This window comes from Caballeronia sp. A2-2 (assembly GCF_057612605.2).
Genome location: NZ_CM172588.1, coordinates 796,460 through 853,533, shown reverse-complemented (window position 1 = coordinate 853,533; position 57,074 = coordinate 796,460). Strand labels below are relative to the sequence as shown.

The window sequence follows — 57,074 nt, the reverse complement described above, 5'->3', positions numbered from 1 at the left end:
CGCCGGGCGCGGCGAGTTGCATCCGTGCGTCCGGAAATCGCCGCGTCATTTTTATAAAAAGCCGTTCAGGTTGGGTCAGTCGTTGGAGATACTTTTCATGCAAAAACAAAAACGCTCAGTAGCACTTTCAATCTTGTTGTTCAGCGGTGCAGTGGCGGCCAGTCTGGGCGTTCACGCGCAGCAAGCGCCTGTCGCATCGGTCGCGCAGCAGCAGCCGGATGCGGAGCCCATCTCGCGCCACACGGAAACGCCGCCCGATTCCCCGCCGAATACCGAAGCGGATGCGCCGGTGAGCAATCAGGCGAAATCGAAGGGTTTCATCGAAGATTCGCATTTGAATATGTTGTTGCGCTCTTACACCGAGCATGACGATTTCAAGGGCGCGGGCAAAAAGGACGCGTGGGTGCTCGGCGCGCAGGCCGTATTCGAATCCGGCTACACGAAAGGGCTGATCGGCCTCGGCGGCGATGTATCGCTGTTCGGTGCGTTGAAGCTCAACGGCGGAAACGGCGCGGGTAATCGCGTGCGCATCGGGCCGGATAATCACGTCTACGATCAATCCGCGTGGGTCTATCCCGGCGTGTGGGACGTGAAGGCGCGCATGTCGAATACGGTCGTCAAATACGGTCAGCAACTCTTCGACAATCCGTTCCTGTCGCCGCATGACAATCGCGCGCTGCCGCCGACATATCGCGGCTTTTCGCTCGCCAGCGATGAAATCAAGAACCTGACGCTCAAGGCCGGCACGGTGGATGCGGTGCTCGCGCGCGGCATGACATCGACGACGCAGCTTTACACGGAATACGGCGGCACGCATATTTCGCGCTTCACGTACTTCGGCGGCGACTGGACGCGCGGCGACGACACGGCGGTGTCGCTGTACGGCGGTATCGCGAACAACGTGTGGCAGCAGTATTACTTCACGGCGACGCAGAGTATTGGCGATCCGAAATCCGTGCGCTGGACCGGCTCGGTGAACTACTACTACACGGGCGCGATCGGCAGCGAACGTCAAGGGTCGATCAACAACAACGCCTATAGCCTGGCGCTCGCGGGCACGCATGGCGCGCATACGCTCCAGTTTGCTTTCCAGCAGATTGTCAGCGATCAGATGTTCGACTACATGGGCCAGTCGGCGGGCGATTATCTGTCGAACTCGCTCGATGTGGACTACAACCAGCCGCACGAAAAATCCGTCAGCCTGACGTATTCGCTCAACATGAAGGACTACGGCGTGCCCGGACTCAAGTTCACGTTGTGGGGCGCGTATGGCTGGGGCGCGGATGGCAGCGCGATGGCGAACAGCGGCACCACGCAGGCGGCGAACTACATCGTGAATGGCGAGCCGGTGCATGGCTCGCATCACGAATTCGGCATCATCCCGAGTTACACGGTGCCGGACGGCAAGTTCAAGAACACGTCGGTCAAGTTCTACTACATGTACCACAAGGGCAGCGAGCACTATTCGGATATCACCAGTTCGGTGTATCGCCTGATGGTGAATGTGCCGGTGAACGTGTTCTGACTTTAACGATGCGGGCGTTGGGAACGCTTCAGAAGCGCGTCCCGACGCTGCATCCGCCGAAACCGCCGCCGTTGGTCGCGAAGCCGTTGCAGCCGAACAGGCCGCAACCGCTAAGCGTGAGGGTTGCCAGGATGATCGAAACGGCGGCGAGAGAACGGAGAGGTTTCATGATGACCGGAGAAAAGTCGCTGAGATGGCGAGCGATTCTCCGTTAAATCGTTCTCCGATACGTCAAAAAGTTTGCATCTTCAATGTTGCGGCATAGGCTGTTTCAGTTGATCGCCTTCGCTGGCAATCGCGAAGACCAGCAGCTTCGCGGGCTTCGTGCGGCTCGCATTCTTCGACACGATGTGATGTGCGCCCGGCGCCTCGTACCACGATTCTCCCGGCCCGTAAGTCTTCGCGGGCGAGCCTTCGAGTTGCGATGTCACGCGTCCTTCGAGCACATACGCGAAGATCGAGCCGGGGTGCGTGTGCGCATCCGATGCCTGACCGGGTTTGTACGCCACGGTGGCGATCAGCACGTTTTTGCCTGCTGCTTCGGGTATGGCTTGCTTCATCACAGGCGTGATTTTTTCTTCGCTCGATGAGTCGTGTGCCCATGCGGCGGCGGAACTCAGCAACAGCGCGGCGGCTATCAATTTTTTCATTGAAGGCTCCTCAAGCGGGCAATTTGCGGAAGGCAATCGCGAAGCGGTTCCAGCCGTTGATCGCGGTGATGAGCAAGGTCAGATCGACGATTTCCTCATCGCTGAAATGCGGGCGGACGGCTTCCCATACCGAATCGGGAACGTGTTCTTGCGACACGAGCGTGAGCGCTTCGGTCCATTCCAGCGCGGCGCGTTCGCGGTCCGTGAAGAAGGGCGTTTCGCGCCACACGACGACGGTTGCCAGCCGACGATCCGTTTCGCCTCCTTTGCGGGCATCGGTCGTGTGCATGTCGACGCAGAACGCGCAGCCGTTGATCTGCGAGGCGCGCAGGCGGACCAATTCGGTCAGGGATTTTTCGATATTGGATTTGGCGATGCGTTCTTCGAGGCCCAGCATGGCTTTGATTGCAGATGGGCTGGATTTGTAGAAGTCGAGGCGGGGTTGCATGGTGCGTGTCCTTTTGGCTGGAGCGCTTTGGGTGGCGCGACAGGTTTAGATTAGGCGTGGAGGTGGTTTTTTGGAATGACCGGTTTTGGGGAATTTTAGGTGACCAGTGGTTGGGGTTTTTGCGGCGGGCTTTGAACGGGTCGAGCACGTGGAGATGGCAGCATCTGGAACTGACGGACAATGTTTGGTTTTACTGTCGTTGCGGGCTTGGATTTTGTTGTTCTTTTTGTGCAAGGGGCTGCTGTTGTTTGGGCTTTTATTGCAGTAGCCGCCTCCCCGGCGGGGGGGTAACTTTCTTTGCTGCTGCAAAGAAAGTCACCAAAGAAAGCAGCTTTTACCCCCAGGCACGCTGGCTGGAGAGGGTGGTCTGGTTTAACGATGCAGTGGCCGCAATAGGACTTCACACGCATAACGAGCCGCTTAGGCAACCTAGCGATTACGCGCTCCAACTCTCTAGTCTAAGTGGACCGCATTCATTCTTTCGGCCATGCGCTGCGCGCGCCGAGAGCTTTAGAACGGAATCCCGCAGCGTATAAGCGCCCAGCCACATCACACCGCATCGCACCTCTCCCATTGGGCCCTACCTTGGTAAGCGCTTCTGGGCAAAGCGTGCACACCAACGCGCGTCACCTTTTAGTCGGAGCACTAACCACGGTAGGGCCGAATAGCAATCTTGCGAATAAGCGTGATGTGGCTGGGCGCTAATAGGCTGCGGGATTCCGTTCTTACGTTCTCGGCGCGCGAAGCGCATGGCCGAAAGCATGAGCGCGGACCACTAAGCCATAAATATTCGCGCGCGTGATCGCGAGGTTGCCAAAGCGGCAGGTTATGCGCGGGAAGTCCTATTGCGGCCACTGCATCGGTTAATCCAGACCAACCCTCTCCAGCCATCGAGCATGGTTTTAAAAGCTGCTTTCTTTGGTGACTTTCTTTGCAGCAGCAAAGAAAGTTACCCCCCCGCCGGGGAGGCGGCTACTGAATCAAAAGCCCAACCAACAGCAGCCCCTTGCCCAACATAAAGACAGCATCACCGACGATCCAATATCCCAACAGACCAAACCCGAATACTCAATCCAACCCCGCCGCCGGCCCAAAAAACTCATACCGACTTTGCGCTTCCGGCACCCCAAGCGCCCGCAGATGCCTCTTCACCGCCTTCATAAACGCCTTCGGCCCCAAAAAATAAGCATCCACATTCCGATCCTCGGGCAGCCATCGACCCAGCAGCGTTTCATCGACGAAACCGATGGCATGCGCCGCATGATCGCCCTCACGCGCTTGTTCGTAGCAATAGAAGCGCTTCAATTGCGGATGTCGCGCCGCCAGCGCTTCGACGGCATCGCGGAAAGCATGCACGCCGCCATGCCGCGCCGCATGAATAAAGCTCACCGGCCGCGCCGGGTTCGAAGCCAGCGCCGCACGCAACATGGCAAGCGTCGGCGTGATGCCCACACCGCCGCTGATCAGCACGAGCGGCCGTTCGCCATGCTGCAATCGGAAGTCACCGGCAGGCGGATACAACTCAATCACATCGCCCGCGCGCACGCTGTCGTGCAAGAATCCGGACACCTTGCCATTCGGCTCGCGCTTCACGCTGATGCGATACGCGCGCCCATCCGGCGCGTCCGACAGCGAATAATTGCGGCGCGTTTCCTCGCCATCGACGAACACGCGCAACCCAATGTACCGTCCCGCCTCAAAATCTAGCAGCGCGCCGCCGTCTTCCGGCACGAGATGAAAAGACGTTATCTCATCGCTTTCCACGACTTTTTGCGAGACCACGAAACGCCGCGTGCCGCGCCATCCGCCGGGCGCATCTGCGCGTTCGGCGTAGATGTTCTCCTCCAGCCCGATCAGCAAATCCGCGAGTTGCCCGTAAGCGGCTGCCCACGCTTCGATCACCGCATCGGTGGCGATCTCCGCGCCGAGCACTTCGCGAATGGACGCCAGCAGGCAGCGTCCGACGATCGGATAATGCTCCGGCTGAATGTTCAACGCGACATGCTTGTTGATGATCTGCCCGACCAGCCCGCCAAGCTTCTCCAGCTCATCGATATGACGGGCGTACATCAACACGCCCTTGGCGAGCGCGCGCTGTTGTGCGCCGCTGGCCTGATGCGCCTGATTGAACATTGGACGCACTTCGGGATGGTTGTCGAGCATGGACTGGTAGAAGTGCGTGGTGAGCGCTTCGCCGCCGCTTTCGAGCAGCGGGACGGTAGCCTTGACGATGGCGCGATGTTCGGCTGAGAGCATGGTGTAGTCCTTTTGAAGTGGATAAAGTTTCTTGCTCTCCAAATACATACACGATGCATGCCAGTTTAAAATGATAGCTAAATCAACGTTCTGAAGTGAGAAATGGTCGAATCGACTCTGGTCACAAAGACTGCTGAAGTAGTCGCAATGACTTCACGCGTGTTGCTGGACGCGCTCGTGCCGCTCATCGAAGACCTGTCGCGCGAGATGCCCGACACAGAGCGCTATCGGCGTTTGCTGCGCACCCTGCGCGCGCTTTTTCCCGGCGATGCCGCCGCGCTCCTGCGACTGGACGGCGACACGCTCGTGCCGCTCGCCATCGACGGTTTGTCGGGCGATACGCTCGGGCGCCGCTTTCGCGTGAGCGAACATCCGCGCTTCGCGGCCATCCTGTCGCGCGTGGAGCCCACGCGTTTCCCCGCGCAGTCCGACTTGCCCGATCCCTACGATGGCCTCGTCAAAGACATCGGCGGGCATCTGGAAGTGCACGATTGCCTCGGCTGCCCGCTCGTCATCGACGGAAAACCGTGGGGCGTGCTCACGCTCGATGCGCTCGATCCCGCGCGTTTCGACGACATCGACACGGCCTCGCTGCAAGCGTTTCTAAGTCTCGCGGCGGCGACCGTCAGCGTGGCCGAACGTATCGATGCACTGGCGCGCTCGGGCGAAGAACATCGCCGCCGCGCCGATGTCTACGCGCAAGCCAGCGAACGTCAGCGCGAGATGATCGGCAACAGCGAGTCCTTCCGGCGTCTGCGCGATGAAATCGCGATCGTCGCATCGAGCGATCTGACCGTGCTGATTACGGGCGAGACGGGCGTCGGCAAGGAACTCGTCGCCAGCGAGATTCACGCGCGTTCGCCGCGCGCGGGCAAGCCGCTCATCAGCCTCAATTGCGCGGCGCTGCCGGACAATCTGGTGGAGAGCGAACTGTTCGGACACGTGCGCGGCGCGTTCTCGGGCGCGTCGTCGGACCGGCGCGGGAAGTTCGAACTGGCCGACGGCGGCACGCTCTTTCTGGACGAAGTAGGCGAATTGCCGCTCACGATGCAGGCCAAGCTGCTGCGCGTGTTGCAAGACGGCCAGTTGCAGCGGATCGGTTCGGATCGCGAGCATCGCGTGGATGTGCGGCTCATCGCGGCGACGAATCGCGATCTGGCCGCCGAAGTGCGCAACGGGCGGTTTCGCGCGGATCTGTATCACCGGCTGTCGGTGTATCCGCTCGTGGTGCCGCCGTTGCGCGAGCGTGGCCGCGACGCGCTGTTGCTCGCGGGCTTCTTTCTGGAGGAGAACCGCGCGCGGCTGGGTCTCGCGAGCCTGCGCCTTTCCGCCGATGCACAGAACGCGCTGCTCGCGTATCCGTGGCCCGGCAACGTGCGAGAACTGGAACACGCGATCAGCCGCAGCGCGCTGAAGGCACTCGCGGCACAACGAACGCGCCCGCGTATCCTCACGCTCAATGCGGCCGATCTTTCGCTCGCGGCTTCATCGGCTATCGAAACGACTCACGCTGAAGCTGCGCCCGTCGCCGATCTTCGCACGACCGTCACCGCCTACGAACGCACGCTCGTGCTCGATGCCTTGACGCGCAACGATCAGAACTGGGCCTCCGCCGCGCGTGATCTTGGCATTGATCGCGCCAATCTGAACCGGCTGGCCAAACGTCTCGGTCTGAAGTAATCGAGCGCGCGCAATGCGCATCGTCACGCATCTCAAAATGATGCGGAACATTGTTCGAAGTCAATAAACGATCGATTGCATCGCTCGCAGCGAACGCGTGCATTGAGACAATCTGCATGCTGTGAAAGACGTGACGGCTCTCCTAAGATCAGAAGGACCGGCTAGTACACCGAAGCGTCTTGAAGAACAGCGGCAAACCGTGTATCGGTCTTATCCAAAGATACGCGTGTTCGTCCATCCAATACGGCCAACCGAGCGGGGGATACGTGGGAAACGTGCGCAGGCGCAGCGCCTGGATCTTGTCCGCGTGCTTGTCCTTGACATGCCTCAAGGCGTTTGCGGCCGATGCGCCCACCGAACGCGCGCCGGACACCATGCAGGCGCGCGTGCTCGGATGCGCCGCGTGTCACGGCGACAAAGGTCAGGGCACCGACAACGACTACTTTCCGCGCCTGTCCGGCAAACCCTCGGGCTATCTCTACAACCAGTTGCTCGCTTTCCGTGACGGCCGGCGCAAGTATCCGCCGATGAATTACCTGCTCGCGTATCTGCCCGATGCCTATCTCAAGCAGATCGCGGATTACTTCGCGAGCCAGCGTCCGCCATTCGCGCCGAATGCGCCCGTCAAGGTGGAGGCCGCGACGCTCGAAACGGGCAAGACGCTCGTGATGAAGGGCGACGCCTCGCGTGGCGTGCCAGCTTGCGTGAGTTGCCACGGCGCATCGATGACCGGCATGGAGCCCGCGATTCCCGGCCTGCTCGGCCTGCACGCGGATTACCTGAGCGCGCAACTCGGCGCGTGGCGCTACGGCACGCGCACGACCCTCGCGCCAGACTGCATGCGTCAGGTGGCGCAACGGCTGTCGGATCGCGATATCACCGCCGTCGCCACCTATCTCGCGTCGCTGCCCGCGCCGGCCGATCCGGTGCCCGTCGCCGCCGGTTCGCTGAAAATGCCGCTCGTCTGCGGCAGCGTTTCCCACTAACCGAGGACACGACGTGCTCCGCTTGCGACACCTTCGACGATTCATACGGGCGCTGGCCGTCGCGGTGCTGCTGGCCTCATGCGTCACGCGTGCGACCTTGGCCGTGGCGCAAACGGCCAGCGCCGACACGATCAAACACGGCGAATACCTCGCGCGCGCGGGCGATTGCATCGCGTGTCACACGCTGCCTGCGGGCAAGACCTTCGGCGGCGGCCGCCCGATGGACACGCCGTTCGGCACGCTCTACACGCCGAACATTTCATCCGACAAGCAAACGGGCATCGGCACATGGAGCGCCGACGAGTTCTATCGCATGATGCACACCGGCCGCTCGCGCGACGGTTCGCTGCTCTATCCGGCGATGCCGTACACGTCCTACACCAAGGTCACGCGCGCCGATTCCGACGCGATCTACGCGTTCCTCATGTCCACGCCCGCGGTGCATCAACCGAATCGGCCGCATGAATTGCGCTTTCCGTTCAATCGTCGTGAATTGCTGATCGGCTGGCGTTCGCTGTTCTTTCGTGAATCGACGTATCAGAACGATCCAAAGCAATCGGTCGAATGGAATCGCGGCGCGTATCTCGTCGAAGGACTCGGCCATTGCTCGATGTGCCACACGGCCATCAACGCGCTCGGCGGCAACGTGAAATCCAAGGCTTTCGAAGGCGGCCTCATTCCGATTCAGAACTGGTATGCGCCCGCGCTGACATCGAACAAGGAAGCGGGGCTGGGCGACTGGAGTCTCGATGACATCGTGGGGCTGCTGCACGCGGGCGTATCGAATCGCGGCGCGGTGTATGGACCGATGGCCGAAGTCGTCTACGACAGCCTGCAATACTTGAGCGATGACGACGTGCGTGCAATGGCCGTCTACCTCAAAGCGCTGCCCGCGCATGCCGGTGACAAGTCCGCGCCGCCGACTCAGGCAGCGGTCGAAGCGCGCTCCGATCTCGCGCCGCTCGGCAAGAAGGTCTACGACCAGCATTGCGCCGAATGCCACGCCGCGCAAGGTCAGGGCATGCCGCCGGACTTTCCGCCGCTCGCCAACAACCAGTCGATCGTGATGACGTCCGCCGTCAATCCGATTCGCATGGTGCTGAACGGCGGCTATCCGCCCGGCACCTTCAAGAACCCGAAGCCCTACGGCATGCCGCCGTTCGCGCAGGCGCTTTCGGATGTGGAAGTGGCGGCGGTGGTCACGTATATCCGCACGACGTGGGGCAATCACGGCGCGCCCGTCACGACGAAGGAAGTCAACGAACTGCGCTCCGCACCACTTTATTAAGGATGCTTAATCACACCATGAATGAAGACCCGAACGAAGACGCAAGGATCGATGACATCGTAAAAAGCGGGCCGGGCGGCGCGATCATGCTTGCGAGCATTGCGACGGCCATTGTCATCGGCCTGTGGTTCGTTTTCTATTTCGCCGTGTTCCTGCCGCGCGGCGTGATCCACTGATTCAACTGATTCCACTGATTTCTCGATTCATCGAAAGGCGTCTATGTCCACGAATTCAGGCTCGCACGATGTCGCCGAAAGAGTAGAGCGGCGCTGGGCGTTCGTCGTCCTCGCCATCGTCACGGTGCTCGTCGCGATGGTGGTCTACACCGGCCTGCACTGGGCGATGATGCCGCCCTCGCGCGTCGAGATCGTGCAACCCGCGAGCCTGAGCGTGTCGGGCGAATTCATCGAAAGCAATCTGGGGAGCGCGCCGGAAGCGGACGGCTCGGTGACGGTGCGTATCGTCGCGCAGCAGTATTCGTTCACGCCGCAATGTCTCGTGGTGCCCGCAGGCGTGCCGGTCACGTTTCGCGCGACGGCGGCGGACGTGGTGCACGGCTTTCTCATCACCGATACGAACATCAATTCGATGCTTGAACCGGGCTACGTCTCCACCTTCAAGACGACCTTCGACACGCCCGGCGATCACACCATGCCTTGCCACGAGTACTGCGGCACGGGTCATCAGAACATGTGGGCGCACGTGAAGGTGATCGATCGTACCAAGTTCATGAACATGGCCGACAAGCTGCCGGCCGCCTCGCGGAGACTGTCCTGTGTTCAATAGCAAGCGCCTCGTGCTCGCGCATTTCTGGCTGGCGTTCGTCGTCTTCGGTATCGCGCTCTTGCTGGGTGCGTGGCAGATGCTGGTGCGCAGCCCGCTGCATCCGTGGTTGCAGAATCCCGAGTTGTACTATCGATCCGTGACCGCGCATGGCACGGTGATGGGTTATGCGTTTCCCACATTGATCGCGATGGGCTTCGGTTATGCGGTGAGCGAACTGTCGCTCAAGCGCCCGCTCGTGGGCATGCGCTGGGCGTGGCTCGGTTTCGTGCTGGTCGCGGTGGGCGCGGTCATGGCGGAAGTCACTGTAGCGCTCGGGCTTGCCTCGGTGCTCTACACCTTCTATCCGCCGATGATCGCCAACGCGTTCTTCTATATCGGCGTGGTGCTGGTAGTGGTTGGATCGTGGGTCTGGGTCGCGCTGATGTCCGTGAACCTCATGTCGTGGAAGCGCGAGAATCGCGGCAAGACCGTGCCGCTTCCCATGTTCGCCACGGTTGCCGGTGCCTATCTATGGGGATGGACGGCGGTGGGCGCGGCCATCGAAGTGCTGTTCATGATCCTGCCCGTCGCGCTTGGCTGGAAGTCCACCATCGATGCAGGACTCGCCCGCGTGTTCTTCTCGTGGACGCTGCACGCCATCGTCTATTTCTGGCTGATGCCCGCCTACATCGCGTATTACACGATCATTCCGCGCGCCATCGGCGGCCGCCTCTACAGTGATTCGATGGCGCGCATCTCGTTCATCCTGTTCCTCGTGGTGTCGATGCCGATCGGCATTCACCACTTGTTCGCCGATCCGCAAGTAGGCTCGGGCTTCAAGTTCATGCATTCGGTGTTCACGGCGCTGGTCGCGGTGCCGACGCTGTTGACCGTGTTCACGATCTGCGCATCGGTGGAAATAGCCGCTCGCTTGCGAGGCGGACGCGGCATGCTCGGCTGGATTCGCGCCTTGCCATGGGACAACCCGATGATGCTCGCCGTCGCGTTTTCGTTCGTCATGCTTGGCTTTGGCGGCGCGGGCGGTCTCATCAACATGAGTTATCAGCTCGATTCGACCGTGCACAACACGCAATGGGTGACGGGGCATTTTCATCTGATCTTCGGCGGAGCCATCGTCATCATGTACATGGCGATTGCGTACGATCTGTGGCCGCATCTCACGGGGCGCGCGTTGCTCGATTTGAAGCTCATGCGCTGGCAATTATGGCTGTGGTTCATCGGCATGATCGTGCTGACCTTTCCGTGGCATTACGTCGGCATTCTGGGCATGCCGCGACGCATGGCGTTCTATGACTATGGCGATCCGGCCATCGCCGCGCAGGCGGTGTATGTGACGATTTCGGTCATCGGCGGCCTGATACTCGTGGTGTCGGGCGCGATGTTCATCGCGGTGCTGGTGCGAGGGCATCGCGCGCCGCGCGCGGTGATCGAAGAATTCCGCTTCAGTCGCGCCGTGCATGAACCGCGCAGCATTCCGGTGGCGCTCAACGGCTTCGCGTTGTGGCTCACGTTGATGATCGGCTTGACGCTCGTGAACTATGGCTATCCCATCGCGCAATTGCTGTCGCAGCCGGATACGTCGGTGCCCGCGGTGCCCATCGGAGCACAGCGATGAGCGATGAACGCCTCTTCACATTACGCAATCGCTGGTTCACGGTCAGCGTGCTCGGGACCATTGGGATTGCAGTCGTGTCGGCGCTGATCGGCTTTGTATGGCTGCCTTCCGTGCATCGCGATGAACCGTTCAGCGGTATATGGAATGCAATCTGTAGCGCGGCGGGTTTGCCGCGTACGTGGTTTGCGGAAACGAACACCGTCGAGCCGAAAACAAAACTCTCCAGCGTCGAGATGACACCGCAATTGCTCGCCAGCGTGACATCGAACTCAGTCGGACGCGGCGCAACGTTAGCGTTGCGCTGCACGATGTGCCACGGCGAGCGCGGCATGAGCGAGGCGAATTCGCCGAATCTCGCGGGGCAATATGCATCGGTCATCTACAAGCAGTTGATCGATTTTCAGCAGGGCGCGCGCACCAACGCCGTGATGTCGCCCATGTCGATGAACCTCAGCGACCAGGACATGCGCGATCTGGCCGCGTATTACGCGAGCCTGCCGAGGCCGCCCGCGCAGCGAAGGATCAGCGCATCGCTTGCGCCGTCGATCGTCGTGCACGGAGCGCCGATGCGCAATATCGCGCCGTGCGCTGCGTGTCATGGCGGCATCGACAATAAGGCGGGCAGTCCGTGGCTCGATGGTTTGCCGTCCGCCTATACGAAGTCGCAACTGCTCGCGTTCAAAAGCGGCGCGCGCACCAACGATATCGATCAGGTCATGCGCAACGTCGCGCGCAACATGACAGACGAGGAGATCGAGGCGGCGTCCGCCTACTACGCGCGAGAAACGAACGCGCATTGACGAAAGGGGCTTCGTTGCTCCGTTCGGGCGGTTTCGGTTATCGTGGTCCAATGAATGCAAAATGCAATGTACAAAACGGACCCGACAACATGGATTCAAATTCTGACGCTGCGCCAATCGTCACCGATGTGCTGATCGTGGGCGCAGGCCCCGTCGGCATTTTCGCGGCCTTCGAAGCGGGCGTGATCGGGCTGACCTGCCAGATCGTCGATGGATTGGATCGCGTGGGCGGGCAGTGCATCGAGCTTTATCCCGACAAGCCCATTTACGATATTCCGGCGGTTCCTTCATGCACCGCGCGCGAACTCGTCGATCGTCTGATGGAACAGATTCGTCCTTTCGATGTGCCGATTCATCTCGGTGAGCGCGTGCTGTCGGTGTCCCAGCGCGAGGATCATCGCTGGACCGTGCGCACGGAACGCGGCACGACGTTCGATACGGCGGCCATCCTCATCGCGGCGGGCAACGGTGCATTCGTGCCGCAACGTCTGCAAGTGCCCGGCGCGGATGCGCTCGAAAATCGTGGCGTGTTCTATAGCGTCGCGCGTCTCGCCGATTTCGAGGGGCGCGAAGTGATCGTCGCGGGCGGTGGCGATTCCGCACTCGACTGGGCGCTTGCGTTGAAGGACGTGGCGAAGAAACTGACGCTGGTGCATCGGCGTAACGGGTTTTCTGCGGCGGCGGCTTCCGTGGCCGCGATGAAACGCGCGGTGGAAGCGGGCGAGATGGAATTCGTCGTCGGCATGATCGATTCGCTCGATGCGCCCGATGGCGAGTTGCGCACGGTACGTATCAAGCAAATAGAAGGCACGACCGATATTCCGGCGGAACGGATCGTCGCACTATATGGACTTGTGGCGGACCTCGGGCCGATTGCGCAATGGAATCTCGATGTGCGAGGCGGACGAATCGAAGTCGATACATCGAACTACGAATCATCGCGGCCAGGCATTTTCGCGGTGGGCGATATCGCGCAATATCCGAACAAACAGAAACTCATTTTGTCGGGCTTTCACGAAGCCTCGCTCGCGTTGCGCAAGGCTTATTCGTATGCGTATCCCGACAAGAAACGCACGCATATTCATTCGAGCTACGACGCGAAACTCGCGGAACGCGTGCAGTCTCATGCACCGCACGGTTCCGAGGATCACGATTAATCAGCCATGCTGATGAAGCGGATTACGGCACGTTGAATGATCGTGCTTCGTGTCATCCCACGCCGAACCTAAAATAATGCTGCAAAAGTTGAGACGCCGATAGCTTGGGTCTTTAAGCGCGAGCACATCCGCCTTCACATTGCCGAACGTGGTTTCCGGCTTATGGATGGTGCCTTGCGCGAAGGCATCGATGATGCCTTCCTTGAAATTCGCTTCACGCGGATGCGCCGTCACCACGCGCTGACGGTCATCCGCGCTGAAGTCGTTATAAGCAAGGCCAAGCACGTCCATTTCCACGCCCGCTGTCACCAAAGCCACCACAGGCTTCTTGTGCTGCGGAATGCCCGGCGTCGTATGCAGCGCGATTGAATCCCACACTTGCTCGATCTCGCTTTCACCGATGCCATGCCCGCGCAGAAAGTCACGCGCCGCATTCGCGCCATCCACTTCGAAGCGTTCATCCTCGCTGCTGTAAGGCGCGATCAGGCCCATGTCATGAAACATCGCGCCGATATAAAGCAGTTCGGGATCGTACTTGAGCTGCTTGCGTTCGCCTGTCAGCGCGCCGAACAGGAACACGCGGCGCGAGTGGTGATAGAGCAGGTCGGGTTCGGTATCGCGCACGAGCTGCGTGGCTTCGCGCGCCATTTGACTGTCGGGAATCGTGATGCCTGCAATGATTTCGCTCATGTTCTTTTGCTCCTTGAATGTTGAGTAGGTTTGTGCGCGCGCTGCGGCAGGAAAGTGTCCGCGTTGATAGAATCGCGCTGGTTTTAGTCGATATGGCTCGGCGAGATCGGATCGCTTGCGGGGAAGGTTTCCGCGAGCGCTTCATCGAGCAACCAGTCCTGACGTGTTTGCAAGTCCATTGCTTTGCTCTCCGTGAGGTTTCAAGAACAGCGTTGCCATGAATCACAGTGTCGGCAAAAGCCCGCGCTGCGACAATCCAAACAAGGCGTCGGACTCTGCCAGCCGCACGCTGTCTTCTGCCACGCATCGAGCCATCGATGCACGACGTTCTCATAACGATGCGTACAGTCGCGATTGCGATCTTTCCCGGCGTGCAGGCGCTCGACGTCGCCGGTCCCGTCGATGTGTTCGCGGAAGCCAATGGCTTCATCGCGCAGGGCGAGGGCTATGAGTGCGTGCTGGTTGGACCTGAGGCGCGCATCGTGCGGGCATCGAATGGCACGCGCATGGTCGCGGATCTGACCTTTGGCGAGGCCACGGCGCGCTATGACATCGCGCTGGTGGCGGGTGGCCCGGAGTTGCCCGAGCGCGCGCCGGAAGATGAACTCATTCAATGGCTTAAGACCGTGGCGACGAGCGGCGAGCGCTATGGCTCTATCTGCACGGGCGCTTTTGCGCTGGGCCACGCAGGCTTGCTCGATGGACGAACGGTGACCACGCACTGGCAAAACGCGCCGCGTCTGGCCGAGCGCTTTCCGCTTGCGCGCGTGGAACTGGATCGCATCTATATGCGCGATGGCAACCTCGTGACATCGGCGGGTGTGACTGCGGGCATCGACGTGGCCTTGGCGCTCGTCGCGGAAGATCATGGCGCGCAAGTCGCGCTGGCGGTCGCCAAGCGCCTCGTCGTGTTCGCACAGCGGCGCGGCGGCCAATCGCAGTTCAGTCCATATCTCACCGCGCCCGCAGACGAGCGCTCGCCCGTCGCGAAAGTGCAGGCTCACGTGATGGAGCATATCGGCGCACGGCTGTCGGTCGAGGAACTGGCGCGGGTGGCCGGCATGAGCGAGCGCAGTTTCGCGCGCACCTTCGTGCAACTCGCGGGCATGACGCCACATGAATTCGTCGAACGCGCCCGTGTAGATGCGGCGCGCAATGCGCTGGAAAGCAGCGACGCACCGCTCAAGACCGTGGCGTATGAATGCGGCTTCGGCACGGCGGATCGCATGCGGCTCGTGTTCACGCGGCGCATCGGCGTATCGCCGGGGGATTATCGGCTGAGCTTTCGCGTGCCGGTCGCGAAGTGATTGCTTTGGATTGACGTAACGATTTCGCGTGTCACGACGGGTTCGTTAAAATTGAGATAGCGCGGCTGATCGTCGTAATGCATTTTGTATGCATAACGCAAAATGCCAGGCCGCGTGATGATTTCAACCTTCGACAGATGGACAAGCGAATGACGAACCAACAAGCCGCCGTGCAGGACCCCTTCGAACGGCGCGCATTGCTGTTGCATTTGGGCGATGTGCTGGAGACGGTGTTTTGCCTGAGCCAATGTGCTGACGATTACCCGAACATCGGTGCAGCCTTGCGCGGCAACGATGCACTCGCAGGCTTCACCCTGCTTGCCCATGTCGATGAAGAGATGCCGCCGCGCGATTTCATTCGCCTCGCGACGGGCGCGTTCTTCGTCTGGCCCAAGTCGCTGCTCGATGAAACCCTGAATCGTCCGCTGCTCGCAAGCACGGTCCAACACGATCTCTTCGATGCCAACGCAAAGGGCTGGGATGCATACGTCGCCGAGCGTCGCCGCGATGTGCCGTGGTTCGGCGAGGACTTATCGGCAGAGACGCGTGACCATGCGCCCGTGCACACAACCGAAGAAGCCACCGCTCAACCTGATTCGGGCAAGACCTCCCGCTTTTCAAGTTGGCCGTGGCCCGATCATAAAGGCGACGCCTGAAGCGAAGCGCTGCTTACTGCTTCTTGCCCATGCTGGCCGCGCCTGCATCCATGCCAAGTCCGTTAGCGCGATCGGGCGCAGGCTGTTTTCCCGCCGACACCTTGCCCGGTTTTGGGTTCAGCGCGCCGCTCGCGCCCGCAGCGGCGGCGGCGGGTGAAGTCGTGTTGTGCTCCTGATAAGCGGGCGTGCTGTCGTATTGCAGCTTGTCCGGCTTTTGCTGAGTTTGTGCGTTCGCCGTGATGGCGGTCGCCGCCAATGTCCCGCCGATCAGCACGGTCGCCATGCGCGCGATTGCGCTCGATGCATATCCCATCTCGTCCTCCTGATTGTTCTGCGCTTTACGCTTTTTTAGCAAGGCGCGGTCCCGGATCGCCATTGATTTGTCGATGCGCAAGCATCTGCGTGGCTTGATCGCACGTCGCGCGCTTCGTTGATGCGCATCAACGGCGTTCGCGTGGCCGCTCGGGACAATTCCAGCTTTAACGTTGGAATGAATACAAAATGAAAAATCACATCGGAGTGGCGATTCTGGCAGTGGCTGCACTGTTCACGTCCGCAGCGCATGCGGACGATCTCGCGGGTTCCGCCTATGCAAGCGACGGCATCCACGCAAACGATGTGCTGGTGCGGCTGCGCGCGATCAGCATTCAGCCGCAGGTTTCGGCGGGCGGTGCGCTGGGCACGCTCGGCGTCGGCGTGAACAATTCGATCGTGCCGGAGCTGGACTTCACCTACATGATTCGCGACGATCTCGGCGTCGAACTGATTCTGGCGACCTCGCGCCATCAGGTGACATCGGACATAGGCGGGCTGGGCGGCGTGGGCGTGCTGCCGCCGACCTTGCTGCTTCAGTACCACTTCAATCACGCGGGACGCGTGCGGCCCTACGTCGGCGCGGGCCTGAACTACACGTATTTCTATAACGACAAGCTCAAGGCGGGCGACACGCCGGTGTCCATCAAACGCAGCAGTTTCGGCCCGGCGCTGCAGGCGGGCGTGGATGTGCAGGTGGCGCGCAATCTGTTCGTCAATGCGGATGTCAAGAAGATCTGGATGCGCACGAGCGCCTCGACCGCAGGCACGGAGTTAGGCTCGCTGAAGATCGATCCGTGGGTGATCGGTCTGGGCGTCGGCATGAAGTTCTGAGGCGCGGCGGCGTCCACGTCTGAGAAATTGGCGGAAGATGGCGGTGCTTCTGGCGTGGACGACGCCGCCTTCGCGGTATCCTTGACAGCAGGCCCGGCGCAGACCCGCGCCGCCCGCGGCATGGGCGCGCAGGCTGCAACGACTAAAAACACCGCATCGGGGAACAGCACGCCAATGAGACCTTCCATTTATGCGGGGCTCGCCCTGCTCGCCATGTCCGGCGCAGCGCTCGCTCAGCAGCCGCTCACCTTGCCCGGCCGCGCGCAAAGTTCCGGGCAGCAAGCCGTGGACAATGCCGCCTGCTATGCCTTCGCCAATTCGACGACGAAGGTGAACATGGCGCGCGAGTCGCAGACGCCGCCGAAAAACAACTCCGCTCCGCCGCGCACGATGAATGCGCCGAGCCCGGTCGCGCCGCCGTTGCCGCCTACGGCATCGGGTGCGCTGGCGGCATCCGGCGCATCGGCGGCGGTTGCGGCGTCGGGCGCGAAGGGCGCATCGGCGACGGCGGTCGCTTCGGCATCCGCGCCGGTCGCGGCATCGGGTGCGGCGGGTGCATCAGCCGCGATGCCGGGATCAGGCGCGATGGCCGCATCGGGCGCGATGGGCGCATCCGACGCGATCATGGGCGGCGACATGAAGATGCCGCCGCTTCCGCCGCCGGAGCCGCCAATGGTGCGCTACTGGCGCGCCTACAGCGATTGCATGCAGGGCAAGGGGTACTACGTGAAGTGAGCGGCGGGGCGCCCTCGTGTCAGGCGGGGGCGTTTCTTTTGGCATTTTGCGTTATGCATTTTGCATGCATTGTGCCGAGGAATCGTTCACTTCAAAAGTCCGAACACTGCCACGCCGTTCGTCGACCCAACGAAGACCTTGCCTCGCGCGATCATCGGCGTGATGAACTTGTTTCCCGCGCCCCATTGATCCCGCGTGCCGGCCTGATTGCTGTTGTATAGCTCGCGGGCGAGGTTCGCCGCATCGTAGGCGTGGAGCGCGCCGGTCATGCCGTTTTCCGCGACCCAGACAATGCCGTTTTTCGCGCCATCGGCGGAAATGGCGGGCGTGGCGCCGGGATACGGAAAGGTCATCGCGCTCTGCGATGCGGGCGTCGCCGCGAGCATCCCGTTCGCGACGGGCAGCGCTTTCAGGTGATCGTTCAGGCCACCGTAGTACACCACGCCGTTGAAGTACGCCGCCGATCCCCAGATGCCGCCGGACAGCGTGCTGGCGAGCGTCTGCCAGTTGCGGTTCGCGTGGGGGCTGAACTTGCCCATCGCGTCGCGATCGACCACGTAAATCTTGTTGTCCTTGCCTGCGCCCAGCGCGAGATGCTTGACGGTGCCATCGGGCATGGTCTGATCGGGCAGCAGGAGCGGACCGCCGGAGCCGAAGTCTTCGTCGTCGGTGGATTGCGCGACGTTGTTCATCGTCGCGAAGTAGTCGATCACCTTCATGTGCGGCGCAAACGACAGCTTCATGAACGTATTGCCAAAATTTCCGTCGATGGGAAAGCCCCGCGCATCGAGCGTCGGCGTGAACGTGCCGTAACTGCCGTCGATGACATACAGCGCCTTGCCATCCGATGCCATGCCCGAACCCGACATCCAGATCGAACCGCGCTGACCGTTGGGCGTGATGTTGAGCACGCCGGTTTGCGCGAGCGTGTCCGCGCTGTAGGCCATCATCCAGCCGGTGTAATTGCCGGTCATGCAGTGCGCGGTCCAGCCCATGTAGACGTTGCCGCCGACGAGCGTCAGCGCCGCGCGTTCGGTGTGCAGCGACGGATCGAACGTGAGGAAACCGTTCACGCTGTTGCCGCCGCTGCCTGGATAGCGCGCGGTGATTTCCTTCGGCCCGCCGAGAAGCTCCGCGCCCGTCGCGAGGTTTATTGCATGCAATCGGTGATGCACCCGGCCATTCGCATCCGTGCTCATGGCGACGGCGTACAGCGTGCCGTTCAGGCCGCGCGTGCGATCGATCACCGGCGTCGCGGTGATGCCGATCTCCGGCGTCAGATCGCGACAGTCGGTAGCGGACGGCGTTTCGCCTTTTCCGAGCAGCGAAGTTTTCCAGAGTTGCGCGCCGGTATCGGCATCGAACGCGTAGAGGCTGCCGTGCTCGGTCGCGACGTACACCACGTCGTGCGCCGCGCCATCAATCGAGAGGTTTGTCACGTAGAGCGGCTGGGCATCGACGCGGCCATCCGTCGCGAGCATGCGCAGCTTGCCGAAGCTGTTCGCGTTGACGTTCGCGGGCGTGAGCGCGGTTTCCGCGAGCATTTGGCCCGAGCGCGCGAGGTCGTTGTGATGCATGAGCACATCGGTCGGCGCGGCGTTTGCGGTGATCGATACGCAAGCCGCGATGACCATGCAAAGCCATCTCATACTCAACTCTCTAATTACGAATGATCGTGCATCGTAGCGGCGGCATGCATAATTCAAAAGACAAAATGCAGTCCCGAAAAGGCATCGCGCGTTATTCCGGACTGGTTTTCCGTTACCGCGCGTTAGATGCTGTCGAAATGCCCGCAACGAGGGAGCCCAAGATGGTTTCGAACAGCATCCACGAAGGACAGTGCGCGTGCGGCGCGGTGCGTGTGCGCGTGCTCGACCGGCCGCGCGACGTCAACCTGTGCCATTGCATGACATGCAGACGCATCCACGGCGCGCCGTTCGGCGTGTATGCAATATTCAAACGGGACGCGGTGGACGTGTCGGGCGATACGCTTTCGTGGGCAAGCTCGGACACAGGGCATCGGCATCATTGCGTGGTGTGCGGATCGCCGGTGTACCTCGCATTCGATGGCATCGACGAGATCGAAGTGCCGACCGGTCTTTTCGATGAAACCGGCCTCTTTCCGCCCGCCTACGAAATATGGTGCAAAAGCGCCGAGCCGTGGCACGACCCGCAAGGCCGTCCGCGCTACGTGCGCGAACGGCGCGACTGACTTCGCCTCAGCACTCGACGATTGCCTTCACGACGCCTGCTTTCGGGTCGAGCAGCGAGGAGAAGCGCTCGGGTACATCGGCGAGCGTCAGGCGGTGGGTGTTGAGCGCATCGGTGGGGACGTCGCCTGCGCGCATCGCGGCGAGCACGGTCTCGAAGTCCTCGGGCGTGGCGTTGCGGCTGGCGAGCAGCGTCGCTTCGCGCTTGTGAAACTCGGGGTCGGCGAAGGAGATACGGTCGGGCACGATCGACACGAGCACATACTTGCCGCCATGCGCGATGAATTCGAAGCCGCGTTCCATCGCCTTCGAGTTGCCGGTGGCATCGAAGACGACATCGAAGAATTCGCCGTTCGTGAGACGCGAGAGTTCTTCCTTGTCGTGCTCGCCGATCTGCACGGTCGCATCCACTTTGAGTTCGCGCTTGCAGAACGCCAGTCGATCTTCACGCGTGTCGAGCGCGGTGACATGCGCGCCGCGCAAACGCGAAAACGTGAGCGCCGCCATGCCGATGGGACCGCTGCCGACCACCAGCACGCGTTGCTTGGGCTGCACATCCGCGCGACGCACGGCATGCGCGCCGATCGCGAGAAATTCGACCATCGCGGCCTGATCGAGCGTGACGCCTTCCGCCTTGTGGACGAACTGCGCCGGCAAATTCAGATACTCCGTGAACGCGCCATCGCGATGCACGCCGAGCACCTGAATGTTCACGCAGCAATTGGTCTTGCCTTGCCTGCACGCGATGCACTTGCCGCACGACAGATACGGCATGACGTACACCGTATCGCCCTTGACGAGCCCGCTGGACGCATCCGCTTCCTCGATGACACCCGACAGTTCATGTCCCATCACGCGCGGATACGACAAATAAGGTTGATTGCCCGTGAAGATGTGCAGATCAGTCCCGCACACGCCGACGCGCTTCACGCGCAGCAGCACTTCGTTTTCGGCGCGCGCGGGCTTGTCGCGCTGTTCGGCTTTGAGGGTTCCGGGCGTTTCGCAAATGACGGTCAGCATGATGTGTCTCTTCTCGGTCTCGTTGGAATGGGGAGCCAGCCCAAGGGTATCGATGCCGCGCGTTTTGGTCAAGCCAGTTTGATAAATTCGAAACTGGTAAGGCCAGCGCCCGGCGCGCAACCGCCTTATAGTTTGTTTAATGTTCATTGAATGCAAAAAACCACGCGCACGCGCGACAAGGACATCGAGTGCTTTCCCTACATGAATTCGTCGAGCGGCATCCGCGTCTGTTTGTGCTGTCGGGCGCGGGCATCAGCACGGAGTCGGGCATCCCGTGTTATCGCGACCGTGAAGGTCAGCGCAAAGGCCGTCAGCCTATCTTGCTGAAGGATTTTCTGGGCTCGGACCACGCGCGCAAGCGCTACTGGGCGCGCAGTCTGATCGGCTGGCCGGTGGTGGCGCAGGCCGCGCCCAACGCCGCGCATCATGCGGTGCGGGCGCTGGCGGCGCGCTCGCGGGTGCATCGGCTGGTCACGCAGAATGTGGATGGACTGCATACGCGTGCGGGCAATCCCGATGTGATCGAACTGCACGGCAATATCGGGCGCGTGCGCTGTATCGATTGCGGCGCGCGGCATGCACGCGCTGCCGTGCAGGGCATGCTGGAAGCGGCGAATCCGGATTTCACCGGTCATATCGCGCCCGATTTGCCCGATGGCGATGCGCATATCGAAGATCTCGATTTCGCCGCCTTCGAAGTGCCGGGCTGCGTGCGCTGCGGCGGCGTGCTCAAGCCGGACGTCGTGTTCTTCGGCGAGAACGTGCCGCGCGAACTGGTGCAGGATGCCGCCCGTTCGCTCGATGCCGCCGATGCCGTGCTCGTGCTCGGTTCGTCGCTGATGGTGTATTCGGGCTACCGTTTCTGCGAGTGGGCCGCGAAGAGCGGCAAGCCGATCGCGGCGGTGAACATCGGCAAGACGCGAGCGGATGCGTTGCTGGCGCTCAAAGTCGAAGCGCCGTGTTCGGAGGCATTGGCCGATTTGATCGAGCGGCTGGATGCGCGCGCGGTGGCTCAGTAGCGCTCTCGCGCCAGCGTTTGGATGCCTTCTAAGAGCCGCTGTGCATCGGACAGGCGCGAAAACACGGCGGGCGTCGCGCGCACGACATCGCCGGCGGCGGGGCCGGGGCGCATCACCGTGAACACGCCGAAGCGTTCGCGCAGCGCGTCCTGCACCGCCTGGCCCGGCATCCCTTCGATCCGAAACGCGGTGATACCCGCGGTCATCGACGCATCGGCGGGCGTCATGATCTGCACGCCCGGCAGCGCGCGCGCCGGTTCCGCCCACGCATCGCGCAGGGCGCGCAGGCGGGCTTCCTTGGCGCTCGCACCGATGCGCGCATGCAGTTCCAGCGCCGACGGCAGCGTGAGCCACGCCGCGAAGTTCGGCGAGCCGGTATGCACGCGCGACCGGATATCGTCGGCGGGCCACGTGCGGTCGCCGAGATACGGATCGATGGCATCGAGCGAATCGCGGCGAATGTAGATCGCCCCGCAGCCGAGCGGCGCGCCGATCCACTTGTGCAGATTGAGCGCGGCGAACGGCGCGTTCAGATCGGGCACGTCGAAATTCAGTTGACCCCACGAATGCGCGGCATCGACGATGACTTGCGCGCCCGCCTGCTCCGCGAGCGCGGCGATGTCCGCCACGGGCATCACCAGCCCCGTCGCGAAGCACACATGCGACACCAGCACGAGCCGCGTTCGCGGATGCGCGCGCAAAGCATCGGCGTAAGCGGCAAGCACGGCTTCGCGCGTGGCGGGCTCCGGAATCACCATCCGCACCGGTTCGACGCCGCGACGCTCACGCAGCCATTCCATCGCGTCCCGGCCGCATGGGTAATCCAGATCGCTGTAGAGCACCGTGTCGCCCGGCGCGAGGCGGTTATATCCGCCGATCAGCGCGAGCAGCGCTTCGGTCGCGTTGCGCGTGAGCTCGATCTCATCGACGGCGCAGCCCATCGCGGATGCCACGCGCGCGCGCAGTTCGGTATGGAGTTCGGTCCAGTGCGGGCGCACGAGCAGCGTCGTCTCGAAGTTCAGGCGGTCGGTCCATTCGCGGAACGTCGCTTTCACCGGTTCGGCCATCGCACCCCAGTAGCCGTTTTCCAGATTGATGAGCGCATCGGATTGGCGATAGAGGGCGCGCACGGCATTCCAGTAGCTTTCATCATGCGCGGCATTCGCCGGAGTGGGCGGCAGGGCGGCGAGCGAGGTTTCGAATTCGGCGGTGCGATGGTCGAGGAGAGTTGGCATCGGGCGAACGATTGAAGTCGGACGAGTGTGCAGTATCGCTTATCGTCTCGAAAAGACACCGATAAGTAACTTTTGCATGATGCATTCAAAATGCAAAGTTAAATTTGCCGCATAAAGTTGGACAAATCCGGGACTTTTTGCCCTGCGAGCCTCAAGACTCGCCCGATGTGCGCCGTAATCTGCATCTAGAGCGTCACGCCCCGTACGAGGGCAAACGTTCGCGCGTGCCTTTTCCGAGGCGGCACACGCGTTCAGTCGATGCCGACAGTCCAAACGGATCTGAGAGAACCTAAAAATGAACCTGAGAAACATCACGATCAAGAACAAGCTGATCGCCGGATTCGGCATCCTTGCGGTGCTGGTCGTCCTTAACGCTGGCATGTCGTTGCGGGCGCTGTCGGTTGCCACCGATGGCTTCGCGCAGTACGTGAACGGCATCAACGCGCGTGCCGATGTTGCAGGCGAATTGCGCACGGCGGTCGATCGACGCGCGATTGCGGCGCGCAATCTCGTGCTCGTCACCAAACCCGCCGATTTCGAACTGGAGAAGGCCGAAGTCGTGCGCGCGCATGAAGACGTGCAGGCGCGTCTCAAGCAACTCAAGGACATGATCGCGGCGGCGAGCGACACGAGCGAGAAGGCGAAAAGCCTCGTCGCGGAGATGGCGCGCGTCGAAGCCCTGTACGGGCCGGTCGCGACGGATATCGTCGGTCTCGCGCTCGCGGGCAAGCACGATCAGGCCATCACCAAGATGGACGACGAATGCCGGCCGCTGCTCGCGCAACTCGTCAAAGCAACCGACGACTACGCCGCCTACACGCGCACGCGCCGCGAGGAAATCGTGCGTGACTACGAGGCGCAATATCAGATGCAGCGTTACTTGCTGATCGCGCTGTGCACGTTCGCGGCGGCGTTCGCGGCGCTGGCGGGCATCGCGGTGACGCGCTCGATCACGGGGCCGATCGGCGTCGCGGTGAGCATCGCGCAGACGGTGGCGCGGGGCGATTTGCGCAGCCGCATCGTCGCCGATACGCGTGACGAAACGGGCGACCTGTTACGCGCGCTCGGCGAGATGAACGAGCGTCTTACCGAAACCGTCAGCCGTGTGCGTGAAAGCAGCGGCGCGGTGGGCGGCGCGGCGAAGGAACTCGCGACCGGCAACACCGACCTGAGCCAGCGCACCGAGGAACAGGCGGCATCGCTTCAGGAAACGGCGGCGAGCATGGAGCAACTCACGTCCACGGTGCGCCAGAATGCGGACAACGCGCATCAGGCGAGTTCGCTGGCGTCGAATGCATCGGAAGTGGCGAAGAAGGGCAGCGAAGTCGTGTGCCGCGTGGTCGATACGATGAACGGCATCAGCCATAGCTCGGGCAAGATCGCGGAGATCACGGGCATCATCGAAGGCATCGCGTTTCAGACGAACATTCTCGCGCTGAACGCGGCGGTCGAAGCGGCGCGCGCGGGCGAACAGGGCCGCGGCTTCGCGGTGGTGGCGAGCGAAGTGCGCAGTTTGGCGCAGCGTTCGTCGACGGCGGCCAAGGAGATCAAGGAACTGATCGCGGATTCGGTGGACAAGGTGCGCGGCGGTTCGGCGCTGGCAAGCGAAGCGGGCGCGACCATGTCCGAAGTCACGCAGGCGGTCGCGCGCGTGACGGACATCATGCAGGAGATCGCGGCGGCGTCGGCGGAGCAGGGACGCGGCATCGAACAGGTGAATCTCGCCATTACGCAGATGGACGAAGTCACGCAACAGAACGCGGCGCTGGTCGAGGAAGCGGCGGCGGCATCGCAGGCGCTCGAAGAACAAGGTCGCAAGCTCAACGAAGTAATGGCGTTCTTCGCGGTGGAAGGCGGCGTGCAATACGCTCAGGCGCCACGCGTGGAGCGGGTGAAAGCGACCGTGAAGCCGGTCGCACCGAGAGCGGTTTCGGCGGAAGGATGGAGCACGTTTTAAAGCCGGATGTCAGCAAAAGAAAAGCGGCGGCGCATCATGCGTCCGCCGCTTTTTCACATGACCCGCATCAATGATGATCGAAGTCCGCACGCGATACCGGCGTAGACTTGACCTTCGCGTACTGGAATTCCGGCAGCGCCTTGATCGCGGCCTTCGTCGCACCGGCCAGGACGAGCTGGCCGTTCTTCACATCGAATTGTTCGATGGGAATGGCCACGTCGTGACGAGACACGCCAAGAAACTTGTTCGCTGCAATGATCGCGAACGACACCGCATGATCCGGCGCCACGATGATGTCCTGAATCACGCCGACCTTCTCGCCGTTGTCGTTGACGACCGGCTTGTTGAGGATCGACTTCTTGACGCTCCATCCATTGATGATGGCCGTCGATACCTCGACCGACACGCCGAGCGGTTGCGCGCCCGCGACTTGCGCGAGAGCGACCGTGGGACCGAGTACCGCGGATGATGCGAGAAGCAGTGCCACGAGTTTCGAGTTCATATTCATCTTCATATCCTCAAAAGATTTGGCAAACGGGTTTAACGAACAATGGCTGGACACGCGCGATGCTGCGCGGCTAGGAGTGTGAACGTTTATCGTCGTCTTTGCAGAATCGATGCACTGCACTGAGATGGGGCGCAAAAAAACGCCGCGTTTTTGACGCGGCGTCGGAACTACCCGGCAAGAATCAATGCGACAAACGCTTGAGTGATTCACCCTTGTGAACCGCGCGCTTGCCGCTCTTGTCGCTTTCGACTTCGTAATGCGGATCTTCCTGCGATGCGCTCACGCCATGCCCGTCGAGCTTCGTGTGCGAGGTAATCACGCGCACGACATGGCCCGTGGTTTGGCCTTGCGGCGTGTTCCAGCTTACGTGGTCATGCACCTTGAAATGTTTGGTCATGAGCTAAGTCTCCTGTTCGATGACGCTCGATACGGCGCAACGCGCATGCCTGCGAATCAGCGCAGACGCGCAAGCGTGGCGTGATCCGGCGTGCCATCGAAATAATGACGCAGCGCGGATTCGAAGACGGCGGGATCATCGGCGATGCGCGCGAACAATGTCATCGACGAATGGAATTTCATGTCGTCAGGATTACCGAAGATCTCGTGAACGCTCAGGTTTTGCAGATCATCGACAAGACGTGTGAGTTCGATCAGGCGCGTTCCAAGCACAGGATGCGCAAGATACGCGCGCGCTTCGTCGGCGGATTGAATGGCATAACGTTGCGCCATTGCGCTATGCCCGAGACCCGCGATTTGCGGGAACACGAACCACATCCAATGCGAACGCTTGCGGCCGGCGGCAAGCTCGGCGCGGGCATCGTCGAACACGTTGTGTTGTGCTGCGACGAAACGTTGGAGATCGAAAGAATCGTGGTTCATGATGTGCTCCTTCGGGTATCACGCGACCGCCTCCGCGATGCGCTGGCGCAGCGCCGCATCCGGACAATCGCCGATGCCCGCCTGTACGTTGTCGATCATGTATTCGCGCTTTCCGGTGCCCGGAATCACGCACGTGACGGCCGGATTTGCCAGCACGAATTTCAGCAGAAGCTGTGCCCAGCTCGTGCAGCCGAGTTCGGCAGCGAAACCGGGCAAGGGACGTCCGCGCAGACTCGACAACAACGAACCGCCACCGAACGGTTGATTGACGATCACCGCGACGCCTCGTTCCTTTGCGAGCGGCAGGAGACGCGCTTCGGCATCCCGATCATTCGCTGCGTAGTTGATCTGCACGAAATCGAGCCGCTCCGAACGCAGCACGTCTTCGACCTGGGGAAACGCGCTCGATGTGTAGTGCGTGACGCCGATATAGCGCACGCGTCCGGCCGCTTTCCAGTCGCGCAGCGTGGCGAGTTGCGTGCGCCAGTCGAGCAGATTGTGGATCTGCATCAGGTCGATGCGAGGTGTGCGAAACAGGCGCATGGACGTTTCCATTTGCGCGATGCCGGCGTCGCGTCCTTCGGTCCAGACCTTGGTCGCGATGAACGCTTTGTCGCGTGCGTTCAGGTCGGCGAGCAGCGCGCCCGCCACGGCTTCGGATGAGCCGTACATCGGCGAGGAATCGATTACCGAGCCGCCGGCCGCGAACAGCACGCGCAGGACTTCGGCGAGTTCGTGGCGGCGGGTGGTGTCATCGGCGACATCGAAGGTGCGCCAGGTGCCGCAGCCGATGACGCCGAGCGTTTCGCCGCTCGACGGGATCGGGCGCTTGTGCATGGGCTGCACCGAGTCCGCATGCGTGAGTCCGTGAGCGCCGAGCGCGGCGGCGGTGATGAGGAATGTGCGACGGCTTAGACGGGGGAATCGCGAGGGCATCGTTCGGCTCCGGGGTCGATCGATTTCGGTCGTATCGACGAGGATAACCCGGGGCGTTCGACGCCGCCTGTCGCGCTATTTTTGCGCTTCAGCAAGGCATGCCGCGAGCTTTTCGAAGTACGCGAGCGCCTTGCGCGTCGGCACCACGGTTTTGGTGCGCTGATCCGCGCCGGTGTCGTCCAGTTCGACGAGACCCTGCTCCTTGAGCCGCGCGAGCCGGCGATGAACCGTGGCAGGCGCACCCGCCGCCGACAGCGCCATGGTTTCGGTGACGGTGAGCGTGCGGCCCGCGTGCCAGGCCGCCGTGAGCGCTTCGAGCAGACGCTGTTCGGCGGCTTCGAGTTGCGGAACCGAAGGCAGCGCCTGAACGGCCTGCGCGAGGTTCAGAAAGCGAAAATAGATATCGACGAGCGGTTTCTTCGCCATGATGATGCGCTCGGCGAGCGCTCCGTGAATGAGGATGAGAGAAAAATCGACGGGGCATCATAGCATCGGGAAATGCCCTGTCGTCTTTGAAAGAACTTATCAAAGTGATAAACAAATGCTAGGATTCGGGCAATCGAGTGGCCGTCCGGTCTTTGTGCATATTGACGCGCAACGCGACGAACCGGTAGCGCGAGGACCTGAGAGAAACCAAAATTGAGCACGCCGTTCCTGGCCGATCGAATGATCGGTCACGGGGCGGCGTAGTTCATCGTGCGCTATTCGCTTGCGCGTCGCTCCGGCATGGGGCGCGTCTTGACCAACTTCAACAGCATCCGCCCTGTATAAATCACGAGCAGGCTGCCGGATAAATCTCCTATCACCATCACCATGAAGCGGTCGCCTGCGCCGGTCGTTTCGCCATGCATCGCGAACCAGAGCTGATGCAGTGCCGGCCCTGCTGTCGCGTATAGCACGATGAGAAGCAGGAGGCGTTGCGCGGTCAGATTGGACAGGGACGCGTTCAGACCGAGCTTTTTCGTGGCGAAGAGATAGATCAGATAAGGCGCCAGCGCCGAGATCGTGCCGTAGAAGAGCGAGCGGAGGGGATCGTCGGGGAAATAGATGAAGATCGAGCTTATCCACGCCGCTAAAAGCATGCCGATCGCGCCGGTTTCACCGAACAGCAATGTGCAGAGCAGACGCGTTCCGGCGGGAAGGTAAATCCAGTTCGCTCCGGGGACGTATTCGGAATTGGGAAACAGGAATTGATTGGCGATGACCGTGAGAAGGAATGCGGTGGCGCTGGTGATGACGATCAGGGATTGGTGGCGGAGGTGGTCCATTGGGCGGACGGGGGAGGGCGAGGGGGAGTGGAATTTAACATGGGAGTGGCATTCGCGGTCTGTTAGAGACCGAATGGGTTTGAAGTTTTTTGCGAATTTTGGATTCATTCGCGAATGCCACGGGGTGGGTCGCTATCGTTGCGATCCAAACGTTAAAATGTTCAAATCATTTTAGCTTGACGACAATGATCGCCACAATTACCAATACGGCAACCACCAAAATTTGCGAAAGCTGATTGCCTGCTTTTAGCAATGTACTGATTGTATAACAGCAGGAGTAGCTTAACAAATCAAACATTTTCATCCATGTTGGTGTATGGGCGCAGGATTTCAGGGTGTTTGGAGCAGCAGGCATTCTTCGAGTTTCTCGCTTGAAAAGACTTTGAACTTTCTTTGCAAAAGCCTTTCTTCTCGTGTGCTTCATATTTACCTCCGGTGTCGATGGTTCGCTTTGTAAGCAGGGATGTTACGCGTTCATCCGGTACTACGAGTTCAAAAGTTAGGTCGGTTGAGAAATTGCCGTAGCTCGCGGATCAATCATTCTTCGCTCGGCCTGCTTGCGCTATGTGGGAAGGTTCCAAGGCCCCCAACTTAAATGCCTATAAGCAATAAAAATGATTGGAGTCGTAGATGCTTCGGCGTATCCTCAGCGAACTACCTTGCCTCCAGGACTCACCCGTTAATACGAATTGTCCTTCACTTCGCACTGCATTCAATTTAGCCGGTTTTTCGTCGCCTGAATATGGATCGCTAACTTTTTTTACTAAAAGGCCCATTTTTTAAGTCGACGCCGCATTTCATTTGTAGCGGATTCTGCTTTAGGCAGTGGAATTTTAAATATGAAGGCCGTCAGGCAAGTAAATCAGATTTTTATATGGTTGAGACTTGGCAATCGATTGAAACGTTAAGGAAGGTTTTGGTTGGCCAAGGAACTTGCGAATTCCTTGGCCGAATCTCCGCTGCTGCGGAGGAACCGCACTCACGCGGTAATACGACGGTCTATCTCCGCGACCACGGAGCAAACCTCATCGCGACGAGAACAACAACCTCTCATCATCGAAGCCGAGAAACTAACAGGAATCTGAAAAAATGCCAATCGCGAAAAGAGACTGTCCGCGTTGAGCAGTTGTCTCGTACAGAATCGATGCGCGTTGGCTATCTTTCAATGAAACCAAGTGGATCGGCAAGATTTATTACGTTGTGTTGAACGCTGCCGCTTAATATTCCTGTCCTAATCAATTTGCCAAGCGGCTATCGAATCCGCGTTCGCGTCATCTCATGAATACCGAAGTCACATCACCCCTTCCGCCCCCCATCGATCTCATCCGCCGTCTTCGCCTAGCCGGCCGCGCGGCCGAAGCCCGTTCGCTGATGTCCACGTTGATCGCCGCCCCGTCTGCGGATTTATTCGTCGGTCAGATTGGCGTTGATCTGAATTACCTCGGCATGACCGCGCAGGCCGTGCCATTCCTCCTGCGTGGTCTCTCGCAGCCAGTCAGTCCATTGGTGCAGTACCAACTCGCTGAGGAACTGTCCATGTGCCTGTACATCCTCGGTAAATATCATGAAGCGAACGCGCTTCATCGCGTCAATCGCGATCGCGCGCGCGGAGAAATGTTCCTCAACGTTCTTTTCAGAGGCGAACAACGGTGGATTGAAAACCTCGCGCCGAAGCTGCTCGGTATCGACGAGCCGGTCGCCGGACTATCGATCCTCCTTATCGTCGAAGGCGGTTTCGGCGACTTTGTGATGTTCTCGCGTTATGTCGACAATCTGCTGCGAGACGGCGCGCGCGAAATTGTTATCGAGGTGATGGACGAGTGGCGCCAAGTCATCAGATTGCGGGAAAACGTCACCCTGGCGCGCCCGTTCCCCGAGGAACGCCTGGCGCATGCGCAGCGCTGCGATCGCATCGCGACCGTGTTCCACCTTTTCCCGCGCTACCAACGGTCGCCTTATTTTCCGAGGGTCGATCCCGCAGCCCTGATCGAACTGAACGATACATGCCCGTTACCGAGCGCAATCGAGCCTTTGCTTCGCACCGGCGACGCACGCCCTAAGGTCGGCCTGATCTGGCGCAGCGGCAGCGGCGTGCGCCACGAACCCTATCGTTCGATGAAGCTCGCGCAGTTGTCTACCGTGCTGCAAAACGAAGCCTGCGCTTTCTATTCCCTGCAAGTCGGCGGCACGCAAGCACAAACCGATGAAGAACGCGCGCTCATGCAAGCTCATGGTGTCATCGACCTCGGGCCGCATCTGCGCACGTTCGGCGACGCCGGCCGCGTGATGGACGCGCTCGATCTTCTGATCTGCGTCGATACCGGCCCCGCGCATCTCGCGGGCGCGTTGAATCGTCCTGTATGGGTGCTGCTCGCGCAAAGCGCCGATTGCCGCTGGTACGACGACCAGCGCTATACGCCGTGGTATGAAGCCATGCGTTTGTATCGCCAGGAACAGCTGGGGGAATGGGCCAAACCCTTGGCTGAACTGAACGCCGATCTGAAAGCATTCGCCGCCAGCCGAAGCATCAAGACGCCCGCCGTTCAAACGATCTGAAGCGTTCGCGCCGATGCTCCTCGTCGAAGGGCACGCGCGCGAGTTCCTGTCATGCACGACACGCGCTGCATTTCCGGCTCATGTACGATGGCGGCACGATCGTCCCGAAAATATCATGGCGCGTACATCACACGGCTCCGTCTGGTCTTTTGCATGCAAACATACGCGCATCGCGTTGGCGCTCGTGCTGGCCGTCGCGCACGGTGCGGTGCGCGCCGACGCGGGCGACGAGCCATCGACGCTGGTGAGCGATGTCCACGAGTTCGTGGTCGCACAGGACGGCTCCGTCGCCGAGGACGATTCCACCGTGCTGCGCGCGAACACATCGGCGGGTGTCGACGAGATTGCGCAGCGTTATGTCTGGTATGACCGAAGCGTGTCGAAGGTGGAGATCGTCGAAGCCTATTCCGTCGATGCCAACGGCGTGCGTCACGACGTAACGCCCGATCAGATCCGCGACATTCAGGAGCCGCGCTCGGCGGGCGCGCCGACCTTTCAGGACGCCAAGCTGCGCGCGGTGATCTTTCCGGCGCTGGGCGTGGGCTCGACCGTGCATCTGCGGTTCCGCAAGAGCCAGTCGACGCCGGTGATCGCGGGGGAATTCAATTACTACGTGGAGCCGAACCAGCGGCCCGTGCTGGAACAAAAACTCGTCTTCGATCTGCCGGCAGATAAACCCCTGCATGCCGATGCGCGCGGCTATATCGCCGAGCCGCCGCGGACGGCAAATGGTCGAACGCATTATGTATTCGATTATCGGCGCGAGCAGTATCCGCGCATCGAGAGCGGGTCGGTGGGCTACGCGCAGTATGGCGACCGTCTGATGGTTTCGACCTTCGCGGACTATGCGAGCTTCGCCGCGAGCTATCGTGAGCCTGCGGCAGATGCCACCGCGCGCGATCCGGCCATCCTGCAACTTGCGCAAACACTCACGCGCAACGACGCCGACCCGCGCGCCAGGGCCAAGACCCTTTACGACTGGGTGCGTCGCAATATTCGTTACGTCGCGATGTTCATTGGGCAGAGTCCCGCCGTGCCGCATCGCGTGACGGACGTACTCGCCAACCGCTATGGCGATTGCAAGGACCACGTCGCGCTGTACGGCGCGCTGCTCGATGCGGTCGGCATTCGCAACGAGGCCGCGCTGATCGGGCTGGGTTCCGTGTACGCGCTGCCCGCCGTGCCGGGCTATGGCTCGGGTGCGATCAATCACGTCATCACCTACATGCCCGAACTCGATCTTTACGCGGACAGCACGGCGTCGAGCGTCGAATTCGGCTATCTGCCGCTCGCGGACATGGACCGGCCGACGTTGCTGACCGATTCCGGCACGCTCGCGCGCACGCCCGCGACCGAAGCGCTCTCTCGCGAAGCGCGCCTGCAGATCGACGTCGCGCCGGATGGCGTGGCGAATTTTGCATACTGGGTGAAGGACGGCGGCTATAGCGCGGAACTGGAGCGCATGCACTTGCGTGTGGCGACGGCCCAGCGGCGCGACCAGATTGCAGCGGATCGCCTGCGTTATACCAATCTGCGCGGCGCGGGCTCGCTGACCACGAGCGATGTCGATGCCACCAGCGGCCCCTTCGAAACCACCGTGCGCGGCACGCTGGACGACGTGGTCTGGCCCACCGGCACGACCGCCTTGCCGGCACTCACGAGTCTGTCCGGCGGCATCGCGACGCAAGCGCGCAGTTGGTTATCGGAACGCACGCGCACGCAGCCGTATTTGTGCATCGGCGGAAAATTCGAGGAAGTCTCGCAGATTGTCTTGCCACGCGTGATGCAGGTCACCGAGGTGCCCGACGATCTTGAGCTGACCAACAGCTTCTTCCGCTACCGCTCACGCTATCTGTTCGATCCGTCGTCCAACACGATTCAGGTGACGCGCCTGCTCGATGCACGCTTCGACAAGCAGGTGTGCACGCCCGACGACTTTCGCGCGGCTCAGACCGCGCTCAGGCAGATGGAACGGGACACGCAGGCACAGATCATCGTGAAGGCGGCGGGGCGATGATCTGTACCGCGTGACGATGTGATTGCATGCAGAATGCATAACGCAAAAAATGCATCATTGATCGCGTGCCACACGGAACCCGTTCTGCGATTGCCGCACGCTGGAGCTGTACTTGAAGCGCGTGGCCGATTGCATGTAGGCCGCGCCTTCTCGCCACGATCCGCCGCGTATCACGCGCGCCGGGCAGGATGCCTCTTCCCAACTCCGGCCATCGCCCGGTGCGCCCTTGTATGAGCCGTGCCAGCAATCAGCCACCCATTCCCACACGCTGCCGTTCATGTCATACAAGCCATAGGGATTGGGCGTGAACGATCCGACCGGCGTCGGCGCGTCCGGGCGATACGGATCGCCGCAATCCTTGCAGTCGCCCATGCCTTTCTTCATTTGATCACCCCACCAGTACGTGCTTTGCGTGCCGCCGCGTGCCGCGTATTCCCACTCGGCTTCGGTCGGCAGGCGATACGTCTTGCCACCGACTTTGCTTAACCATGTCACGTACACCTGCGCATCGTCCCAGCTTACGTTGCGCATCGGCGAATTGGCTTGCGGCGCGGCATTCGATTCCGCGTCCGGCACGATGCGCGTGCACGCGCCCGCATCGACACACGCGTTCCATTGCTCGATGGTGACTTCGTACTTGCCGATCGCAAACGGATGCGCAATCGATACGCGATGCGGCGGCTTCTCGGCGGGATCGTCGTTGTTGCTGCCCATAGAAAAAGAGCCGGACGTGATCGGGATCAATACCGGGCAATTCGGGCAATCCTTGATTTCGTTACCAGATGCCGTCTTTGCTGCGGGCTTCGGCGCTGCGGCAGCAGGAGCAGAAGGCGCGGACGCGGTGACAGCCGGACGTGGCTTCTCTACCGGCGCAGGAGGCGTCACTACCGCGGCCTTGGGTGCGATCGGAGCGGATGCAGCAGGCTTAGCTGCAGCCGATGCATGCAACCGTTCGATGCGCGCCTTGGCCAGCGTCGCGAAGCGCCCGTTAGGATAGGCCTTCAAATAAGCCTCGTAATCGCTTGGATACGTGCTGTCCTTGATCGAATCCCAGAAGGTCAATTCGTACTGCTCGCTGCTGTCCTTGGGCAGAATGCCGCGTGCGCGCAACGGAGCGGCGTTATCTTCAGTGCTGGCCAAGTGAAGCGGTGATGTCATATCGCCCAGCACCATATCGCGTTCGAGCGTCGATGCGATCCACGGACGTTGCGTGCCATGCGAGCTTTGCGCAAGCGATGCGGCCGCTGCATCGAAACTTGCATGAGATGCGCGTTGCTCATGTTCGAACGCATTCAAAAGCGAGGACGTATAGCGTCCGTTGCGATCGTTCTCGAATGCCTGCGCACCGGGCGCTGCCGCGAAAGCCACGAGCGTATGCGGCGGCAGCGTAGGCGCATTCATATTGCCGAACGGCGCCTCCATGCACATATCCAGTACAACGACATTCGCCGCGTCTGGCCGTCCGTGCGCCATGCGATCGACAATGCTCCTCAACGCAATGCCTTTGCTCAAGAGCTGTGCGGGTTTGTTTTCACGTACATCGCGCGGCGCGAGCAGAGCATCGCCATCGGCTTGCAGCCCGTGCCCCGCGAAATAGACAAAAGCCGTATCGCGCGGCCCCAATGTTTCGATGAACGCATCGATTGTGCGGCGCATGTCGGCTTCATTGAGATTCGTGTGACTCGTGACATCGAACCCAAGCGACGTGAGCGCGCGGCTCATGTCGTCAGCATCACGCGACGCACTCTTTAGCGGATGCGCGAGATAGTCCGCATTCCCGATAACGAGCGCGCGGCGCTTTATCGTTTGCGATGCTTGATGTCCTTGTGTCGTCGCGTCCGACTGCATGAATTCGAGCATGACAGGTGCCGCGCGCAAAGGCGCCTGCACGATGCCGATCGTCACGAACATGCCCGCGATAAGTAAGTTCCGCCACATATTCACACCCTGTCCGTATGGCTTGGTGGGCGGCGCGCGAACGCTCGCGCATTCGTTCGCCAGGGCTGCGCGGGCGAGGTCTACGCCCGCTGTGATGCACGACTGCGCCTGCCAGACGGTCGTGCTCGAACAGCACAAACAACAATATCACGCAGTACGACCCGAATTTAATCCCCATTTAGGAGGTATTCGTTAAGGGACGTGCGCAAGCGTCCTGGCGCACATATCTTTTCTTAGTGTTACGTCCTAATCTGAGAACGGCAACCGGTTGGCCAGGCACGTTCGTGCATGCGTCAACATACATATCGGATGCCTGATTGCCTTGTCCACGATCATCATCATCATCGAGAGGCATGCATAACATGCTAAGAAGAACCGTGCTTGGTGCGCTGGCGTCGCTTGCCGCAGTAGCCGCAGATTCCTCTTTCTCGGCGGCGCAGCGTTCGCGCACTCCAGCGCCGCCAAGCGCCGAGGCCTACATTATCTGGCCGCCCGATGGCGCGGTCATTTCAGGCGGCAAGCTCTGGGTGCGCATGGGTTTGCGCAACATGGGCGTGTGTCCCAAAGGCATCGACATGCCTAACGTGGGGCATCACCACTTGTTGATCGATACAGACTTGCCGCCGCTCGATCAGGAAATCCCCTCGGACCGGAATCATCTGCACTACGGTGCGGGCGAAACGGATGCGCGCATCGAGTTGTCGCCGGGCAAGCACACGCTTCAATTGCTGATGGGCGATTTCAATCACGTGCCGCATGATCCGCCGGTGTATTCCAAGAAGATCACGATCACGGTGAAGGCCTGAGCGCGGTGATGTCCGCGCATCCGCGACGCTAAAGCCAAGGACGCAAGACATGAGAAATCCCATTGCCGGCGCGCGCGCGCTTTCACGTTCCATTCTGCTCGCGGCATCCTGCGCGACAGCGTTTGCGTTCACGCATGTGGCCTTTGCCGGACCCACGCCTGCACCCGCGAACGCCTATGCCTATATCGGTTACCCCAATGACGGACAGACGTTCTCCGCGGGTAAGCCGATCAAGGTGTGGTTCGGCTTGCGCTATATGGGTGTCGCGCCCAGAGGCGTCAAGTTTCCAAACACCGGCCACCATCATTTGTTGATCGATGTGGATCTTCCTCCGATGGACAAAGAGATTCCATCGGACCGCAATCACCTGCATTTTGGCGCGGGCGAGACCGAGACGCTGGTCGAACTTCCGCCGGGCAAGCACACGCTTCAGCTATTGATGGGCGATGACATGCACGTGCCGCACAACCCGCCGGTGTACTCGAAGAAGATAACGATTTACGTCAGATGAACGCGCGAGCGATCGCGCATTGACGATTGAATTGTTCCCCGTGTCTTGTGAAGTCCGTGACTTTTGACGGAGGACGGCACACGCGTAAAGGTCTTCGAAATCCCTGTCGCATGGGAACCAACACATGCAATAGGAAGTGTTTGTCTTAATGCATCCTATTAAAAAGCCTTGAATAAACTGATTAATTATCGAGAAGGCCTCAAAGCCTTATCAATAAAAGAACAAGCAGGAGACAGTGCATTAAACGGTATGCCTGGCATATCCTGTGCATTGAATGCTCTACACAGACAAACAGTCGTTCGCGGAAATAAAAGCGAACGAAGGTCGGTAGAGCATCAATGCAGGAAAGGCGAGGCACGGGGAGCTTCGTCGCGTTATCCGCCCGCGCAAGCGGACGGCACGGTCGACCGCTTTTCCCGAGAGAGGGGTCATGACCGGTTCACGACGGCTTGCGTGCTCAATGGCACGCAAGCCAAGTGACGAAATCCCAATGGACCCGCATGACGCCTTGTGATTGACTGAAAGAGTCGATGACGGTGCGGCGTGTCCGTTCAATCAACTGTGATCGTCGGTGCGAATGCGCCGGGAGTGAGATCGTGCGAGCCTTGTTGCCATCGTTGCGCGTCCATGTCGTACCGAACAGCGGATATATGACGCGCCGGATCATCGCCACGGCTTCCGGGCTGTGCGCGGCTTCGCTGCTCGCGGGTTGCTTCGACGTGAAGGTGCCGCAATATCAACGTCCCGATACGCCTGAAAAGACCGCTTATACGACCAAAGACACGGTGAAGGTCGCGGCATCCGACACGATCGCGCCCGACTGGTGGAAGCAGTTTCAGGACCCCTATCTCGACTCGCTCGTCGAGCGCGCAATAGGTTCTAACTTCGACATTAAAGTGCTCGCGGCGCGCATTCAGGTGGCCGGCGCGCAGATCGGCGAAGCACGTGCGGGCGCATTGCCGTCGATGGATCTGGGTGCGGGCGCGAGCTTCCAGAAAGTGACGGGGCAGACGTTCTCCAAGCAATACAACGTCGGCACGCAAGTGAATTGGGACATCGATATCTGGGGTGCCGTGGAGAAGGGCGTGCAGGCATCGAAGGCGGAGTTTCGCGCGACCGAGGCGGACTGGCGTGCGGGCTATCTCGAACTCGTGTCCAACGTATCGACCACGTACTTCCAGATTCTTCAGTTCGACGATCAGATCGACCAGCAGAAACGCAATATCGCAACGAATCAGCAGATCCTCACCATTTACGGCGGCATGGAAAAGAACGGTCTCGTGCCCCACACGCAAGTGCTTTCGCAACGCGCTGAATTGAATCGACTGACGCGCGATCTACTGGAATTGCAGCGCTCGCGCGATCTCGGCGACAACGCGCTGGCTACGTTGATCGGCGTGCCGGCGGGCAGCTTCAAGGTGCCGGACGGGCATTTGCAAAAGCGCGTGCAGGTGCCTCCGGTTCCGGCGGGTTTGCCTTCTCAATTGCTTGCGCGTCGCCCGGATCTCATCGCGGCTGAGTATCGCGTGCTGGAAGCATATGACCTCGTGGGGCAGGCCAAGCTCGCGCAATTGCCGACCATCAGCTTGACAGGTCGCGGCGGCAGCGCGAGCTTCCAACTAACGGATTTACTCAAGGCCTTCACGTTCAGCTTCATGCCGAGCATCAATATTCCGATTCTCGATCCGAGCGTGCGTGCGCGCGTCAAGACCACGGAAGCACAGACCACGGTGGCGGAACAGCAATACCGCAGCACGGTGATGAGTGCTTTCGAGGAAGTGGAAAACGCACTCGTCAATCTCGATTCGCATACGAAGCAGCGCGCGGAATTGCAGCAGGAAGTCGAGCATTTGACCATTGTCGCCGCGCAAGTGGACGCACAGCTTAAAGAAGGCGTGATCTCGCAACTGGAAGTGTTCGAAACGGAGCGGACGTTGCTCGCCGCGCAATTGGCCTTGCTCGCCAACCATCAGCAGATTCTGTCGGACACCGTGACCTTATATAAAGCGCTCGGCGGCGGCTGGCCCACGGTGGACGTGCAGAGCGCAAGCAAGGGCTAATTCCTGAAGCTTTAGCTTAAATGTCGTGAGTGCGAAGGATAACGATCGTTCTTATACGCCAACCGGACTCATGCTAATGGCGTTTGATGCCAGTGCCACGCAATTGACTCGGACCATGCAAGACTTAAACTTTCGAAAGCCGCCGTTCGTGCAAAACGTCAGGAACGGCGCGGTCAACTTCGTCGGCCAGAGAAGCGAGAATCTGCGCTTTTTGGTCCCGAGCAACGCTGTCCATGTGTCCGGCTTCGCCAGACGATCGTCTGGCGCGTGCGCGGCAGCGGCTGGACAGGCATCGTGACATGCACATGGCCCTGAGCGATCCGACAGCCGAGAAAAAGCCCAGCGTGGGAGAAGCGTTCGATGTCGTGCTCAAGCCCACGGCAGCCGATCAGGTGGATATTCGCATCGACGAAAACCTGTTCGCGATCGGACGCCTCGAAGCGCCGTTCGACACCATGCCGCCTGACGCCGTGGCGCAGTTGTCGCGTCGTCATGCGCGCATTTTCATCGAGCATGGCTTCGTTTATATCGCGGACCTCGGCAGCAAGAACGGCACGACCGTGAATGGTGCGCCGGTGCGCGAGACGCCCGCGCGTCTGAGAGAGAACGACGAGATCGCCTTTGGCAATCACCTGTCTTATCGCGTGCAATTCGTGCCGCGCAGAAACCGTGCGGTCGCGCTTAAACCGCTCACCATCACGCTTGTGCCGCAGCGGGACGATCTCGGTCTGCAACCCATCGAACTCATGCAATTCCCTTTTCTCGTTAGCAAGAGCGACGAGACTTTCGCACGCTATCGCGAGCAATACCCTCATCAGGTCAATTACGTTTCGCGCCGTCATGCGCATGTGTTTCTCAAGGCGGGCGCGCCTTTTGTCGAGGATTTGGGGAGTACCAACGGAACGTTCGTGAATGGGGAACGTCTTGGCGCATCCGCAGTGGAATTGAAGAACGGCGACACCGTCGCGTTCGGCGGATCGCATTTCGTCTATACGGTGAGCACGCGCGGCGACGAGAGTGAATCGACGCTCACTGAAATGATGAAGAGTGAAGCGCAAGCCGTACCGCATGAAGAATTCGATGCCGACAAGACGACCTTTGTAGGTTCCGCGCATTCGTTTCTGGATATCTTTTGCGTCGATCATGCGGCGGCGCGCGAAGACGAAGTCAATGAAGAGGCGCAACCTACGCCGGATCAAGCTAAAGCCAAGGACACGTCTAAAGCCAGGCGCGGCAAGGTCTCATTGTTTTTGTCGGAATTGAATACGGCCTTTGGCGGAGATGAACGCATTGGCGCGAAACGCACGCGCATGGTGCTTGCCGGTGCGCTTGTTCTCGTGCTGGCCGGAGGCGCGGCGCTTTTCTATAGCGGCTCGTCGGAGCGCGACGCCAAATCTTCGATGGAACGCGGCGATTACGCCAAAGCGGCTGCGCTGACGAATGACTATCTCAAGACGCATCCGCAAGACATGCGTTTTGTCGCGATGAATACCGAAGCCTTGCTCAAGGCCAATGTGCCGCCGTGGCTCGCCGCACTGCGCAAAGGCGATTCATCTCAGGCCGATGCGATTCTCGCGCACATGAAGGCTTTAGGCGAAAACAATACCGATGTCCATTCGCTTCTCGATGAACTCGAATGGATCGGCAAACTGGAGACGTTCGTCGCGAGTCGCGGCGGTGCGCAGGCGCCTATTCGCATGTATCAGGACGAAGCACGCATCGGCGCAATTCTCAAGCATTGGGAAGCGGATGCAGCAGGCCATCAGCGCGACCTCGACCGCATCGCGGGCTATGTGCCCGAATTCCGTGATCCTTATGCGCTGGCGCTGAGTCACTTGCGCAAACTGCAAAGCGACGATTCGGTTTATCTCGCCGCGATAGAGCGGTTGAATGCCAGTGTCGCCAAGAACCTCGCACAGGATGATGTCGATGCGATCAATGCGACGCTCAAGGAATACGCTGATAAATATCCGCGTCTGGATGGTCTTGCACGCGTGCGCACCGACCTCGACAACTATACGGCCTTGCGGCGCGATACAAATGGAACGAGCCTCGCGCCGCTTGCTGCATCGCTAAGAAAAATAAGTTTTTCGACGCCGCCATTTCAAGAGAAATTCCAGCAGATGAGCACGACGCAACTGCCTGGCGCCGAGGTGCTCGCTCAATACGCGACTGTCGATGATGCCTGGAACAACGGGCGCACGGCACAGGCCATCGACGGTTTGCAAAAGCTGCCGCAAGGCGTGTGGTCGCCTTTGGTGCAAAAGGAACTCGCGCATAAGAACGCCGTGGCAACGCAATTCGCCGGTTTGCAAAAGGCACGCGGCAGCAAGACTTATGAAGACGCATTGCTATCTTTCTATGAAATGCTCGATATGCAAAGCGACGCGTATTTCGTCAAGGCAGTCGCACCGGAAATGGCCGCGATAAAGGGCAAGGCAATCGCGCGCGCGCAAGGGTTGATGACGCAAGCGCAGACGGCATGGACGCAATATCGAACGAACGGTGGCATTGGTGGATCGCAGCGGCTCGAATCGGGTATATCGGATTCTTTCCGCACGCAGGCGCGCCTGCTGTCGGATGCGGAAGACGCCGCCACGCGCGGCATGCGTATCTTCCGGCAAACGAAGGCCGACGACGCAGCGGACCAGGCCAAATGGGCCGCGCTCGTGAATGAGATCAGCACGGAAGCGGATTTGCAGCGTCGCTCGTTGCAGGACTTGCGCATGGTGCTGGAGCCTGCGCTGCTCAAGACCAAGCTCGCTTTGATCGGTGGAGGACAGGCCCAGTGAAACGCGACGTGCAACTCAAACCGCTTTCGGAAGCGCTGGGCGACCACGGCGTGGAAGGCATTTCCATTCTGACGGCCGAACCGCTCAAGCTCGCTCAGACAGTTGTATTGACGCTGGTGGCGTTGGTTATCGCGGGCGTCCTGTGGTCCTTCATCGGTCACGCCGACGTCATGGTGACGGCGCAGGGCACGCTCGCGCCTGAGTCGGAAGTGAGGCGTCTCTATACGCCTATAGACGGAGAACTCTCTGATCTCTATATCGCGGAAGGCCAGCCCGTGCGCAAGGACGACGTGGTCGCACGTCTGAATGCAAGAGGCGCAATCGAGGCGGCAACCAACGCGTTAGAAGCGCAACTCAAGCTCGACGATGCCGAGCGCGAATGGAAGCAGTTTCCCGAGAAGAAACTTTTGATGGAGCGCAAGATAGCCGCGCTCAAGGTGCAGATGGAAGTGGAGGAGCATCAGCATCAGCAACGGGTGACCGAAGGCACCAGCAAGCTCGCAGAAGGTCAGAAAGCGAGTTTGCAAGAGGAGCGCAGCCTGATGGAAAACGCCCGCCGTGCGCGCGACGCGGCCAAGACCGAACTCGATCGCTTTCAAAGACTTTTTGCGTTGCCGGGCGGTGGCGGCGTGTCGGAAGCGCAGGTCGAATCCAAGCGCAATGCTTATCTCGAAGCGGATGGCGCTTATCGCGTGGAGCAGTCGAAACTCGCCGAACTCGACTTTCGACTGAGCCATGAATTCACTCAGGCCAAGGCGCAACTGGAAACGAGCGGACAGGAAGCCACTAACCTGCGTTTGCAATATGAATCGTCGATGCGCGAAGTTGCGAGCACCGAAGACAAATTGCGCCTGCAATTGCAAACAGCGCGATTGGTCGCGGATGCCGCCGCGCGCATCAAGTTCGAGAATATTGATAAGGACAATTTCCTGCTCATTCTCGCGCCCGTGTCGGGCGTTGTAACCGATGTGACCTCGACGCAGCCGGGCGACAAGATTCAGGCTAATACACCACTCGGCGGCATTGCGCCAGCCAATGCGCGCTCGGTTCTCAAGATCGAAATTGCCGAGCATGATCGCGCTTTCCTGCGCGAAGGCCAACACGTCAAGCTCAAATTCAATGCATTTCCTTATCAACGTTATGGGGTGATCGACGGCACGCTTGCCTTCATCTCACCCACGACCAAGCCCAGCCCGACCACCAAGCAACCGGTATACGAGGGTCGCGTGACGCTGGATCGCGATTACTACCAGGTGGCCGATACGAAATATCCGCTTCGCTACGGCATGACGGCAACCGCCGAGATTGTCGTGCGCGAGCGGAGGCTGATCGATCTGGGCCTCGACCCGTTCCGTGATGTGGCGGGCTAGCGCGACAGCGCTGGCGGGAACGAAATGAGGCTGTTAAACGATTCATAAAACGGATGGAGAACGACATGACGGCGATTGTGCGTATCGACGACGAAGTGATCGACGTCGGAGAATTGCTCAGGCTTCTCAAGTTGAATGGACAATTCGATAGCCTCATCGAACAACTGGTGCGCGACAAGCTGACCGTACGCGCTGCGAAGAAGTCAGGCATCAAGCTGAGCGACGATGAAATTCAGACGCGCGCCGATCAGTTCCGCCGCATTCGCGGGCTGCATCGCGCGGCGGATATGAACAATTATCTGGATGCGCTGCACGTGAGCCTCGATGAATTCGAGACATTCATTACCGACACGCTCTATCAGGAAAAGATGCTCGAACGTGTCGGCACCGAGCGCGAGGTCGAAGAGTATTTTCAATTGAATTCGCCGAGATTCGATTGCATCGAAGTGAGTCATATCCTGCTCGACACCGAAGGCAGCGCCAAGGAAATGATTTCGTATCTCAATGACGACCCCGATAGCTTTGCAGAGATGGCGCGTGAGCACTCGATTGCCGACACGCGCGATCAGGGCGGCGTCATCGGCCGGGTGATGCGCGGGCAAATGAAGCCCGAGATCGAAGCCAAGGTATTCAATGCGGAACCGGGCGATTTGCTCGGACCGTTCATGTCCGTGGATGGTTCGTCGTACGAGATATTCGCCGTGACGGCCAAGCATCCCGCCTCGCTCGATGAAGACGTCACCGCTGAAATAAGGCGTTTGCTGCGCGACGAATGGATGGTCGCGCGCGCTCAGGAACACGTGATCGAAGCTCGATAACCAGAACACGAAAACCGACACGACATGGACGCTCCATCGAATCTGGACTCGCCGGCCGACTTTCTCGCGACAGTCGAAATTCTCTCGCCTTTCACGCGCGAGGAGATCGGGCAGTTGGCCGAGCATGCGGAGTCGCGCCGTTATGGCTTTGGCGAAACCGTGTGCAATGCGGGCGATGCGGCCGATGGCCTGTATATCGTCAAGGCGGGTTCGGTGCGTGTCTTTACCGAGGAGCACGGAAAAGAAATCAGCATGGGCGTGAAGAAGGCGCCCGAGACGTTCGCCGATATTGCCATGCTGCGCGACTATCGGCATGAATCGTCGGTGCGGTCATCGGGTAAGACGGAGGTATTGTTCATTCCGCGTCAGGTCATCGAGCCGGTAATCGCTAAGAACCCTGCCGCGCTGGCGTTCGTTACGAGTTTTGTCGCCATTGCGTCGGCGGGCGGCTTCGTGGCTGCGCTGTTCGATTTGCGTGGCAAGCTGGATCGTGCGGAGTTGGAAGAATGCGTGCGTAGCGTCGGCGTCAAGCGCGTGGGCGAGGGAAAAGAAATTCTCAAGCAGGACTCGCGCGAAGATCGCCGGCTTTATGTCGTGCGGCAAGGCGAAGTGCGGATCGTGCGCGAAGAAGGCGGCACGGAGCACGTGCTGGCCACGCTCGGCCCCGGTGAGATATTCGGCGAGAAAGCGTGCGTGATGCGACAGGAGCAAATGGCGTCGGCTATTGCAAATGTCGATACGCGCTTGCTCGTGATCCCTGAAAAGACAGTGCATTTCATTATCGAGCGCAACGTCAAGCTGCGTGAAGTGCTCGAAGAACGCATTCGCTTCGGCGAACGCGAGCTACAGCGTCAAAAGAAATTATCCGAGCGCCGTAAGCTGCCTGCGATGCTCGATTTGCAAAGCAAGCCCGAACTGGGCGAGCGCGTTCTCAAGCGCTTTGCGTGGATCGAGCAAGCGGAGGAAATGGATTGCGGCGCGGCCTGTCTTGCGATGATCTGTCGTCACTACGGCATCAGCATGACGCTAGGCAAGCTGCGTGAATTGGCTAATGTGACCACGCAGGGCGCAACGCTCGATTCGCTTGCGCGTGCGGGTGAATCACTCGGCTTTACCACGCGCGGCGTGCAATGTTCGATCGAATCGCTGCGTGGTTTCGAATTGCCTTTGATAGCGCATTGGGAAGGCTATCACTACATCATTGTTTATGGCGTTTCCAAGGAAAACGTGTGGGTAGCGGACCCGGCCGTCGGTTTCAAGAAGATGACGGTGGGCGAATTCGAGCGCGGCTGGAGCGGCACGTGTCTGCTCTTCACGCCTGCGCAGGATCTTGCCGCACAGAGTGTATCGCGTTCGCCGTGGATACGTTTTGTCGGCTATCTCAAGCCGTATAAAAAGATTCTGCTGCATTTGTTCCTGGCGACCTTCGTGATTCAGGTGCTCGGCGTGATACCGCCGCTCATCGTCCAGAACATACTCGATGGCGTGATCGTGCATCAGAACGTGAGCCTGCTGCACGTATTGATTGCGGGCCTCATCATTTCCAGTGTGTTCACTCAGTTGATGTCCACGATCCGCGCGTATCTCGCGAATTTCATGGTGCGCAACATGGACTTCGCGATGATGTCGGGCTTCTTCAAACACACGTTCTCGCTGCCATTCAGTTTCTTTGCCAAACGCAAGACGGGCGATGTCTTCGCGCGCTTTCAGGAGAATCACACGATCCGCGCGTTTCTTACCGAGTCCACCGTGACCACGGTATTGAATCTGCTGATGATCTTTATCTACTTCACAATCATGTTTCTCTATAACGTGAAGCTGACGCTGGTACTGATCGCCTTTGTCATTCCGATGATGGCGCTGACCGTGCTTGCCACGCCGCGCATCAAACAAAATGCGCGTGAAACTTTTTCTACCGCCACGGACGCGCGCTCTTACTTGATGGAAGCGCTGGGTGGCGTGGAAACCGTGAAGGGCATGGGTATCGAGCGTGCCGTGCGTCTAAAGTGGGAAAAGAAATACGCCAAGTCACTCGAATTGCAATACAAGTCGCAGCGCTTCAATATCGGGGTGGGTCTATGCAGTCAATTGCTCAATGCGGGCACCACCATCGCGGTGCTTTGGGTCGGCGCGAATCTCGTGCTCGTGCGTGAATTGAGCATTGGCCAATTGATTGCGTTCAATGCGTACATGGGCAGCGTGCTGTCGCCGCTGATGGGTTTGATCGGCTTGTGGAGCCTGCTCAACGATGCCGGCGTTGCAATGGAACGTTTGGGCGATGTGCTCGACATGGAACCCGAACAAAAGCCATCGGACATGGAACAGCGCGTCATGCTGCCCGACCTGCAAGGCGAAATCAGCTTCAACGGTGTGTATTTCCGTTATGGTGAGGGCGAGACGCCTTATGTGCTCGAAAACATCAGCTTCGATATCAAGCCGGGAGAATTGATCGCGGTAGTGGGACGTAGCGGTTCGGGCAAGACGACACTCGCTAAATTGCTGGTGGGTTTCTATGCGCCGACCGAAGGAAAGATGACGGTAGACGGTTATGATCTCAACGTGATCGACAAGGGTTTTTATCGCGCGCAGATCGGCTATGTGATGCAAAGCAATCTGCTGTTTTCCGGCACCATTGCCGACAATATCGCAAGCGGCGATGAAGCGCCGGACCGCAAGCGTATCGAGGAAGTCGCCAAGATGGCGGATGCGCACGCGTTCATCGTCAAGATGCCTTTGGGTTATGAGCAAGTCGTGGGCGAACGCGGTGTAGGCTTGTCAGGCGGGCAGATTCAACGGCTTTGCATTGCACGTTCTCTGTATAACGACCCGCGTCTGCTCGTATTCGATGAAGCCACGTCCGCACTCGATACACAATCGGAAAGCAATATTCTGGGCAACATGCAGGAAATTCTCAAAGGGCGCACGGCGGTCATCATTGCGCATAGACTTTCGACGATCATGCGCGCCGACAAGATTCTGGTGCTTTACGAAGGCAGCATCGTCGAGCAGGGCAGGCACGACGAACTCGTCGCGCGTAAAGGCATGTATTACCAACTCGTGCAGAAGCAACTGAGCGCAGCATGAAAATACTCGACCAACCCGAAAGTGAAAACAGCGCACCCGCATCCGCCATTTCGTATGCGGGGCTGATCGAGAAGATCGAGATTTTGCGTTCGACGCTGCGCTGGACATCACGGCTCGAACGCCCTGAGATCGAAAAGCTCTTGCGGCAAGCAAGTTCCTTGCGCGATGAAGTCATGCAGCTTTCGCATAAGGAGCGTTTCGTTCAGGCGGCCGCTTCGGAGCCGCGACGTGACATGACTTCCGGCGCACGAAGGCAGGCGTTGATCGAACGCAGCTTCGTCTTCGAAGGCACGTTCGGCGATAACCCCAAACTGCTGGAAGCGCTCGAAATTGCCGAAAAGGCCGCGCCAACCGATCTTCCCGTGTTGATCGACGGCGAAAGCGGAACGGGCAAGGAACTCATGGCGAAAGTCATTCACGCGAACGGTTCGCGCGCGGATAAGCCCTATATCTCCGTGAATTGCGGTGCCATTCCAGACAATCTGCTCGAATCGGAATTGTTCGGACATCGAAAGGGTGCGTTCACGGGCGCCACGAATGACCGCAAGGGGAAATTCGAAAGCGCGCATACCGGCACCATCTTTCTCGATGAAATCGGCGAATTGCCGCTATCGGGGCAAGTCAAGCTCTTGCGCGTGCTCGAAGCGCACGAAATTCAGCGCGTGGGTTCCGATGAACCCATTGCGGTCGATACGCGTATCGTCGCGGCGACCAATCGCAATCTGCGCAAGTTCTGCGAGGAAGGGCGCTTCCGGGAAGACTTGTTCTATCGCCTGAGCGTGATTCATTTGACCTTGCCTGCGCTCCGTGAACGGCGTGACGAAATTCCGCTTCTGCTTTCCTATTTCGGCGATGAGGCGGCGGCAACGCTCAAACGCAGACCGGTGAAACTCTCGCCGCGCTTGCGTGACTTTCTTCGCAATTACGATTATCCCGGCAATATCCGCGAATTGCGCAATGTGGTCTATCGGCTCGGGTGTCTGGCGGGCGACATGGCGGACATCGACCATTTGCCGGTGGACATACGGCCCACGTCTTCGTTGTCTTTGGCCATGGGCGGCCCTTCGGCCACCGCGAATGGCATTGCCACGGCGAGTTCGCTTAGCGAGGCCAAGCGTGTCGCAAGTGATGAAGCGGAGCGGGCGTTTCTTGAGCGCGGCTTGCAGGAGACGGGCGGCACCGTGGCGGAACTTGCGCGGCGCTATGAGATGAACCGGTCGCATTTGCAAATGCTGCTTAAGAAGCATGGGTTGCATTCGAAGGATTTTCGTGCGGCGGCTAGGGAGAGTAAAGGGAATTAATAGAGTTATATGTAGGCGGCAGCGCTCGATCTGATGGAGAGTGCTTTCGTGCAAAGCGCTGCTGTTGATTGGGCTTTTATTGCAGTAGCCGCCTCCCCGGCGGGGGGTAACTTTCTTTGCTGCTGCAAAGAAAGTCACCAAAGAAAGCAGCTTTTTACCCCCATGCACGATGGCTGGAGAGGGTGGCCTGAATTAACGATACAGTGGCCGCAATAGGACGTTCAACGCTTAACAAGCCGCTTAGGCAACCTGGCGATTACGCGCTCCAACTCTCTAGTCTATGTGGACCGCAGTCATTCAATCGGCCATGCGCTGCGCGCGCCGAGAACGTAATAACGGAATCCCGCAGCGTATGAGTGCCCAGCCACATCACACCACATCGCACCTCTCCCATTGGGCCCTACCTTGGTAAGTGCTTCCGGGCAAAGCGTGCACACCAACGCATGTCACCTTTTAGTCGGAGCACTAACCAAGGTAGGACCGAATAGCAATCTTGCGGGGAAGTGTGATGTGGCTGGGCGCTTATAGACTGCGGGGTTCCGTTCTAAAGCTCTCGGCGCGCGTAGCGCATGGCCGAAAGAATGAACGCGCTCCACTAACGCTAAAGAATTCGAGCACGCAATCGCTAGGTTGCCCATGCGCTTAACGAACCGTGGGACATCCTATTGCGGCCACTGTATCGTTAATTCAGACCACACATTCCAGCCATCGTGCATGGTTTAAAAAGCTGCTTTCTTTGGTGACTTTCTTTGCAGCAGCAAAGAAAGTTACCCCCCCGCCGGGGAGGCGGCTACTGCAATAAAAGCCCAAACAAGAGCAGCCCCTTGCACGACATATAACCAACAACCGGCAAACACAACTCACACCCCGGGATTAACCTGCGTCTTCTCCTCACTCATCGCATCCTTGGCGCGCGCAACGACCACAGAAATATTATCCCGCCCCCCACGCCTCAACGCGAGCTCAAGCAAATTCTGCGCGGCAAGCTCGCAATTATCCTCAGCAAGTTCACAAGCCATTTCTTCTTCGCCGACGTAATTCGACAAACCATCGCTGCATAGGAGGAAAGTATCGCCGTCGCTCACATGAATGGCGTCTTCATCGAGTTCCAGCACATCGAGCGCGCCGACTGCCCGCGTGATGAGATGCGCCGCCGGATGATTCAGCGCTTCTTCCGCCGTCAATTCTCCACGCGCCTTCATTTCCGCGACATGGCTATGATCGCGCGTCAATTGCACGAGTTTGCCGCGCCGCAGCAGATAGATGCGGCTATCGCCCGCCCATAGATAACCGCACGTATCTTCGCGCGCGGTCAGCATGACAACCGTGCTGCCGATGCGCGCCACCTGCCGCCGCGCGGCCTCCGCGCGCAAGCGGGCGTTGACATCGAGCAAGCGTGTGCGGGCGTCCGCAACGCTGCTGTCGGCGCTCAGGGCGGCCAGGCTATCGACGACCATCCGGCTCGCCACATCGCCGACGGCGTGACCGCCCATGCCGTCCGCGACAGCCCACAGGCCACGCTCGGGTGCATCGAGCACGGCGTCCTCGTTGATCTGACGCACGCAGCCCACGTCGGAGCGCGCAGCGGATGTCCAGCGAAATTCGGTCGTGAAGGTCAAGGCAACCTCCGGGTAAGCCGGGTGACGCGACCAGCGCGCGAGGTCCGGTCATTGTGCGCTCGTGCGCACGCCTTCGAATGTCGATCAACGAACAGTCGTTACCACCGGGAACGGCATCACGTCGCGCTGTTCGCAGCGATGGCATTCGGGCTGACCGCGAGAATCGCGTTGTTGCCCGTATTGCTCACGTTCACATTCTGGAACTGGTTGATCATCTGGCCGGCGTTATAGGTGTTGTTCGTGATGTCGTACACATTCACGACGCCCCCGCCGAGCGCGGACTGCGGACGGTCTGACACATAAGGCGTGATCCATCCGTACACCCACGGCGCGCCGCCGCCGCCGCTCAATGCGCACATTGCCTCGCGATCAAGATCGCGGTCGTGTTCGAGATCGGTAATGGTGATCTTGCTCATGTCGGTTCTCCGGTTTGGTTTTGCAGGCTTGACGCATGAACTCAATGCAAGGGCCATGCCGACTTATTCGTCTACAAGCCCGATTCCTTAGCCGACCTTTAGCGGCGTGCTTTAGCGCCTTTAGCCGCCTCGCAACGCGTCCGAATGAGTTGGATATGCACCGACTTTGTCGAGTCGCAGGGCGGTTTAGGACCAACACATTTGTCCTCATGGTTAGCCGTTAAGAGTGACGCTAAGAAGCCAACATATAGGGCAAAAATCATGTCGGCCAGAACCGCACATATCGAAGCATCATTAGCCCTCGGAATACAACCAATCACATTGAATTCAACGACTTACAAACCCTGGCAAGAAACCTGCAATTGGCTTCGCAACAAGGCGCCAAACAAACACTCCGGCGCCATCAACCGAACAAAAAACGGAGCGAGCCATGAACACCAACCAGCAACGCGATTCGATCCTTTCGATCGACGACGAACCGGCGCCCGGCACCGAGCTCGTCACGCGCCGCTGCGGTTATGACCACCACGGTCTTTATGTGGGCAATGGAATGGTGATTCATTACGCCGGCTTTGCGAAGTCGCTGCATCGCGGCCCCGTCGAAGAAGTCACGCTCTCGCAATTCGCGGGCGGTCATGAAGTAACGATTCGCCAAAACGCTGCCGCTAAGTTCACCGGTCTCGACGCCGTGCGTCGCGCCCATGCCCGTCTCGGCGAAGACAGCTATCGCCTGCTGACCAATAACTGCGAGCACTTCGTTTCATGGTGCCTGCATGGTGAAGCGCGCAGCCAGCAAGTGCGCGCCTGTTTCGCGAATCCGCGTACCGCGCTTCAGGCGGTGACGGGACTCGCGCGCGCCTATCTGGCCGCACAACGTCGCCGCGCCAATGCGGCGGCCGTGCTTGCCGCCTGAACCATCGCTAAGCGAACGAAGGAGCCCGTCATGCAAACCACTGAAAACTCATTGCACCGTGCCGTTGAAAAATGGCTTGCGCCGAGTGCCGCTCATCCGGCGCGTGTCGTGCGGCTGTGCCGTTCGAACGTCACGGGCATGCGCTATGTTTGTATCGAAATGCCCCATGCGGGCGGTCCGGTCGTGATCCTTTTCTTCAGGCACGACGATGGCTCGTGGAACGTTTTCCCGCAGGAAACAAGGCGTCCGGCGATGTCCGCGCAACGTCTCGCGGCTTGAAGCTGAAAGACAGCAGTATCCCCGGCTTTGACACGAACGACGCGCTTTCGCTACTCTAGTGACGATAAGCAAGGCGCACGGACAGCGGCGGTCATGGTAATTTCCCGTCCGTGAACCAGTTCGTACAATATCGAGGACCTAAGCCGATGACCCAGCCCGACTCCATTTCCTCCAACCGCGCGATGCCCGATTCCGAACTCGGCGACAATCCGCTCGGCATCGCGGGGCTGGAGTTCGTCGAGTTTTCCAGCCCCGACCCGCAACAATTGGCAAGCCTGTTCGAACGTCTGGGCTTCGTGCCTGTCGCACAGCATGTCAGCAAGGCCGTGACGCTTTACCGTCAAGGCAGCATGAATTTCTTGCTCAACGCAGAAGCGGATTCATTTGCCGAGCGCTTCGCGCAATCGCATGGCGTGGGCATTGCCGCCATCGGCATTCGCGTGATGGACGCGCAAACGGCGCATGAACGCGCCATTGAATTCGGTGCTTGGGATTTCGAAGGCGAAAAGATCGGCCCGAATGAATTGGCAATACCGGCTATTCAAGGCATTGGAGATTCGCATATTTATTTCGTCGATCACTGGCCGGGCAAGAACAGCGGCGAGGCATCGATCTATGACATCGACTTTCGTCCTATTGCCGGCGCCAATAGCGATCTACACGGCACGGGTCTTCTCGAAGTGGATCATTTCACACAGACCGTTGGCGCGGGCCGCATACGCGACTGGCTGGATTTTTACGGACAGGTATTGCACTTCGAGGAAATTCATCAGGTGCATCCCGACTGGCACGTATCGCAGGATTCGGCGGTGACCGTGTCGCCATGCGGTTCGATCCGCATTCCGGTTTATGAGGAAGGCACGTATCGCACGGACCTCATGCAGCAATATCTGCCCGATCACGAAGGCGAAGGCGTGCAACATATCGCACTGGCATCGGCGGATATCTTTGCTTCGGTTGATGCGCTCGCCGCACGCGGCGTACGGTTTCTCGTACCGCCCTCGCGCTATTTCGATCAGATCGATGAACGTCTTCCCGGTCACGGACTCGATATCGAACAATTGCGCAAGCGCGGCGTGCTCGTCGATGGCGAGATCTTGCCGGACGGCACGCCGCAGCTATTTCTACAGATTTTCGTGGAGAGATCGCCGGGCGACATGTTCTTCGAAATAGTCGAACGTCGCGGTCATCATGGCTTTGGCGAAGGCAATTTAAGCGCAATTGCCAAGGCGCGTGGCTAAAGATTCTTAGTGCCGCGCCTTAAGCAATTTACTGCACGACGATCGTTCCCTGCATGTGCGGATGAAGCGAGCAAAAGTATTTATACGTGCCCGGCTTGTCGAATACATGCGAGAAACTGTCGCCGCTGTCGAGCGGGTCCGACTTGAACGATTTGCCTTCATCGGCCACGGTATGCAGCATGTCGTCATGATTCACCCACGTGACTTTGGTCCCTACCGGAACCGTGACGGTAGGCTGACTAAAGGCGAAGTTATCGATGCCGATAGTCGGCGCATTCATCGCCACGACTTGTTTTGCAGGTTCCTCGGCGCAAGCGGTGGGAATGATGCCGATCACGCCTTTGACCACGAGCGCAAGCGCTGCCTGACGCATGACCTTGAGTGCGACGAGCCTGAGATTGGATGGCGAGACATAGCTCGCGAGCATGGTCGCGTTCATGATTGGGCCACGGCCAGCGCCGTGTCCACGACTGCGAGTTGTTCATGTCCGCGCACATGCGTGACTTCACGCAAGCCCAGCATCGAGCGCAATCTATCCGACGGCACCTTCATCGGTCCGGGGCCTGCGGGATCGCCCGGCGAGGGCTGCGGGAACGCGGTGGACATCGCCGAATAGAAACGCATTTCTCCCTCCACTTTTTGCGCCACCTGATGAACGTGGCCATTCAAAACCGTCACTGAACCAAAGCGCTTGAGCATGGCAAGCGCCTGCGCGCTGTCATCCGTGCCCCAGCCCCATTGCGGATAAAGCGCCCATAAAGGAATGTGCGCAAAGACGACGATGGGCGTGCTGCTCGAACGTCCCTGCAAATCGGCCTTGAGCCATGCGAGTTGCGCATCGCCGAGAAAACCCAATCCGCCGCCCTTCAAATCGATCACGTTGGTAAGGCCGATGAAATGCACGCCGCCCTGATCGAAGCTGTACCAATGGCGATTGCTGCCCTTGCCGTATTGCTCGGAAAAGCGGTCAAAGAATGGATTGCCGTCTTCGACCAGAACGTCATGTTCGCCCGGGACGTAATGCACCGGCATGCCCGCCGCGCCGATGATCTGCGTGGCCGTGTCGAATTGCGCGGGCTTGGACATATGCGTGATATCGCCCGTGTGAATCATGAAGGCAGGGCGCTGTTTCATGGTGCCTACACGCTTGACGGCTTCTTCGAGCGTGCTGGTCGGTTCCGTATTCGGATCTTTATTGAAGCCGATATGACTGTCACTGATCTGCACGAAACTGAATGAGTTTGTCTTGACTTCGGCGGCATCGGCGGACGAAATGATTTTCGACATCGGCACACCGCCGCTAATGGTCCACAACACGCCCGCACCGGCCCATGCCATGCATGAGAGCGCGGTCCGGCGGCTTTTGCCGTGTTCGTCGAGTTCATCGTGTATATCGTTGTTCATGGCAATTCCCTTTTTAGGCTCATGAGTTCGATGGCGGCCGCATTCGATGAAAAAATTCCTAGAGCTAAGGCGCGCATGGCGGCACGGAACATGAGCGCAAGGCCGGTGCAGTCGGCGTTGCTGTTGCGACGCTTCGGCATTCGTCCATCGAACCGGCTAAAGGGGCGCGATATTCCCGCTAAATTTTTTGAATTGGCGGAAAAATACGGGAATAAAGCCGTTGAGTCGGGCGTAATGGAGGGCAAGGGTGCAAAGCAATTCAATGCGCCGCCCGATTCGATATCCGTTTAAAAGGAGACCCGCGCGATGTGGCCAGGCCGGTCGAGAGAAGAGAAGTCCGCGCGTCGCGATTCAGGCGGGGCGGGCGAGGCATTGCACGCGCGTTTCGAGGCGCTCGTGGTGCCGCATCTGGATGCCGCGTATAACCTCGCGCGCTGGTTATCCGGCAATGCGAGCGACGCGGACGATGTCGTGCAGGAAGCGTATTTACGCGCGTTTCGTTTCTTCGGCGGATTCGAGGAAAAGGAGGACAGCAATGCGCGGGCGTGGCTGCTGGCCATCGTCCGCAATACATGGTTCACGGAATGGCGGCGACGCGTGAATTTCGCGGACGCCACGCCCTATGATGAAGAAATCGGCGGCGACGAAGCCTTGCCGGGTTGGTCCGACGAAGCCGGCGCCGATCCCGAAACGCTTGCCGTGCGCCGTGATGAAGTTCATCTTGTGCATCGCGCTTTGGAAGCGTTGCCGATTGCATTTCGTGAAGTGCTCGTATTACGTGAGTTGGAAGACATGAGTTACAAGGAAGTGGCCGCTGTGACAGGCGTGCCGATCGGAACGGTGATGTCGAGGCTGGCGCGCGGCCGCAAGATGCTGGCGGGGGCGGTGCGCACGGCGCAAGGACAGGACAAGCCGAATGTGAGGCTCGTGCGTCGCACGGGTCCGGGTCAAGCCGAGGAGTCGGGAAATGGAAAATAACGACACCGCCTCGCTCCAGACGAGGCTTTCCGATGGATCGCTCTATCAACGTGCGCCGGTGCATTTGCGTGCGCAGGTCGTGGCGCGCGTGCGTGAAGAAGCGCAGGCGCAGGAACGTGCGCAACAGCGTGACCGCTTGCCCGAGCGGCGCTCGCAATCGAGAGGTTGGGGCTTATCGCTTGCAGGACGCGGATCGTTCTTTGGCGGCGCATTCGCAGGCGCGAGTCTGTCGGCGATCGTGCTTGGCGCGGTGCTTTGGCTACAGGCCGTGCCACGCTTGACGACGGGTTCGCCGGTCGCGCAGGAGATCGTGTCGAGCCATGTGCGCGCGTTGCTGTCGGACCGCGCCATCGATGTGATCTCCAGCGATAAGCACACCGTCAAACCGTGGTTCAACGGCAAGATCGACTATGCGCCGCCGGTGATCGATCCTGCCGGTCCGGGCTTCGCGCTGGTGGGCGGGCGGCTGGACTATATCGATCATCGGCCCGTGGCCGTAGTGGTTTATCGCTACCTGAAGCATCCGATCGACGTCTATGTTTTTCCCGAGCATAAGAACGGACAGGCACCGGTGGAAGCCAAGAGCGATAAAGAAATCACGCCGGTGGTCACGCAATCTGATGATGGCTATGCGCTCGCACGCTGGAATCATGACGGCATGACGTTCTGGGCCGTGACGGATGCCTCCGGTGCCGTGCTCAGGCAATTCGCGCATGCGATCGAAACAGGAGCGCCGCGCTAAATCATTTCAAGTGTGCGTTAGGTTGCGCGCGGTTCGCCTAAAGGTGACCGCGCGTTTTTTTATGAATAGGCGCTGTCTAAATACTTTCCCTTAGCCACCGAATCAATTTCGGTCGCATTCTTATGCGCCAAAACGGTGCTCATCACTTGTTTATTCCAAGCGCTCAAAGATTACATAGCGTTAGATGTTGCCAAACGCTCGTCCGATTCGGGTATCTCCGAATATGGTCATATCCTTACAATTTTCTAAACTCAGTCAGCGCCCGTGTAATCGAATCAATGCGAAAAGCGGGGACGGGGTCAGGCGCGAGCAGACCTTTCGATAACGATCGAAGCGACGGAGACATATATGGGAATGCGGATAAAGCTCATCGCGGGCGCGCTTGCGCTTGGCGTTTTCTCCTTGGTACAGGCGGCGGACCCGATCAAGATCGGTGTCGATGGGCCATTTACGGGCGGTTCCTCTTCGATGGGCGTGAGCATGCGCGACGGCGTGCGTCTGGCGACAGCCGAAATCAATAAGTCGGGCGGTGTGCTTGGCCGGCAAATCGTGCTGGTCGAACGCGATGACGAAGCCAAGAACGAACGCGGCGTGCAGATCGCGCAGGAACTCATCAATAAGGAAAAAGTGGTTGCGGTCGTCGGATATATCAATACGGGCGTCGCGCTTGCGTCGCAGCGCTTTTTTCAGGAAGCCAAGGTGCCCGTATTCAATAACGTCGCGACCGGTTCCGTCGTAACGAAGCAATTCGACGATCAGCCCGATAACTACGTATTCCGCAATGCCGCCGCGGACCGCATTCAGGCGCCGATGATCGTCGAGGAAGCCGTCGTCAAACGCGGCTTCAAGAAAGTCGCGATTCTCGCGGACTCCACCAATTACGGTCAGCTCGGCCGCGAGGATCTGGAAAAGGCGCTGAACGCAAAGGGCGTTAAACCCGTTGCCGTCGAGAAGTTCAACATCAAGGATGTGGACATGACGGCGCAATTGCTCAAGGCCAAGGAAGCGGGCGCGGAAGCGGTGCTGACGTATGGCATCGGGCCCGAACTCGCGCAGATTGCCAATGGCATGGCCAAGCTCGGCTGGAAAGTGCCGCTGATCGGTAGCTGGACCCTTTCGATGGCGAATTACATCGACAATGCGGGCTCCAACGGCGAAGGGGCGCGCATGCCGCAAACCTTTATTCAAGATGCCAATACACCCAAGCGCAAGGCATTCATCGAGTCTTATCTGAAAGAGTTCAAGCCTAAGAACGACCGCATAGATTCGCCGGTGTCGGCGGCGCAAGGCTATGACTCGGTTTATTTGCTGGCGGCGGCTATCAAGCAAGCCGGCAGCACCGACGGTCCCAAGGTCAAGGAAGCGCTTGAGAACCTGAACACCAAGGTGGAAGGCGTGGTGATGGTCTACGACAAGCCCTTTACCAAGGCCGATCACGAAGCCATCAGCCCGAATGTTCCGGTCATCGGAGA

At 59.7% G+C, this 57,074-nt stretch carries 54 protein-coding genes (1 of these 54 cut by a window edge); 33 read left to right on the top strand and 21 right to left on the bottom strand.

Annotated features, from left to right (window positions below; all coding sequences use genetic code 11):
- Nucleotides 1–97: 97 nt before the first annotated feature.
- On the top strand, nt 98–1,525 hold the full coding sequence (locus ACZCWR_RS20245; RefSeq protein WP_487303408.1) for an OprD family outer membrane porin: 1,428 nt from the start codon (nt 98–100) through the stop codon (nt 1,523–1,525).
- A 28-nt stretch (nt 1,526–1,553) separates the two neighbouring features.
- Here ACZCWR_RS20245 and ACZCWR_RS20240 read toward each other — a convergent pair whose 3' ends face one another.
- The 4 genes from ACZCWR_RS20240 to hmpA all read right to left on the bottom strand — a co-directional run bounded on the left by ACZCWR_RS20240 (nt 1,554) and on the right by hmpA (nt 4,879).
- On the bottom strand, nt 1,554–1,694 hold the full coding sequence (locus ACZCWR_RS20240; RefSeq protein ID WP_487303407.1) for a hypothetical protein: 141 nt from the start codon (nt 1,692–1,694) through the stop codon (nt 1,554–1,556).
- Nucleotides 1,695–1,773: 79 nt separating this feature from the next.
- Nucleotides 1,774–2,175: a cupin domain-containing protein gene (locus tag ACZCWR_RS20235; protein WP_487303406.1), complete on the bottom strand. Its 402-nt coding sequence runs from the start codon at nt 2,173–2,175 to the stop codon at nt 1,774–1,776.
- A 10-nt stretch (nt 2,176–2,185) separates the two neighbouring features.
- The gene (locus ACZCWR_RS20230) at nt 2,186–2,623 is read right to left on the bottom strand and encodes a carboxymuconolactone decarboxylase family protein (protein WP_487303405.1); all 438 of its coding nucleotides are present in this window, start codon (nt 2,621–2,623) and stop codon (nt 2,186–2,188) included.
- 1,068 nt (nt 2,624–3,691) lie between these two features.
- Entirely contained in the window at nt 3,692–4,879 is a 1,188-nt protein-coding gene (hmpA, locus tag ACZCWR_RS20225) for an NO-inducible flavohemoprotein (RefSeq protein WP_487303404.1), read from the bottom strand.
- 102 nt (nt 4,880–4,981) lie between these two features.
- Between hmpA and norR the strand changes: the two genes are divergently transcribed.
- The 8 genes from norR (at nt 4,982) to ACZCWR_RS20185 (ending at nt 13,191) form a co-directional block, all read left to right on the top strand.
- A complete protein-coding gene (gene norR / locus ACZCWR_RS20220) occupies nt 4,982–6,559 on the top strand; it encodes a nitric oxide reductase transcriptional regulator NorR (protein ID WP_487303403.1) in 1,578 nt (525 codons plus the stop codon).
- Nucleotides 6,560–6,870: 311 nt separating this feature from the next.
- Complete coding sequence (locus ACZCWR_RS20215; protein ID WP_487303402.1) at nt 6,871–7,545, top strand: c-type cytochrome; 675 nt, start codon at nt 6,871–6,873, stop codon at nt 7,543–7,545.
- Nucleotides 7,546–7,558: 13 nt separating this feature from the next.
- Nucleotides 7,559–8,833, top strand: coding sequence for a c-type cytochrome (locus tag ACZCWR_RS20210; protein ID WP_487303401.1), 1,275 nt, complete (start codon nt 7,559–7,561; stop codon nt 8,831–8,833).
- Between the two features lie 17 nt (nt 8,834–8,850).
- Nucleotides 8,851–9,009, top strand: coding sequence for a hypothetical protein (locus tag ACZCWR_RS20205; RefSeq protein ID WP_487303400.1), 159 nt, complete (start codon nt 8,851–8,853; stop codon nt 9,007–9,009).
- 43 nt (nt 9,010–9,052) lie between these two features.
- Nucleotides 9,053–9,619, top strand: coding sequence for a cupredoxin domain-containing protein (locus ACZCWR_RS20200; RefSeq protein ID WP_487303399.1), 567 nt, complete (start codon nt 9,053–9,055; stop codon nt 9,617–9,619).
- A complete protein-coding gene (locus tag ACZCWR_RS20195) occupies nt 9,609–11,234 on the top strand; it encodes a b(o/a)3-type cytochrome-c oxidase subunit 1 (protein ID WP_487303398.1) in 1,626 nt (541 codons plus the stop codon). The genes ACZCWR_RS20200 and ACZCWR_RS20195 overlap by 11 nt, the downstream gene beginning before the upstream one ends.
- The gene (locus ACZCWR_RS20190) at nt 11,231–12,034 is read left to right on the top strand and encodes a c-type cytochrome (protein WP_487303397.1); all 804 of its coding nucleotides are present in this window, start codon (nt 11,231–11,233) and stop codon (nt 12,032–12,034) included. Before ACZCWR_RS20195 ends, ACZCWR_RS20190 begins: the two co-directional genes overlap by 4 nt.
- 89 nt (nt 12,035–12,123) lie before the next feature.
- Nucleotides 12,124–13,191 (top strand): NAD(P)/FAD-dependent oxidoreductase, encoded by a 1,068-nt coding sequence (locus ACZCWR_RS20185; RefSeq protein WP_487303396.1) that lies wholly within the window; start codon nt 12,124–12,126, stop codon nt 13,189–13,191.
- Here ACZCWR_RS20185 and ACZCWR_RS20180 read toward each other — a convergent pair whose 3' ends face one another.
- Nucleotides 13,192–13,881 carry an HD domain-containing protein gene (locus ACZCWR_RS20180; protein ID WP_487303395.1) on the bottom strand — a complete coding sequence of 230 codons (690 nt, stop codon included), beginning with the start codon at nt 13,879–13,881 and terminating at the stop codon, nt 13,192–13,194.
- Nucleotides 13,882–14,219: 338 nt separating this feature from the next.
- On the opposite strand from ACZCWR_RS20180, the gene ACZCWR_RS20175 reads away from it, so the two are divergent.
- Both ACZCWR_RS20175 and ACZCWR_RS20170 read left to right on the top strand, forming a co-directional pair.
- Nucleotides 14,220–15,188, top strand: a complete 969-nt coding sequence (locus ACZCWR_RS20175) for a GlxA family transcriptional regulator (protein WP_487304757.1) — start codon at nt 14,220–14,222, stop codon at nt 15,186–15,188.
- A gap of 149 nt (nt 15,189–15,337) precedes the next feature.
- Complete coding sequence (locus tag ACZCWR_RS20170; protein WP_487303394.1) at nt 15,338–15,844, top strand: hypothetical protein; 507 nt, start codon at nt 15,338–15,340, stop codon at nt 15,842–15,844.
- Nucleotides 15,845–15,857: 13 nt separating this feature from the next.
- Here the strand turns inward: ACZCWR_RS20170 and ACZCWR_RS20165 are convergent, their stop codons facing one another.
- On the bottom strand, nt 15,858–16,220 hold the full coding sequence (locus ACZCWR_RS20165; RefSeq protein ID WP_487303393.1) for a hypothetical protein: 363 nt from the start codon (nt 16,218–16,220) through the stop codon (nt 15,858–15,860).
- Nucleotides 16,221–16,345: 125 nt separating this feature from the next.
- On the opposite strand from ACZCWR_RS20165, the gene ACZCWR_RS20160 reads away from it, so the two are divergent.
- Nucleotides 16,346–16,990 carry an OmpW/AlkL family protein gene (locus ACZCWR_RS20160; protein WP_487303392.1) on the top strand — a complete coding sequence of 215 codons (645 nt, stop codon included), beginning with the start codon at nt 16,346–16,348 and terminating at the stop codon, nt 16,988–16,990.
- 174 nt (nt 16,991–17,164) lie between these two features.
- Entirely contained in the window at nt 17,165–17,725 is a 561-nt protein-coding gene (locus ACZCWR_RS20155) for a hypothetical protein (RefSeq protein ID WP_487303391.1), read from the top strand.
- Between the two features lie 86 nt (nt 17,726–17,811).
- Here the strand turns inward: ACZCWR_RS20155 and ACZCWR_RS20150 are convergent, their stop codons facing one another.
- Nucleotides 17,812–19,374: an outer membrane protein assembly factor BamB family protein gene (locus ACZCWR_RS20150; protein WP_487303390.1), complete on the bottom strand. Its 1,563-nt coding sequence runs from the start codon at nt 19,372–19,374 to the stop codon at nt 17,812–17,814.
- Between the two features lie 161 nt (nt 19,375–19,535).
- Here ACZCWR_RS20150 and ACZCWR_RS20145 point away from each other — a divergent pair, with 161 nt between their 5' ends.
- Nucleotides 19,536–19,937, top strand: a complete 402-nt coding sequence (locus tag ACZCWR_RS20145) for a GFA family protein (RefSeq protein WP_487303389.1) — start codon at nt 19,536–19,538, stop codon at nt 19,935–19,937.
- A gap of 7 nt (nt 19,938–19,944) precedes the next feature.
- Here the strand turns inward: ACZCWR_RS20145 and ACZCWR_RS20140 are convergent, their stop codons facing one another.
- Entirely contained in the window at nt 19,945–20,955 is a 1,011-nt protein-coding gene (locus ACZCWR_RS20140; protein WP_487303388.1) for a zinc-binding alcohol dehydrogenase family protein, read from the bottom strand.
- A 188-nt stretch (nt 20,956–21,143) separates the two neighbouring features.
- Here ACZCWR_RS20140 and ACZCWR_RS20135 point away from each other — a divergent pair, with 188 nt between their 5' ends.
- Nucleotides 21,144–21,974, top strand: coding sequence for an NAD-dependent protein deacetylase (locus tag ACZCWR_RS20135; RefSeq protein WP_487303387.1), 831 nt, complete (start codon nt 21,144–21,146; stop codon nt 21,972–21,974).
- On the opposite strand, the gene ACZCWR_RS20130 is transcribed toward ACZCWR_RS20135, so the two are convergent.
- A complete protein-coding gene (locus ACZCWR_RS20130; RefSeq protein WP_487303386.1) occupies nt 21,968–23,209 on the bottom strand; it encodes an aminotransferase class V-fold PLP-dependent enzyme in 1,242 nt (413 codons plus the stop codon). The genes ACZCWR_RS20135 and ACZCWR_RS20130 overlap by 7 nt on opposite strands.
- A 295-nt stretch (nt 23,210–23,504) precedes the next feature.
- Between ACZCWR_RS20130 and ACZCWR_RS20125 the strand changes: the two genes are divergently transcribed.
- Entirely contained in the window at nt 23,505–25,166 is a 1,662-nt protein-coding gene (locus ACZCWR_RS20125; protein WP_487303385.1) for a methyl-accepting chemotaxis protein, read from the top strand.
- Nucleotides 25,167–25,233: 67 nt separating this feature from the next.
- On the opposite strand, the gene ACZCWR_RS20120 is transcribed toward ACZCWR_RS20125, so the two are convergent.
- The 7 genes from ACZCWR_RS20120 to ACZCWR_RS20090 form a co-directional block, all read right to left on the bottom strand.
- Nucleotides 25,234–25,668, bottom strand: coding sequence for a PRC-barrel domain containing protein (locus ACZCWR_RS20120; RefSeq protein ID WP_487304756.1), 435 nt, complete (start codon nt 25,666–25,668; stop codon nt 25,234–25,236).
- A gap of 187 nt (nt 25,669–25,855) precedes the next feature.
- The gene (locus ACZCWR_RS20115; RefSeq protein WP_487303384.1) at nt 25,856–26,071 is read right to left on the bottom strand and encodes a hypervirulence associated TUDOR domain-containing protein; all 216 of its coding nucleotides are present in this window, start codon (nt 26,069–26,071) and stop codon (nt 25,856–25,858) included.
- Nucleotides 26,072–26,127: 56 nt separating this feature from the next.
- Nucleotides 26,128–26,553 (bottom strand): DUF1810 domain-containing protein, encoded by a 426-nt coding sequence (locus ACZCWR_RS20110; RefSeq protein WP_487303383.1) that lies wholly within the window; start codon nt 26,551–26,553, stop codon nt 26,128–26,130.
- Nucleotides 26,554–26,571: 18 nt separating this feature from the next.
- A complete protein-coding gene (locus tag ACZCWR_RS20105; RefSeq protein WP_487303382.1) occupies nt 26,572–27,489 on the bottom strand; it encodes an aldo/keto reductase in 918 nt (305 codons plus the stop codon).
- 75 nt (nt 27,490–27,564) lie between these two features.
- Nucleotides 27,565–27,915 (bottom strand): winged helix-turn-helix domain-containing protein, encoded by a 351-nt coding sequence (locus tag ACZCWR_RS20100; protein WP_487303381.1) that lies wholly within the window; start codon nt 27,913–27,915, stop codon nt 27,565–27,567.
- A 275-nt stretch (nt 27,916–28,190) separates the two neighbouring features.
- Complete coding sequence (locus tag ACZCWR_RS20095) at nt 28,191–28,757, bottom strand: hypothetical protein (RefSeq protein WP_487303380.1); 567 nt, start codon at nt 28,755–28,757, stop codon at nt 28,191–28,193.
- 166 nt (nt 28,758–28,923) lie between these two features.
- The gene (locus ACZCWR_RS20090) at nt 28,924–29,181 is read right to left on the bottom strand and encodes a hypothetical protein (protein ID WP_487303379.1); all 258 of its coding nucleotides are present in this window, start codon (nt 29,179–29,181) and stop codon (nt 28,924–28,926) included.
- An 854-nt stretch (nt 29,182–30,035) separates the two neighbouring features.
- On the opposite strand from ACZCWR_RS20090, the gene ACZCWR_RS20085 reads away from it, so the two are divergent.
- Together ACZCWR_RS20085 and ACZCWR_RS20080 are read left to right on the top strand one after the other, a co-directional pair.
- Nucleotides 30,036–31,313, top strand: coding sequence for a glycosyltransferase family 9 protein (locus ACZCWR_RS20085; RefSeq protein ID WP_487303378.1), 1,278 nt, complete (start codon nt 30,036–30,038; stop codon nt 31,311–31,313).
- Between the two features lie 115 nt (nt 31,314–31,428).
- A complete protein-coding gene (locus tag ACZCWR_RS20080) occupies nt 31,429–33,330 on the top strand; it encodes a DUF3857 domain-containing transglutaminase family protein (RefSeq protein ID WP_487303377.1) in 1,902 nt (633 codons plus the stop codon).
- 54 nt (nt 33,331–33,384) lie between these two features.
- Here the strand turns inward: ACZCWR_RS20080 and ACZCWR_RS20075 are convergent, their stop codons facing one another.
- Nucleotides 33,385–35,268 (bottom strand): SUMF1/EgtB/PvdO family nonheme iron enzyme, encoded by a 1,884-nt coding sequence (locus tag ACZCWR_RS20075; protein WP_487303376.1) that lies wholly within the window; start codon nt 35,266–35,268, stop codon nt 33,385–33,387.
- A 362-nt stretch (nt 35,269–35,630) separates the two neighbouring features.
- Between ACZCWR_RS20075 and ACZCWR_RS20070 the strand changes: the two genes are divergently transcribed.
- The 8 genes from ACZCWR_RS20070 (at nt 35,631) to ACZCWR_RS20035 (ending at nt 48,010) form a co-directional block, all read left to right on the top strand.
- A complete protein-coding gene (locus ACZCWR_RS20070) occupies nt 35,631–36,074 on the top strand; it encodes a DUF4399 domain-containing protein (RefSeq protein ID WP_487303375.1) in 444 nt (147 codons plus the stop codon).
- Between the two features lie 49 nt (nt 36,075–36,123).
- Nucleotides 36,124–36,585, top strand: a complete 462-nt coding sequence (locus ACZCWR_RS20065; protein ID WP_487303374.1) for a DUF4399 domain-containing protein — start codon at nt 36,124–36,126, stop codon at nt 36,583–36,585.
- A 650-nt stretch (nt 36,586–37,235) separates the two neighbouring features.
- Nucleotides 37,236–38,645: an efflux transporter outer membrane subunit gene (locus ACZCWR_RS20060; protein ID WP_487303373.1), complete on the top strand. Its 1,410-nt coding sequence runs from the start codon at nt 37,236–37,238 to the stop codon at nt 38,643–38,645.
- 305 nt (nt 38,646–38,950) lie between these two features.
- Nucleotides 38,951–41,437, top strand: a complete 2,487-nt coding sequence (locus ACZCWR_RS20055; protein ID WP_487304755.1) for an FHA domain-containing protein — start codon at nt 38,951–38,953, stop codon at nt 41,435–41,437.
- Nucleotides 41,434–42,807, top strand: a complete 1,374-nt coding sequence (locus ACZCWR_RS20050) for a beta-barrel domain-containing protein (protein ID WP_487303372.1) — start codon at nt 41,434–41,436, stop codon at nt 42,805–42,807. Before ACZCWR_RS20055 ends, ACZCWR_RS20050 begins: the two co-directional genes overlap by 4 nt.
- A 65-nt stretch (nt 42,808–42,872) precedes the next feature.
- On the top strand, nt 42,873–43,625 hold the full coding sequence (locus ACZCWR_RS20045) for a peptidylprolyl isomerase (protein ID WP_487303371.1): 753 nt from the start codon (nt 42,873–42,875) through the stop codon (nt 43,623–43,625).
- A gap of 24 nt (nt 43,626–43,649) precedes the next feature.
- Nucleotides 43,650–46,709: a peptidase domain-containing ABC transporter gene (locus ACZCWR_RS20040; protein WP_487303370.1), complete on the top strand. Its 3,060-nt coding sequence runs from the start codon at nt 43,650–43,652 to the stop codon at nt 46,707–46,709.
- Nucleotides 46,706–48,010, top strand: a complete 1,305-nt coding sequence (locus tag ACZCWR_RS20035; RefSeq protein ID WP_487303369.1) for a sigma-54 interaction domain-containing protein — start codon at nt 46,706–46,708, stop codon at nt 48,008–48,010. The genes ACZCWR_RS20040 and ACZCWR_RS20035 overlap by 4 nt, the downstream gene beginning before the upstream one ends.
- An 860-nt stretch (nt 48,011–48,870) precedes the next feature.
- Here the strand turns inward: ACZCWR_RS20035 and ACZCWR_RS20030 are convergent.
- Together ACZCWR_RS20030 and ACZCWR_RS20025 are read right to left on the bottom strand one after the other, a co-directional pair.
- Nucleotides 48,871–49,629, bottom strand: coding sequence for a PP2C family protein-serine/threonine phosphatase (locus ACZCWR_RS20030; protein WP_487303368.1), 759 nt, complete (start codon nt 49,627–49,629; stop codon nt 48,871–48,873).
- 116 nt (nt 49,630–49,745) lie between these two features.
- Nucleotides 49,746–50,045 (bottom strand): hypothetical protein, encoded by a 300-nt coding sequence (locus ACZCWR_RS20025; RefSeq protein WP_487303367.1) that lies wholly within the window; start codon nt 50,043–50,045, stop codon nt 49,746–49,748.
- Between the two features lie 430 nt (nt 50,046–50,475).
- On the opposite strand from ACZCWR_RS20025, the gene ACZCWR_RS20020 reads away from it, so the two are divergent.
- The 3 genes from ACZCWR_RS20020 to ACZCWR_RS20010 all read left to right on the top strand — a co-directional run bounded on the left by ACZCWR_RS20020 (nt 50,476) and on the right by ACZCWR_RS20010 (nt 52,478).
- Nucleotides 50,476–50,958, top strand: coding sequence for a lecithin retinol acyltransferase family protein (locus ACZCWR_RS20020; RefSeq protein WP_487303366.1), 483 nt, complete (start codon nt 50,476–50,478; stop codon nt 50,956–50,958).
- 30 nt (nt 50,959–50,988) lie between these two features.
- Nucleotides 50,989–51,237, top strand: a complete 249-nt coding sequence (locus tag ACZCWR_RS20015; RefSeq protein ID WP_487303365.1) for a hypothetical protein — start codon at nt 50,989–50,991, stop codon at nt 51,235–51,237.
- Between the two features lie 146 nt (nt 51,238–51,383).
- On the top strand, nt 51,384–52,478 hold the full coding sequence (locus ACZCWR_RS20010; RefSeq protein WP_487303364.1) for a 4-hydroxyphenylpyruvate dioxygenase family protein: 1,095 nt from the start codon (nt 51,384–51,386) through the stop codon (nt 52,476–52,478).
- Nucleotides 52,479–52,506: 28 nt separating this feature from the next.
- On the opposite strand, the gene ACZCWR_RS20005 is transcribed toward ACZCWR_RS20010, so the two are convergent.
- Both ACZCWR_RS20005 and ACZCWR_RS20000 read right to left on the bottom strand, forming a co-directional pair.
- Complete coding sequence (locus tag ACZCWR_RS20005; RefSeq protein WP_487303363.1) at nt 52,507–52,917, bottom strand: cupredoxin domain-containing protein; 411 nt, start codon at nt 52,915–52,917, stop codon at nt 52,507–52,509.
- On the bottom strand, nt 52,914–53,882 hold the full coding sequence (locus tag ACZCWR_RS20000; protein WP_487303362.1) for a metallophosphoesterase family protein: 969 nt from the start codon (nt 53,880–53,882) through the stop codon (nt 52,914–52,916). Before ACZCWR_RS20000 ends, ACZCWR_RS20005 begins: the two co-directional genes overlap by 4 nt.
- On the opposite strand from ACZCWR_RS20000, the gene ACZCWR_RS19995 reads away from it, so the two are divergent.
- The 4 genes from ACZCWR_RS19995 to ACZCWR_RS19980 form a co-directional block, all read left to right on the top strand.
- Nucleotides 53,865–54,173 carry a hypothetical protein gene (locus ACZCWR_RS19995; RefSeq protein ID WP_487303361.1) on the top strand — a complete coding sequence of 103 codons (309 nt, stop codon included), beginning with the start codon at nt 53,865–53,867 and terminating at the stop codon, nt 54,171–54,173. The genes ACZCWR_RS20000 and ACZCWR_RS19995 overlap by 18 nt on opposite strands.
- A 15-nt stretch (nt 54,174–54,188) precedes the next feature.
- A complete protein-coding gene (locus ACZCWR_RS19990; RefSeq protein WP_487303360.1) occupies nt 54,189–54,860 on the top strand; it encodes an RNA polymerase sigma factor in 672 nt (223 codons plus the stop codon).
- Complete coding sequence (locus tag ACZCWR_RS19985) at nt 54,850–55,602, top strand: anti-sigma factor family protein (protein WP_487303359.1); 753 nt, start codon at nt 54,850–54,852, stop codon at nt 55,600–55,602. Before ACZCWR_RS19990 ends, ACZCWR_RS19985 begins: the two co-directional genes overlap by 11 nt.
- Before the next feature lie 348 nt (nt 55,603–55,950).
- Nucleotides 55,951–57,074, top strand: the 5' portion of a protein-coding gene (locus tag ACZCWR_RS19980) for an ABC transporter substrate-binding protein (RefSeq protein ID WP_487303358.1). 88 nt of this gene lie beyond the right edge of the window; the window shows 1,124 of its 1,212 coding nt (coding positions 1–1,124); the start codon lies at nt 55,951–55,953; the stop codon falls past the right edge of the window.

Coding starts and splice junctions, on each gene's coding strand:
- ACZCWR_RS20245 (WP_487303408.1), top strand. CDS start 98: ATGCAAAAACAAAAACGCTCAGTAGCACTTTCAATCTTGTTGTTCAGC.
- ACZCWR_RS20240 (WP_487303407.1), bottom strand. CDS start 1,694: ATGAAACCTCTCCGTTCTCTCGCCGCCGTTTCGATCATCCTGGCAACC.
- ACZCWR_RS20235 (WP_487303406.1), bottom strand. CDS start 2,175: ATGAAAAAATTGATAGCCGCCGCGCTGTTGCTGAGTTCCGCCGCCGCA.
- ACZCWR_RS20230 (WP_487303405.1), bottom strand. CDS start 2,623: ATGCAACCCCGCCTCGACTTCTACAAATCCAGCCCATCTGCAATCAAA.
- hmpA (WP_487303404.1), bottom strand. CDS start 4,879: ATGCTCTCAGCCGAACATCGCGCCATCGTCAAGGCTACCGTCCCGCTG.
- norR (WP_487303403.1), top strand. CDS start 4,982: ATGGTCGAATCGACTCTGGTCACAAAGACTGCTGAAGTAGTCGCAATG.
- ACZCWR_RS20205 (WP_487303400.1), top strand. CDS start 8,851: ATGAATGAAGACCCGAACGAAGACGCAAGGATCGATGACATCGTAAAA.
- ACZCWR_RS20200 (WP_487303399.1), top strand. CDS start 9,053: ATGTCCACGAATTCAGGCTCGCACGATGTCGCCGAAAGAGTAGAGCGG.
- ACZCWR_RS20190 (WP_487303397.1), top strand. CDS start 11,231: ATGAGCGATGAACGCCTCTTCACATTACGCAATCGCTGGTTCACGGTC.
- ACZCWR_RS20185 (WP_487303396.1), top strand. CDS start 12,124: ATGGATTCAAATTCTGACGCTGCGCCAATCGTCACCGATGTGCTGATC.
- ACZCWR_RS20180 (WP_487303395.1), bottom strand. CDS start 13,881: ATGAGCGAAATCATTGCAGGCATCACGATTCCCGACAGTCAAATGGCG.
- ACZCWR_RS20175 (WP_487304757.1), top strand. CDS start 14,220: ATGCGTACAGTCGCGATTGCGATCTTTCCCGGCGTGCAGGCGCTCGAC.
- ACZCWR_RS20170 (WP_487303394.1), top strand. CDS start 15,338: ATGACGAACCAACAAGCCGCCGTGCAGGACCCCTTCGAACGGCGCGCA.
- ACZCWR_RS20165 (WP_487303393.1), bottom strand. CDS start 16,220: ATGGCGATCCGGGACCGCGCCTTGCTAAAAAAGCGTAAAGCGCAGAAC.
- ACZCWR_RS20160 (WP_487303392.1), top strand. CDS start 16,346: ATGAAAAATCACATCGGAGTGGCGATTCTGGCAGTGGCTGCACTGTTC.
- ACZCWR_RS20155 (WP_487303391.1), top strand. CDS start 17,165: ATGAGACCTTCCATTTATGCGGGGCTCGCCCTGCTCGCCATGTCCGGC.
- ACZCWR_RS20150 (WP_487303390.1), bottom strand. CDS start 19,374: ATGAGATGGCTTTGCATGGTCATCGCGGCTTGCGTATCGATCACCGCA.
- ACZCWR_RS20145 (WP_487303389.1), top strand. CDS start 19,536: ATGGTTTCGAACAGCATCCACGAAGGACAGTGCGCGTGCGGCGCGGTG.
- ACZCWR_RS20140 (WP_487303388.1), bottom strand. CDS start 20,955: ATGCTGACCGTCATTTGCGAAACGCCCGGAACCCTCAAAGCCGAACAG.
- ACZCWR_RS20130 (WP_487303386.1), bottom strand. CDS start 23,209: ATGCCAACTCTCCTCGACCATCGCACCGCCGAATTCGAAACCTCGCTC.
- ACZCWR_RS20125 (WP_487303385.1), top strand. CDS start 23,505: ATGAACCTGAGAAACATCACGATCAAGAACAAGCTGATCGCCGGATTC.
- ACZCWR_RS20120 (WP_487304756.1), bottom strand. CDS start 25,668: ATGAACTCGAAACTCGTGGCACTGCTTCTCGCATCATCCGCGGTACTC.
- ACZCWR_RS20115 (WP_487303384.1), bottom strand. CDS start 26,071: ATGACCAAACATTTCAAGGTGCATGACCACGTAAGCTGGAACACGCCG.
- ACZCWR_RS20110 (WP_487303383.1), bottom strand. CDS start 26,553: ATGAACCACGATTCTTTCGATCTCCAACGTTTCGTCGCAGCACAACAC.
- ACZCWR_RS20105 (WP_487303382.1), bottom strand. CDS start 27,489: ATGCCCTCGCGATTCCCCCGTCTAAGCCGTCGCACATTCCTCATCACC.
- ACZCWR_RS20100 (WP_487303381.1), bottom strand. CDS start 27,915: ATGGCGAAGAAACCGCTCGTCGATATCTATTTTCGCTTTCTGAACCTC.
- ACZCWR_RS20095 (WP_487303380.1), bottom strand. CDS start 28,757: ATGGACCACCTCCGCCACCAATCCCTGATCGTCATCACCAGCGCCACC.
- ACZCWR_RS20090 (WP_487303379.1), bottom strand. CDS start 29,181: ATGAAGCACACGAGAAGAAAGGCTTTTGCAAAGAAAGTTCAAAGTCTT.
- ACZCWR_RS20085 (WP_487303378.1), top strand. CDS start 30,036: ATGAATACCGAAGTCACATCACCCCTTCCGCCCCCCATCGATCTCATC.
- ACZCWR_RS20080 (WP_487303377.1), top strand. CDS start 31,429: ATGGCGCGTACATCACACGGCTCCGTCTGGTCTTTTGCATGCAAACAT.
- ACZCWR_RS20075 (WP_487303376.1), bottom strand. CDS start 35,268: ATGTGGCGGAACTTACTTATCGCGGGCATGTTCGTGACGATCGGCATC.
- ACZCWR_RS20070 (WP_487303375.1), top strand. CDS start 35,631: ATGCTAAGAAGAACCGTGCTTGGTGCGCTGGCGTCGCTTGCCGCAGTA.
- ACZCWR_RS20065 (WP_487303374.1), top strand. CDS start 36,124: ATGAGAAATCCCATTGCCGGCGCGCGCGCGCTTTCACGTTCCATTCTG.
- ACZCWR_RS20060 (WP_487303373.1), top strand. CDS start 37,236: ATGACGCGCCGGATCATCGCCACGGCTTCCGGGCTGTGCGCGGCTTCG.
- ACZCWR_RS20055 (WP_487304755.1), top strand. CDS start 38,951: ATGGCCCTGAGCGATCCGACAGCCGAGAAAAAGCCCAGCGTGGGAGAA.
- ACZCWR_RS20045 (WP_487303371.1), top strand. CDS start 42,873: ATGACGGCGATTGTGCGTATCGACGACGAAGTGATCGACGTCGGAGAA.
- ACZCWR_RS20040 (WP_487303370.1), top strand. CDS start 43,650: ATGGACGCTCCATCGAATCTGGACTCGCCGGCCGACTTTCTCGCGACA.
- ACZCWR_RS20035 (WP_487303369.1), top strand. CDS start 46,706: ATGAAAATACTCGACCAACCCGAAAGTGAAAACAGCGCACCCGCATCC.
- ACZCWR_RS20025 (WP_487303367.1), bottom strand. CDS start 50,045: ATGAGCAAGATCACCATTACCGATCTCGAACACGACCGCGATCTTGAT.
- ACZCWR_RS20020 (WP_487303366.1), top strand. CDS start 50,476: ATGAACACCAACCAGCAACGCGATTCGATCCTTTCGATCGACGACGAA.
- ACZCWR_RS20015 (WP_487303365.1), top strand. CDS start 50,989: ATGCAAACCACTGAAAACTCATTGCACCGTGCCGTTGAAAAATGGCTT.
- ACZCWR_RS20010 (WP_487303364.1), top strand. CDS start 51,384: ATGACCCAGCCCGACTCCATTTCCTCCAACCGCGCGATGCCCGATTCC.
- ACZCWR_RS20005 (WP_487303363.1), bottom strand. CDS start 52,917: ATGAACGCGACCATGCTCGCGAGCTATGTCTCGCCATCCAATCTCAGG.
- ACZCWR_RS20000 (WP_487303362.1), bottom strand. CDS start 53,882: ATGAACAACGATATACACGATGAACTCGACGAACACGGCAAAAGCCGC.
- ACZCWR_RS19990 (WP_487303360.1), top strand. CDS start 54,189: ATGTGGCCAGGCCGGTCGAGAGAAGAGAAGTCCGCGCGTCGCGATTCA.
- ACZCWR_RS19985 (WP_487303359.1), top strand. CDS start 54,850: ATGGAAAATAACGACACCGCCTCGCTCCAGACGAGGCTTTCCGATGGA.